This window comes from Erwinia rhapontici, assembly GCF_020683125.1.
GTDB lineage: Bacteria > Pseudomonadota > Gammaproteobacteria > Enterobacterales > Enterobacteriaceae > Erwinia > Erwinia rhapontici.
Genome location: NZ_CP085627.1, coordinates 3,965,760 through 4,023,430 on the forward strand (window position 1 = coordinate 3,965,760; position 57,671 = coordinate 4,023,430).

Sequence of the window (57,671 nt, forward strand, 5' to 3'; positions counted from 1 at the left end):
CAGCGATGATTATCACTCCGGCACCGTGCGCTTCCTGCGTGGTGCCGTGAAAGCCTGCCGCAGCGGCGTGCGCCGCAGTCACCTGATTAGCTATCAGGAAGATGGCACCCTGTTGCAGGAGCTGTTCTCACGCGACGGTATCGGTACGCAGATTGTAATGGAGAGTGCCGAGCAGATCCGCCGCGCCACGATTAACGATATTGGTGGCATCCTGGAACTGATCCGCCCGCTGGAGCAGCAGGGCATTCTGGTGCGCCGCTCGCGCGAGCAGCTGGAAATGGAAATCGATAAGTTTACGATTGTTGAACGCGATAACCTGACCATCGGCTGCGCTGCGCTTTATCCATTCCCCGAAGAGCAGATCGGTGAAATGGCCTGCGTGGCAGTACACCCGGATTACCGCAGTTCGGCACGCGGCGAGGCACTGCTGGAGCGCGTAGCGTTACAGGCACGCCAGATGGGGTTAAAAAAACTGTTTGTGCTGACCACCCGCAGTATTCACTGGTTCCAGGAACGTGGTTTTGTCCCGGTGGATATCGAACTGCTGCCGGAAAGCAAAAAACAGATGTACAACTATCAGCGTCGTTCCAAAGTGCTGATGGTCGACCTGCGGGAAGCTAACGCCCATACGCGGCAGAGTTAATCGACGGGGCGAGGCATGCTCCGTTCGGTGTTAACCGGGACGGGCATACCCGTCCCCTACATTAGTGTTAACCGGTCCACCAGCCCACTGCGCCTTTGCGTGCGCATCTTCACTGCGGCGTTAAACACGCCTTTATCGGCGTACAGCGTTAGCTGCCGTTTGGCACGCGTGATGGCGGTATACACCAGCTCACGCGTCAGCACCGGCATGACCTGATTTGGCAACACCATCAGCGTATGTTCAAACTCCGATCCCTGCGACTTATGCACCGTCATCGCCCAGGCGCTGTCATGCGGCGGCAGGCGGCTCGGTTGCACGGCCTTGATGCTGCCATCGGGCAGTGGGAAAAACACTTTTAACTGCTGCTCGTCGTCCAGCATCGCAATACCGATATCGCCGTTAAACAACCCCAGCGCCCGGTCATTACGGGCAATCATCACAGGCCGCCCGACAAACCACTTGCCGTTCATCGCCACAACGCGGCGAATTAACCCCGCCTTGCGCAGCGACTGCTCAATGCGTTCATTCAGCCCGGCCACGCCAAATGGCCCTTCGCGCAGGGCACACAGCAGTTGGAATCGGCCAAACTCCGCCAAAACCTCAGCAGGCGGCGCTCCGGCGGCGAGCAATGTCAGATAGCCGCGATAACCCGCCACACAGTCATTCAACAGCTGCTGGTAATCCTCGCTGCTGCTCAGTGCCTGACGACGAATATCCGTAAATCCCCCGCTGAAGACCTGCTCAACCCGCTTCACCTCACCGGCGTTGACCGCCAGCGCCAGCTGGCCAATGCCCGATGACGCTGTAAAACGGTAGCTTTTCCGCAGCAGGCAGATCATATCGCGCACCACAGAGGCACTGGCATCCTCACGCCCGGCAACGTCACACCCCGTCAGACGCGTCAGTTCAGCGGCGCGCTCCAGGCTGTAACCGAATTCGGCACAGCGGCAGATATCCCCCAATACGGCACCCGCCTCTACCGAGGCAAGCTGGTCGCGGTCACCCAGGAAGATCACTCGTGCCTGTGAAGGCAGCGCCGCGATCAGGTTAGCCAGCATCGGCAGATCGACCATTGAGGCTTCATCCACCACCAGCACGTCCAGATGCAACGGATTACCCCGGTGGTAACGCATGCGTTGGCTGCCTGGCAGTGCGCCCAGCAGGCGGTGCAGCGTGGTCGCCTCCGTCGGAAAACGGCTGCGAATCTCCTCGTCCAGCGTCAGTTCCTGTAGCGTTTTTCCCAGTGACTCCGTGAGTCGGGCTGCCGCTTTCCCGGTTGGAGCTGCCAGTTCAATCCGTGGCGCCGTCACTGATAGCTCAATCAGGCTGGCGAGTAATTTCGCCACCGTTGTGGTCTTCCCGGTGCCCGGCCCGCCTGAAATCACTGCAACCTGACGGGTGAGCGCCACGGCAGCGGCAATTTTCTGCCAGTCGTCAGGCTGCTGGCCGAAATAGCGGTCAAGCGTCTGGCGCACCTGCGCCTCATCCAGTGCGACGGCATGCTGCTGGCGCTGCACAAACTGCGCCACTTCCCCTTCGCTCTGCCACATCCGGTGCAGATACAGCCGCTGTTGATGTAACACCAGCGGCGTCGCTGACTCCCCGTTGCTGACGGCGGTTTGTGCCAGTAATGTATCAGCCCAGTCCTGTGGTGCTCCTGCCGCCTGCCACAATGCCTGCGCCAGCTCCGGGTGACGGCCGGCAAAAAAAGCCTCAGGATGCAGTTGGTCCAGCGGCAGACAGACGTGCCCTTCCCCCGCATCGCGACTGACCAGTGCGGCCGCCAGCATCAGCGCCGGTTGCTCTGCTGTCGCCACCATCTGCGCAAACTGCACATCAAGGGGCCGCAATAGCCGCAGTCGCTGCGCCTGCTTTAATCCTTCTGTCAGCGTCATGCGCCCTGCTCCGCGTTGTTAGCAAACAGCTGGTCAAGCGCAGTGACAAAGTCTGCCTGGGGCCGCGTGCTGTAAATGCCATTGCTTCCCTCCGTCCCGTCCAGGCCACGCAGGAACAGATAAATCACGCCACCGAAATGACGTTCGTAGTCATAGTCCGCCAGACGGTGCCGCAGATAGCGATGCAGCGCCAGCGTGTAAAGCTGGTACTGCAGGTCGTAGCGATGTGACTGCATCGCCTGCGCCATAGCCGGACGCGTGTAAGCGCTACTGTCCTCACCCAGCCAGTTCGATTTGTAATCCAGCAGGTAATATTTTCCCTGCCAGCAAAAGATCAAGTCGATAAAGCCTTTCAGCATGCCCTGCACCTGATAAAAATCGAGCGGCGGGCAGTCAGCCGAAAGCGGGTCCTGGCGCACCACCTGGTCCAGTGCATCAGCCGTCAGAAGACGTGAAATCGGCAGATAAAATTGCAGCTCAACTCGCCGGGCTTCAGGTGCAAGCTGATCCAGGCTCACGCCACTGTCATTGAGCGGCGTATGCAAAATACGCCCGAGCCAGTCATGCATCACCGGATGCCAGGCCTCGTCCAGCCCCTGACGACTAAGCTGAAGCGCCAGCCAGTCATCTTCCAACGGTGCGGTAAATTCGAGGGTTTCGAACAATCCATGCAGGAAGGTGCCCGGTGCCGCTCCGCGCGGGAAAGTGTGCGGCGTAAGCTGTGGTAACAGCTCATCGCTGGCTTCGCCCACCGCATCAACATCCAGCCGGGGCAGCAGGTCCAGCGCGGGCGAATGCCCGTGCTGTTGCAGGCCGGAATAACTGGTCACTCGCCAGTCATCACGCAGGGTACGTTGTAACTGCTGGCTGCTCAGGCGCTGTGGGTCTTCGTGCTGTGGCTGCCACGGCGTATCGTCCGGTTCCTGCGGAATCACGACCGCGGTCGCATCACTTTGCAGGCTCAGCAGTGCCGTCCTTAATCCTGCGGCATCTGCCGCTTCGCCTTGCTGGATCAAGTAGCCCAACGCGCTGCGGTGCAGGTCACTGTCGCCCTCTTTTTTACGTGTGCCTTTAATCAGGGGAGCAATACCGACGCTACAATGGTAAACCGAGCGCGTCAGCGCCACATACAGCAGGCGCAAATCTTCTGCCAGCCTCTCCTGCTCGGCCAGCGCCACGCTCTCTTCCCCTTGTTGTAAGTCGAGCAACGCTTCGAAGGTCTGGCGATCGTGATAGACGCCGTTTTCCGCCTCGCGGAAGTTGGCAACAAATGGCAACCACACCAACGGATACTGTAAACCTTTCGATTTATGGATGGTGACAATCTGCACCAGGTTACGATCGCTCTCCAGACGCAACTGCTGGTTAGCCACTTGCCCGTCCGGCTGTTCCACCTGCTGAGCAAGCCAACGCACCAGCGCATGTTCACTGTCGAGGGTGGCTGCAGCCTCCTGCAACAGTTCACCCAGATGCAACAAATCGGTCAGACGGCGTTCCCCGCTGTCGGACGCCAGGAGATTTTCCGCAATATGCCGTTTCATCATCAGCTCACGCAGCATCGGCAGCACGCCACGCTTTAACCAGCGCTGTCGATACTCGGCAAATTCATCCACCAGGGCATCCCAGGCCCGTTCGTCCTGGTTCAGCGCATCCAGTGCCCGGGCATCAAGGCCCAGCAGGCTGCTGGCCAGCGCACTGCGCAGAACACGCTCCTGCTCCGGTGCCAGCACCGCCTGCAACAGCCACAGCATTTCGCGGGCTTCCGGTGTGGTAAATACGCTGTCACGGTTGGAGAGATACACCGAGGGGATTGCCAGGCCGTTTAATGCCTCACGCATCACCGAGGCCTCACTACGGCTACGCACCAGAATCGTGATATCCGAGGCACGCACCGCCTGCTGTTTACCGGCCTTACCGATCAGCGCGGTGCCCTGCTGCCCGGCACTGAGCCAGCGGCGAATTTCCGCGGCACACTGGCGCGCCATAAACTGCTGGTAATCACTGACCCCGACGCCCTCACCGGGCTGTAACCAGAACTGCAAAGCCGGCTGTTCTGCTCCCTCCAGGCTAAAGCTCAGGGTGGCGTTCGGCGCTGCCGGGCTGACGGTAATAAAAGGGATATCATTGAATAAAAACGGGTTTACCTGGTGCAAAAACAGCTTATTAACACCCTCCACCATCGCCGGTGATGAGCGCCAGTTAGTCTCAAGCGTATAGTGAGCACTAACTTCTGCTCGCGCTTTCATATAGGTAAAGATATCCGCACCACGGAAGGCGTAGATAGCCTGTTTCGGATCGCCGATCAGCAGCAGTGCACTGTCTGTCTGCCGCGCATACAGCGTGTGGAAGATGCGGTATTGCTGGGGATCGGTATCCTGGAATTCATCGATCAGGGCGACCGGGTAACGCTGACGGATTGCCGCTGCCAGCGCGGCCCCCCCCGGCTGCTGCAATGCAGCATCAAAACGCCCCAGCAAGTCATCAAACCCCATCTGCGCATGCAGGCGTTTCTCCTGCTGGGTCACAAAACGCACCTCGTACAACGCCCGGGCAATCACCAGGTCGCGCAATGACAGAGGCTCTGCGAGGAAGGCATCAATCTGGTCAAACAACGGATGCCGTGGCGGCTCGCCTTTCTTGGTTTTATCCGACAGCACGCGCTGACCAAAACGCTCAAGGTCTTTCGCGACCTCATAGTCTTCCGTTGCTGCCTGCGCCCACTGGGTAATTTTTTCCAGCCAGTTAGGTAAGTGCTTACTACTGTAACTGCGCTTGTCCACACCGGAGGACTCAACCAGCGACTGCAAATCGCCTGCCGCCAGCCATGCCTGTTTCAGCAGGTCGATGTGGGCAATGATTTTCTCATGGCGCTGCTCCAGCGTTTCATCGCGGTCTGGCGCTGATTTGAGCGCTGGCGCTTCTCCCCCCAGCCACGGCGAAAGCGTTTTCAGCAGTTGCTCCGGCCCTTCCCACAGTTGACGCACCACGCGCGCCACTGGCAGCGGCAACGGATAGCAGTGACGACGCCAGAAATCGGCCGTTGCGCGACGGCGCAACGGGGTTTCGTCCTCAATCAACTCCTGTTCAAACAGCATGCCGGATTCAAAGGCGTTGAGATTCAGCATACGCTGGCAGAAACCGTGAATAGTAAAGATACCGGCCTCATCCATCTGCCGTTCTGCGGCCAGCAGCATTGATGCTGCCTGCGATAAATCCGCCACTTCAGACATCAGAGCCGAGAGCATCGGGTTATGACTTTCACCGCGAACGCAGGCAATGCGCAGCTCGTGGATATTGGCACGGATACGCCCGCGCAGCTCCGCCGTTGCCGCCTCGGTAAACGTCACAACCAGAATCTCTTCCACTGACAACGGGCGACTGAACGCGGCTTCACCGCCCAACCCCAACAGCAGGCGCAGATAGAGCAGCCCGATGGTGAAGGTTTTCCCGGTTCCGGCGGACGCCTCAATCAGCCGCTCGCCGTGCAGTGGCAGGGTTAACGGCTCAAGCCTTTCAGGCACCTGTTGGTTCATGGCTGATCCTGACTCACCGGTAATGATTGCTGCAAGGTAGAGAGATCCTTCCAGGTCTTCCAGCCTGATGGCGCAGCATAGTCAGCTTTGCCGTGGCGGCTGCCGGACACCTGGGACAACAACGCCAGCCCACTCGGCGCAATGACAGCCTGATGGAAGAAGTCAGCCAGCCCCTGCGGCGTTAACGTCTGGATCTGCGCAATCACCTTCTCGCGGGTATCGAAATGGTAGTTCTCACGATCGAAATCTTTGCTAAAGCGCCCGGCTTCCTCATCCAGCGTTTGCGGGCGCTGCTTCAGTTCGTTGATCATCGCAGCCTGATACTGAGCAAAATCTTCGTGGCTCATTTCACGCAGGCGCTTCTCAGCCGTTGGATAAAACGCCTCAAAGCGCTTCAGTAGATAAGCGGGTTGCTTCACGTTACTTTGCAGCAGGAAGCCGATGCCCCACTGACGGCCCACCGGCATCTGGAAGGAGAAGACCGCATAGCCGAGTTGCTCTTCCGTACGGAGCTGATTGTAGAACCACGGCTGAATAATCTGGCTCAGCATCGCACTGCTGGCCATGCTCTGATACTCCGGGAAGCCCAGCGGAATATAGACAGCGGCCAGTGCAGAGTCGGTACTGCTACCGGGCTGTTGCAGGTTAGCCAGCACTTTTTTATCCACCGTCACGTGCTCACTGTGCCACCAGTCGCTGCCTTCGCAGTTAAGCTGATTTTTCACGTCAGTGGCCAGCTTACGCACGGCATCCGGCGTCATATTCCCTACCACCATCAGTTCCGGAGTGGATTGTTCCAGCAGCATTTTACGGTAGTCGAGTAGCTGTTGTAGCGTGATGGCAGGCACCAGTTTACGCCGTTCACTGCGTTGCGTGTAAGGCAGCTGTGACAGCAGTTGCGCAGGCTGAATCGCCAGCTCAAACGCTTTGCCTTTTTCGGCCGAATCCAGACGTTCCAGATACCAGGATTTCGCTTGTTCCAGCTGCTGTTCCGTTGGGGTAAAGCTGGCGTAACCGTCCAGCAGTTGGCCCATCAACTTCGGTAAACGCTGCGTGAACCCGCTGGCACTAAAGGAAACGCCGTCATCTTCACTGGTGGAGAAACTGATGCCACCGACAGAAGCCTGGGAACTCAGTTCATCCAGCGCAACCCCCGCCAGATAATCATTAAGCGCAAACAACACCTGATTTTGCGCGGTGCTCATTGACGCCTTGTTACGCAGGGCCAGGGTGATATTGGCCTTAGGCTCATCGGCGTAGTACTGGCTTGGCATGTAGAACACGCGCAGCCCTTTCTGATTCACCAACTCTTCCGGGCGCTGATACTTTTTATCGGCCTTGATCAGGCTGAAATCATCCGGGATGTAAGGGTTAAGAACCGGTAACGACAGGCTGATTTTGTCGCTTGCCGCCTGCCACTGATTAAAACGCTGCGCAGGAATACGATCGACCTGATAAGGCGCATCGACAAAGTAAGCGGTTTTATTGTGTGGCTCTTTCGGGCTGATAAACCAGATACGCGCATTTTGTGGCGTCATGCCATCCAGACGGGCATTAACCGCCTGCGGATCAAACTGGTCGGCAATATACGGGGCGACCAGCGTATCCTCGACCGGTACGCGCAGCATGGTATCCACCAGCCATTCGATGTAGTCCATATCGCGGGTAATCGACGGATAACGGAAGTCGAGATCCAGCACGTGGGACACTTCATCAAAGTAGCGCTTATCAATGCCCTGAGTACGCAGCGTTTTCAGGTAGCTGAATACGGCGGCAATCACTTCATCCCGGTTAGCCTGGCCTTTATCGGTCAGGGAGATAGCGATGGAGAACACGCCACCGTTGCGGTCGATCATCGGGTCAGCACCCGCACTGATGGAATCCGCCAGGCCCTGATTTTGCAGCCAGTCTGAGAGCGTATTTTTGCTGCGGTTACCAATCAGATACCCGATCAGCGTGTCCGTTTTGCTGCGGAATTTGTCGCTGTTGTTATCGATGCGGAATTCGATTTTCAGCTGCTTACGTGGCTGGGCCGGCACGTAGTGAATGATCACGCCTTTCTGCTGGTCGGTCACCACCGGAACGGTGATATCCGGCACCGTGGCATGGCGGTTTTCCACGCGCCCAAAGGTTGCGGCGGCAATTTTCTCCAGCTCCGGCAGTGGCTGATTACCGTAGATCACTGCCTTCATTAAGTTGGCGGAGTAGTAGCGATGGTAAAAGGCCTTCAGCGCATCGTGCAGTTTGCTGCCCGGTTTATCGCGCAGGGTTTCCAGATTCCCGCCAGAGAAGCGTGAGCTGGGGTGTTCTGGATTGAGGGTTTCAGCACCGACCTGCGCCATGCGCAGACCGTCACGCGAACGGGCCATCGTCAGCTCGGCGTTCACTGCATGGCGCTCGCGGTCAGCATTCACCGGGTCGAGCAGCGGTTCAGCGATAGCATCGGCCAGGCGGTCGACGGCGGGTTGCAGGGCATCGTTTTCCACTTCCAGGTAGAACGCGGTGCGATAAGACGCGGTGCTGGCGTTATGGCTGCCACCATGTTTTTTGAGGAATTCAGCGAGGTTATCCGGCTGCGGGTAACGTTTTGAGCCCATCAGCACCATATGTTCGAGGTAGTGTGCCAGGCCAAGTTGATCGGTTGGGTTTTCCAGTGAGCCGACCGGCAGCGTCAGCGCTGCCAGCGATTTCGTGGCCTGCGCGTCGGACACCAGCAGAACGGTCATGCCATTATCGAGCTTAATGGCCTGATACTGGCGTGGGTCCTTCTCACTTTTACGGATGGTTTCAGTGAGGGGCTGCCAGCCGGTCTGAGCAAGTGTCAGTGGGCTGAACATCGAGACGGAAACAAAACAAGCTAACCAGACTGCATAACGACGCATTCAAACTCCTCAACGGGCTGGTGTTATCCGGCTTCCCGCCAGATGAACATCGGCTTACAAATTTCAGCGTACGGCTGTGTGACGTGACATACGCTAACACAATAAAAACACTACAGGATGTCGCCCTGAATGTCCTGAAAACATCAACTATTATGCACCAGTAACGGCAGCAACCACCGCTCTGCCTGCACGGCCATCTCTTGTTCGCTATTGCTATCCAGGGTACGCAGTAAACGTTGCAGATAGGGGTCTGTGCCCTCGCCGTCAACCTGATAATTTCCCTGCCAGCTCAGCAACAGTTTCCCGCGTGCTTTTTTCAGCGTTGCGTCATCGCGCAGCACCGCGCCCGCTTTCTCATCAAAGCAGGCTTTCAACCAGGCACCGCCGGATGCGGTCAGCAGCAGTGGCGCACACATGCCCTGACGATAACCGTCAACATACCCGGCAAGCTGCTGCTTTGCAGCAGCAGGGGCCAGCGGAGTGAAATGCCATTCGCTCTCTTTGCGTCCCAACATCCTGCTGCTGCCGGTGCCCCCCATCGAACAGTACACCAGGTGCTCCAGCCACAGCGTCAGGCCATCATTGAAGTTGAGAATGCCGGGCCGCCAGCGCAGCAATCCGCTGTCCTGTACCTGGGGCAGCCAGCCGTTTAAGGTCACGCCCCCCACTTCCAGTGCGATCTCCCAGCTCTCAGCCGCCGCCCGCAGTTCACGTACGCGCCCCGCCAGCTCGCTCATCTCCTGCTCCTGTTCCTGCCAGAACAGTTCGCCAAAGGCCCCATAGGGTAACGCCCCGGCGGCGCGCTGACGGGCATACAATCGTTCGCTTTCACTGCCCTCAATCAGGCTGTTAAGCAGTTGAGTGTTGACCTGATAGCGGCTCAGACCCTGTAAAGAAAAAGGTTCCGCATCGGGCAGCCCGGTCTCTTCAAGATGGAAGCTGACCCCAAGACGCAGGCTGAAAAAAGCCCTGACCGGATGGCGCCAGAAGCGCACCAGCTTGTCGAAGCTGAGCTCATCCGTACTTTCATCAGGCAGTGCCTGCATAAACGGCGGGTGTGCCGTCCCCTGTGCGCTGGCAGCAGGGAGCCATTCAGCGGCAAAGCTGCGGAACTCCGATTCAGCGCTGAAGTTTTCCGCGGCAAAGGGCATCCGGCTATGCAAATGGTGCAGATGCTCCACGACGGCTTTTGCGCTGCTGTCAACATCCCGATCGCGGTCCTGCTCCAGGCAGAAGCTCTGACTGATGTATTCCACTAATTCACTGACCAGCACAGAGGGGTAACGTTCCGTATTATCCTGAATCGAGCGGCCGATGTAGCTGATATACAGCTGTTGCTGCGCCGAGTTCAGCGCTTCGAGGAACAGATAACGGTCATCGTCACGGCGACTACGGTCCCCCTTCTGCGACTGCTGGCTCATTAAGTCAAAGCCCAGCGGCGGCAGCGTACGCGGATATACGCCGTCGTTCATTCCCAGCAGACAGACGACTTTAAACGGGATCGAACGCATGGGCATCAGAGTACAGAAGTTAACCGGGCCGGCGAGGAAGCGCTGGCTGATGCGCTGCTGGTCGAGGCGTGACGACAGCTCATCACGCAGTAGCGTCAGCGGCACTGCCTGCTGATAACCTGCCTCCACGCCGTAGTTGATCGCCTGCTGCCACTGCTCTTCAATCAGCGTCAGCGCCGCTTCGGTTTCTGCGTCACTGGTAAAGAAATCATCCAGCATTTGGCGGCACAGCGGCAGCCAGTGCTGGAGTTCACGGGGTTCACTCAGCCACTGCCGCCAGCGGTTGAGCTGCATCAGCAGTTCAGCAAGGTTTCCGGCCAGTTCTGCAATCAGCCCGCTGGATTCATCGTAAGGCAGGATACCCTGCCAGTCCCCGGCCTCGCTGTTCATAGCATAGCCCAGCAGCATACGCGTCAGACCAAAATGCCAGGTGTGCTGGCCGGTAGCAGGCAGATCCAAATCGCGCACGCTGTCATCATCAAGCCCCCAGCGAACGCCGGACTCCGCAACCCAGTGGCGCAGCAGACGTAATCCTTCTTCATCCACGGTAAAACGGCTGGCGAGTGCAGGCACTTCCAGCAACGCCAGCACATCCTCGGCGGTAAAGCGGCTTTCCGGCAAACTGAGCAACGAGATAAAAGCCTGCAATGCAGGGTGCGCCTGGCTGGCACGGCGGTCGGAAATAGCAAACGGCAACGCGCGATCGGCCGGAGCATTGCCAAACACCGCCTGAATAAACGGGGTATAAGCGTCAATGTCAGCCACCATGACGATAATATCGCGCGGGGTCAGCGACGGGTCGTCAGCCATCATGGCCAGCAGCCGATCCTGGAGCACCTCCACCTCGCGCTGTGGGCTGTGACAGAGGTGGATCGCCACCGAACGATCTTCAGGGGAGAGCACCCGCTTGCTACGACTCGTAGACCATTCACTTTGCTTCAGGCCAATCGCGGCATGATCTTCCAGCTCCAGCAAATCCCGCTTCAGGGCATGCAGCAGGTTTGTCGGCTCAATATCGACAAAGGCAAAGACTTCATTCGGTTCCATTTGCGCCAGCAGGTACAAATTGTCACGCCCCAACTTGCCCCAGGAGGCCAGCAACGGGTTACTCAGCTGCTGTTCACCGCCTTCATTAAACAGCCCTGGGGCTGCATCGCTGTCACGAAACTGGGGGATCTCGCGGTTATCCTGATAATGGCGACGATGGCGGCTTTGTAATTTTGCCAGGAAACCATAATCCTGAATGTCGCCCCAGTAGTGACGGCAGGGATTCGTGAAAAGCAGATGGATATCAATATGTTTACCCAAAGCCTGGAGGGCTTGCAGGTAAACCGGCGGCAGTGCTGAGATACCACAGATAAACACACGATCAGGGAGGTTAGCCGGGCGTTCACCGCTGTTGTCCAGCCGGGCAATAAAGCGCTGATAGAGGTTGGCACGGTGCCATTCTGGCTGGCCGAGTTTATCCGTGTAGTCAACCAGCGCAGCCCACAGCGGTGCCTGCCAGCATTGGGATTCCCCCAGATCATCCACCAACTGCCCTTTTTCCCAGCGGTTCAGCCAGTGAGGGCGATAGACCAGATACTGGTCAAAGAGATCCGCCACGCGGGACGCCAGCTGGAACAGCTTACGGTCGTCGCCATCGCTGAGATAATGACGCAGCATTTCAAATTCTTCACCGCCCAGCATTCCGGGCAGGATAGCCATCAGCTTCCAGCTCATGCTGGATTTATTAAAGGCACTCTCTTTCGGGATCTCCGGCAGCACGCGGACAAACATGTCCCAGATAAAACTGGCGGGCAGGGGAAAGTCGATATTCGCGGCAATGCCGAACTCTTCGGCCAGCGACATTTGCAGCCACTGCGCCATGCCCGGGCTTTGTACCAGCACCACTTCAGAACGCAGTGGATCGCCCAGCGGCTGGTTTTCTATCTGCCAGCACGCCAGTGTTTTTAGCAAATCCAACTGATTGGAGTGGTACACGGTAAACATACAAATATGCCCTTAAACAATACGCCGGAGGCTACTGTAACCCGATAAGCCCGGCTTGCAAATGTCACTATGTTATCGGTTTCTCTCATCGCACTGGAGGTGCGTCAGTTCGGCACGCCGCCCGGCGGGGCTGATTGCCTGCACGGTGATCAGTTGGCAACCCTGTGGGCCGCTACGTGACTGTTGCTGTATTTGCCAGCCTGCGGTCGCCTTCCCCTCTCGTCGCTGGAAAGCCTGCCACCAGGCATCGCGCTGCTGCCACTGCCAGTGGAAACCCTGCCCCAGCACCTGCTGGTAGTGCAGCAACGCCGTGTAACTCAGGCTGAACAACAGCAGAGAAAACAGGATTTCCACCAGGCTAAATCCCTGCTGCGTGTGACTAGTTGACATCGCAGGCCCCCTCCCCGGTCAAGGGGCAGTAATCCAGCCAGCCGTGCGGCTGTGCCTGTAAAGTCCCGTTCGCTTGCTGACCGACCCAGCGATAAAGTGCCAGCGTATCTGGCCCACTGTCACCGCGCAGTAATTGATCAACGGGCTGAAAACAGGCACGCCAGTGATGCTCCGCTTGCTGCTGGCAATGCCACTCTTCAGCCGCAACCCAGTGCAAACGTTCGCCCCAGGCCAGGGCGGACATCGCCCCGGTAAACTGCTGAAGGTAATGTCGTTCATCGCCCACCTGGCTCATTGAATCATCAAGCTGCCGTCGTGTGGTGTTCAGCATCAGAGTTCCCATCAGCAGGATCATCATCACCATAACGAGTGCCCCGCTACCCCGCTGTGTCGATGTCTGCATCACAGATTCTCCGCCGTCAGCCAGTGTTCCAGATCGCGCACGATACCCGGATCGCGCTGCGCAAAACCACTGAGGCTGACCTTGATCTGGCGCCCTGTCTGGACCAGCTGAAAAACACGGATGCCAACGCGCCGGGGGTCATTCAGCCTTTCCCAACCGCCGCCCTGGCAGTCTGTGACGCCACGCTGCATTTCCAGACTGGTGCCACGCAGACGGTAACCATAAACTTCACTGTCCTCACGCCCCGGCGCTTCCCAGCGGCCATTACTGTTTTCATCCCAGCGCACCAGCAGGCATCCCGCTGAGATGTGTAACCCGGGTTGTGCAGCATCACGGCAGTTGCCGTGGCAGTACCCGGCACGCCGCACGGCTTTTTCCAGGGTGTGCATGATCTGCTGAAGATCCTCATGCAGTTGGGTCTGCATCATGAGACGCAGGTTTTGTGCCTGAAGCTGCGGCAGCGTGCGCGCCGCTGACAGCATTAACATGCTGCCAATCGCCATCGCCATCAGCATTTCCAGCAGCGTGAATCCCTGGGCCTTCATCGACAGTTCTCTTCAGAGGGTGAACAGATGCGTACCCGTCCACGAGACGAGACAACAATCCGCCGCTTACCGGCTGCGTTGCCGATTAAAATACTGCCGGGATGGGCGGTATTTTTCTTGCCATAAAACCCTAAATCGCTGGTGACCAGCTCAACGCTCACGCCGGGGTGCGGTGCACGTAACGTATGTTTTGTGATGCTCAGACAATCTGCCGTCCCCGCCCCCAGGCACCAGCGCCCGGCGGATTTCAGCCACAAGAGATGCACAGTATTGTGCCAGTTGGCATCACTGCGCAGCCGTTGCAGCAGACGCTGGATCTGCTGGGCACTGTCGTTCAGTTGCTGCCGCTGCTGCCAGCTGTGCCAGCCGCTCCATGCGCCCAGGCTCAGCAGACTGACAATCGTCACTACCACCATCATTTCCAGCAGGGTAAACCCGCGCACGTTTTTCGTTTTCATGCACGACAGTGTGCGCTTTCCGTTCGCTCAAACCAGCGGCAGTTGGCAGGGTTGCGCGCCGTCTTCCAGACTGATTGCCCACTTGCATGTGCTTTCATTCAGATGACAAGAAGGCTCTTAATGTTGGGGAAAATACAGGGAGGTGAACAAGCCAGTGAGGAGAGATAAAACGGTAACATCAACAACAGAGAGGGTTTTGTCGAAAGGTGATGCCCCCGGTTAAGGGGGCATGCAGGTCTAGATTGCGACCGGGGCTTTAATTGCCGGATGCGGATCGTAGCCTTCAATCTCGAAGTCGTCGAAACGATAGTCGAAGAGGGAAGCCGGTTTACGTTTGATCACCAGCTTCGGCAGCGCACGCGGCTCACGCGTTAACTGCAAACGCGTCTGCTCAAGGTGGTTGCTGTACAGATGAGTATCCCCGCCCGTCCAGACAAAATCACCGACTTCCAGGTCACACTGCTGCGCCATCATATGCACCAGCAGCGCATAGCTGGCGATGTTAAACGGCAGGCCGAGGAAGATATCGCAGGAGCGCTGATAAAGCTGGCAAGAGAGCTTGCCATCAGCCACGTAGAACTGGAAAAACGCATGACAGGGTGCCAGCGCCATCTGATCCAGCTCACCGACATTCCAGGCGGAAACAATGATGCGACGGGAGTCCGGGTCGCTTTTCAGCTGTTCGACCACTTTCGTCAGCTGGTCAATCTGAGCACCATCGGGTGCTCCCCAGCTGCGCCACTGTTTGCCGTAAACCGGGCCAAGATCGCCATTTTCATCAGCCCACTCGTCCCAGATCGAGACCTTATTTTCTTTCAGGTACGCGATGTTGGTGTCACCGTTCAGGAACCACAGCAGCTCATGAATAATCGAGCGCAGATGGCACTTTTTGGTGGTAACCAGCGGGAAACCTTCCTGCAAATTGAAACGCATCTGATGACCAAAAATCGACAATGTGCCGGTGCCGGTACGATCATTTTTCGGCGTGCCCTGGTCGAGCACATGCTGCATTAACGCCAGATACTGTTTCATTTTTCCTCACGAAGCTGTGGCTGCGGACGACGACGATACGCCCAAATCATCATAATCACGCCAGCCACAATCATTGGTACAGAGAGGATCTGCCCCATGCTGATGCCGCTGAACAGGCCAAGCTGCTGGTCAGGCTGACGGAAGAATTCAACGATAATACGGAACGCACCGTAGCCAATCAGGAACAGCCCGGATACCGCGCCCATCGGGCGAGATTTACGAATGAAGACGTTGAGGATGATAAACAGCACGATACCTTCAAGGATCAGCTCATAAAGCTGTGAAGGATGACGTGGCAATACACCGTAGGTTGACAGCAGCTGCTGCCATTCAGGATGGGTTGCGACCAGGGCGATATCTTCGCTACGCGAGCCTGGGAACAGCATCGCCCACGGCAGATTGGGGTCAACGCGGCCCCACAGCTCACCGTTAATAAAGTTGCCGAGTCGGCCAGCACCCAACCCAAATGGGATCAGCGGTGCCATAAAATCAGAAACCTGGAAGAAATTGCGTTTGGTGCGCCAGGCGAAGATCAGCATCACCACGATCACCCCAATCAGGCCTCCGTGGAAAGACATGCCGCCATCCCAGACTTTAAACAGGTACAGCGGGTTATCCAGGAACAGCGGCATATTGTAGAACAACACATAGCCGATACGCCCGCCGAGGAAGACACCCAGGAAACCGGCATACAGCAGATTTTCTACTTCTTCTTTTTTCCATCCGCTACCCGGTTTGTTAGCACGGCGAACTGCCAGCCACATCGCGAAAACGAAACCCACCAGGTACATCAGTCCGTACCAGTGCAGTGAAACCGGTCCGATGGAGAAAATCACCGGATCAAATTGAGGGAAAGCCAGATAGCCGTTATTCATCTTTCACCATTAGTAAAGTCAGTCCTGACAGGCAGCCGCACACTCCGGGGCTGCATAAGGCGCGCATCATAGCATAATGCGAATTATTGCGGCCTGAGCTAACTGTAAACTTTGTTAAGCAAACGCTGCCAAAAAACACGGTTAACGGCCACCACGAATCAGGCCGCCTAAACCTCGCCGCTCCATAAACGAGGCCACCAGATGACGTACCTCTGTCGCGAACTGGGCTTCCATACCCCGTTGCGCCAGGACTTGTGCATCTTCATGCTCAAGATGGCTCAGCAGGTATTTTACGCGTGCCACGTTGCGACCATTCATACTGAGATGGTGATAACCCATGCCCACTAACAGCGCCACGCACATGGTATCACCGGCCATTTCACCGCACAGACAGAGTTCGATACCGGCGCGTTGGGTTTCATCCGCAATACTTTTTAATGCCCGCAGCATCGCCGGATGCAGGCTGTCATACAGACTGGCCACCCGGGTATTGTTACGGTCAACCGCCAGCAGATACTGTGTCAGATCGTTGGTGCCCACAGAGACAAAATCGACGCGCCCCTTAAGCTGCCCGATCATAAAGATCATGGAGGGGACTTCGATCATGATGCCAATGCGCGGCTGTGGAATAACATAGCCGAGCATCTCTTCCACTTCACGCGCAGCACGTGCGATCAGGCGGCGGGCCTCATCGATCTCTTCCAGACTGGTGATCATCGGCAGCAGAATATTCAGATTGCCGCTGGCGACATTGGCACGCAACATGGCGCGCAGTTGCACCAGGAAGATCTCCGGTTGATCCAGCGTCAGACGAATACCGCGCCAGCCAAGACAAGGGTTTTCTTCACTGATGGGCATATAGGGTAGCTGTTTATCCGCCCCCACATCCAGAGTACGCAGGGTCACCGGCTTATCCAGGAACAGTTGCAACATGCCCTGGTACTGCGCCACCTGCTCTTCTTCCGATGGAAAACCGTTTTGCAGCATAAACGGAATTTCGGTGCGATACAGACCCACACCGTCCACCCGGTTCCCTACCATCTTCTCGTGTTCGGCGCTTAGGCCTGCGTTGAGCATCACTTTTACCGGCTCACCGCTTTTCAGCGCGCCGGGCAGGAAGACAAAATCCTCCGCCAGCAGGCTCAGTTCATTCTCTTCGCTGATCAGCCGCTGATATTCCTGCACCAGCACGGGTTCAGGATCGACCAGCAGTTCGCCACGATAGCCGTCAACGATCAGCAGATGCCCTTTCATCAGCTCGGGCTGGATGTCAGCACCCATCACCGTTGGGATGCCCATCGCCCGCACCATAATCGCGGCATGCGAGTTGGCGGCACCATCGCGCACCACCACCCCCGCCAGGCGGTCACGCGGCAGCTCGGCCAACGTGGTGGCGGTCAGCTCATCGGCCACCAGTACAAAGCGCTCAGGCCAGGTGTTAGTGCCCTGCATGGTGTCATCGAGGTGAAACAGCAGACGCTGCCCCAGCACGCGCAAATCGCCTGCACGCTCACGCAGATAGCTGTCCTGCAAGCTGGCAAACTGCGCGGCGAATTTTTCAATGACTTTTTTAACCGCCCACTCGGCCACCGATCCGGCATCGATTTCCGCCAGCAGGTCTTTTTTCAGCCGGGCATCACTTAAGAGGTGTGAATAGAGATCGAAGATCGCCGCACTCTCTTTGTGCATGCTGGCAGTAAAACGCTTGCTGTAACGACGAAACTCGTTCGAGGCTTCACTCATGGCGAGCGCGAGGCGTTCGCGTTCTCGCACGGTATCGAGGGTCGATGCCGCGAAGACGTTTTCCAGTGAAGGCTGGCTAGAGTCGACCCAACCCTCCGCTACCGCAACGCCAGGCGCCGCCGCCAGCGCACGAATGCGGGTTTGACGGTACTGGCCAAACAGGGCATTAAGCTGTGACTGTGAGAGGATCGCTGCCATTTGCGTGGCCAGCGTAACCAGAAAAGACTCTTCACTTTCGTCGAACTGACGATGTTCGCGCTGCTGAACCACCAGCACGCCAAGCAACTGGCGACGGCTGATAATCGGCACGCCAAGAAAGGAACGGAAGCGCTCCTCTTTCACCGAAGGAATATATTTGAAGCTGGGGTGACTCTGCGCATCGGCGAGGTTAATGGGCTCTGCAAGCCGCCCTACTAAGCCAACGATACCTTCATCAAATGCCAGGGCAACAGTGCGCCCACGCGGCTTTTTTAGCCCACGGGTAGCCATCAGGTAATAGCAGCGACGATCGTGATCCGCGAGATAGACCGAACAGACTTCGGTTTGCATCGCCACACAGATTTCGTTAACCAGAATATCCAGCGCCTCGGTAAGCCGGGGCGCTGCCGCCACTTTCTCAACTATTTCGCGTAGCTGTGTGAGCATAATCTACGTGGCTTAACCTCTCTTCCGTCGAAAACCTGGCGCATTTCGCTGTACGGTATTCTCCTGCAGGGGCATAACCACACTGGCAAACTCTTTCATCACGCGGCGGTAAACATCGCGTTTAAAAGAGACCACCTGGCGTACCGGATACCAAAAGCTCACCCAACGCCAGCCGTCGAACTCTGGCGTGCTGCTGGTTTGCATATTGATATCCGCGTCATTGCACATCAACTGCAGAAGATACCACTTCTGTTTTTGGCCGATACAAACCGGCTTTGTGTCCCAACGCACCAAACGTTTTGGCAACTTATATCGTAACCAGTTACGGGTGGATGCAAGGATGCGGACATCCTTGCGGTTCAAACCGACTTCCTCGAAAAGTTCGCGGTACATCGCCTGCTCCGCCGTCTCCCCTGCGTTAATACCGCCCTGGGGAAACTGCCAGGAGTGCTGACCAAAACGTCTGGCCCACAACACCTGTCCCTGCCTGTTACAAATTACGATACCAACATTCGGGCGGTAGCCATCATCATCGATCACCGGACTACCTCAAACTAAAACTGGATGTTCTGATTGTTTCATACTCCTTACAGACGGTAAACCACTGCTTTTAGGGGATGTGACTGCATCCGGCTGGGATAACTTGCCCTTTTTTGCAAAGTTATAAACAGATACCCGGATAAAAATGCGATCTTATTCACGTTTTCTGTGGATAGCTTTGTGCAGAACTCTGTTAACAGGTGGGGAAAACTTTTTGACTGGCACAGAGCGACTTTTTTAAAACTAAGAATAACCCCCTATTAATCATCATCTTTTGCCGTTAACCACAGGCTTTCAACCGCTTGTCATTTGGCTGTCATCATCCGATGATCGCCAACTGGTGAAAGATCGAACGCCTTGCACGTTATCCACAGAATATGCCGATTAGTTAGGCATGAAAAAGGTAAAATAGTGGAAAAGAGCCAACGTCAAGGCTGTAAATGGAAACAGTATTATTATAAAAAGTGAGTTATCCCACTTTTCTGTGGATAACTACCCCGGTGATCCTGTTCATTGTCGGTGGCAAGCCGGGTAAAACTGTAGAGAGAGGCTTTTTTTTACGTACCTGATGCAATAAAAAAACATGATTTATCATGCTATTATTGGTGTTTTCCCCAGACCTGTCCGGGATATTTTCTCTGTGGGCAAATGACGGCTATTTTTTGAACAGATTACGGACGTGATGATGACTGGTGATCTCTACCTCGTTTCTCCGCCAGAAAATGAAGACGAACTGATGGCGCGCGCCGCCGCACTGGCCGGTTATACGCTGGGCGAACTGGCAGCGCGCATCCACCTGCCCATCCCACGCGATTTAAAACGCGACAAAGGCTGGGTTGGCCTGTTGCTGGAACGCTACCTCGGCGCCAGCGCAGGCAGTAAGCCAGAGCAGGATTTTGCCGGGATTGGCATTGAGCTGAAAACGATTCCGGTTGATGCCAGCGGCCGCCCGCTGGAAACCACGTTTGTCTGCGTGGCACCGCTGACCGGCAACAGCGGCGTCACCTGGCATAACAGCCACGTACGCCATAAGCTAACGCGGGTACTCTGGGTGCCCGTGGAGGGTGACCGCGCTATTCCACTGGAACAGCGCCATGTGGGCGCGCCCTTATTATGGAGCCCGGATGCCACAGAGGAGTTGCAGTTGCAGCGCGACTGGGAAGAACTGATGGATATGATCGTGCTGGGCCAGGTTGAGCAGATTACCGCACGTCACGGGGAGTTCCTGCAAATCCGGCCGAAAGCGGCGAACAGTAAAGCGCTGACAGAGGGAATTGGCCGTGACGGGCAGCCGATCATGACGCTGCCACGGGGTTTTTACCTGAAGAAAACCTTTACCGGCCCGCTGCTGGCCCGGCATTTTCTGCTATAAAAAACCCCTGTAAAGATTTTCCCGCTGCTGTAAACCTTAGGTATAATCGTCGTTTAGCTTTCGTTTAACTTTTATTAGAATTTAGGATGCAACATTACCATGTTTGACTGGATTGCCGATCCCAATGCCTGGTTAGCGCTCGGTACGCTAACGATCCTCGAAATTGTCCTCGGGATTGATAATATTATTTTCCTCTCGCTGGTGGTGGCAAAACTGCCTAAGCATCAACAGAATACCGCCCGCCGTATCGGTCTGGCTGGCGCCATGTTGATGCGTCTTGGCCTGCTGGCCTCGATTGCATGGGTTATCCGCCTGACGGACCCGCTGTTTACGCTGATGGATCATGCATTCTCAGCGCGCGATCTGATTCTGCTGTTTGGTGGATTATTCCTGCTGTGGAAGTCGAGCATGGAAATTCATGAAACCATTGAAGGTGGCGGCGGTGAGCACAACACCAATGTGCATTCATTTATCGGCGCTATCGTGCAGATCATGCTGCTGGATATTATCTTCAGCCTTGATTCCGTCATTACTGCCGTGGGCCTCTCCGACCATCTGGTTATTATGATGGCTGCCGTGGTGATCGCGGTACTGGTGATGATGTTTGCCGCGCGTGCTATCGGTGATTTTGTTGACAGACATCCGTCGGTGAAAATGCTGGCGCTGGCGTTCCTGATCCTCGTGGGTTTCACGCTGATGCTGGAAAGCTTCAATATTCACATTCCTAAAGGCTACATCTATTTCGCCATGTTCTTCTCTATGGCGGTGGAATGCCTCAATCTGGCACGCAATAAAAAACGTCCGCTGTAACATCACCTCCTTACCCGGCCTGTCGGGCTGGGTAAGGAAATAGTGGTGATGCAATGTCAATGGTGTGTTGTGCGCACGATCCATTTTCAGACTCATACTATTATCGCTACAGGGAAAATAGTTTATTACTACACTTATGCTGAAGTGTTGAGTAATGAAGAGTAAGGGAGACAACGATGAAGTGGATTTTTAGCGCAGCGGTGCTGGGCATGGCAGTATTAGCGAGTGGTTGCAGCAGTAATTATGTGATGGCAACCAAAGACGGCAAGATGATTATGACCGACGGTAAGCCGCAGATTGATAAAGATACCGGTCTGGTGAAATATACCGACGATTCCGGCCACGAACTGCAAATTAACGGTGATGAAGTCTCGTCCATCGTTGAGCGTTAATTTTTAACGCAACAGTCCCATCATTCATTCGAGTTGCAGAATCAATCGACTTCTGCGACTTGATACAGGATGAGTTTCAAGCGGCCTTTATAGCACTTCCCGATAAATACCCTCTTCCCCCACCCGCGCTGCACGGTTATAGTCGAAAACCGGGTTTTTGGCGTAACCTGCCAGCCCCAGGCAAAAAGCCCCTGTTGCGGACGCCCTGATGTCCCTGACCTTTGACGAATGAAAAAGGAAGCCGGCCATGCATTATCACCGTATCCCTCACAGCACCCTGGAAGTCAGTTCCCTGGGGCTGGGCACCATGACGTTTGGTGAGCAAAACAGCGAAGCCGACGCCCATGCACAACTGGATTTAGCCCTCAGCCGCGGGATCAACCTGATTGATACCGCCGAAATGTACCCTGTGCCACCCCGCCCGGAAACCCAGGGCCTGACCGAGCAATATATCGGCAGTTGGCTGAAGGCCCGTGGCAACCGCGATAAAGTCATTCTCGCCTCTAAAGTCTCCGGCCCGGTACGCGGTGCCGATGCCTCTATCCGGCCAAATCAGGCGCTGGATCGCAAGAATATTCGTACGGCGCTGGATGCCAGCCTGAAACGTTTGAACACCGACTATCTCGACTTATACCAACTGCACTGGCCGCAGCGCCAGACCAACTATTTTGGCAAGCTGAACTATCAGTACACCGATAACGCCGCCACCGTGACGCTGCTGGAGACGCTGGAAGCGCTGACTGAGCAGGTGCGCGCAGGTAAAATTCGCTATATCGGCGTATCCAATGAGACGCCGTGGGGCGTGATGCGCTATCTGCAACTGGCAGAGAAGCATGAACTGCCGCGTATTGTCAGCATTCAGAATCCCTACAGCCTGTTAAACCGTAGCTTTGAACTGGGGCTGGCAGAGATCAGCCAGCACGAAGGGGTTGAACTGCTGGCTTACTCCAGCCTGGCGTTTGGCACCCTGAGTGGCAAATACCTTAACGGCGCGAAACCTGCCGGGGCGCGTAATACGCTGTTCAGTCGCTTTACCCGTTACAGTAGCGAGCAGTCGAATCAGGCAGTAGCCGAGTATGTCGCGCTGGCGAAGCAACACGGGTTAGATCCGTCACAGATGGCGCTGGCCTTCGTGCGTCAGCAGCCATTTGTTGCCAGCACCCTGTTGGGCGCCACCACGCTGGAACAGCTGAAGATCAATATTGACAGCTATGATGTCACGCTGAATGAAGAGGTGATTGAAGGGCTGGAAGCGATTCACCGTCGCTACACCTACCCGGCACCATAAGAACCGCAGGCAGGGCGATCGTTCGCCCTGCCTGGTCTGACTGCCCCGTCAGAGCTGACGGGTAACTTTGCGTTTCTGCGCCAACTGCCAGCCCCACAGCACCGCAATCGCCAGCGCAAACAGCGCACCAAAGCCAACGCCTGTCGCCACTGGCGGCGCACCAAACTTAATCGCCAGCGTGTAAAGCCCAAGCATCAGCAGCATCGCGGTGTTCTCACCCAGATTCTGTACTGCCACCGCATTCCCCGTGCCTACCGACTCTTTGCCACGCATCTGCAATAACGCGTTAAGCGGTACGACGAAGAAGCCGCCGAGCATCCCGATAATCACCAGCAGCACATACGCATTGATGGCCTGCTGCTGTAATGAGAAGAACAGCACCGCCACGCCAATCAGTACACCCGCAGGCATACAGCGTCCCACGGTTTTTAACGTCACCAGCTTCGCTGCGGCAATGGCGCCGAAGACGATCCCAATCGCCACCATCGCATTCAGCAGCGTCGGCGTTTTATTGTCGCTAATCCCCAGCGCCACCGGCACCCACAGCACCAGCAGGAAACGCAACGTCACGCCCGCGCCCCAGAACATACTGGTACCCACCAGTGAGAAACGGGTTTCGCCATCACGCCACAGGGTACCACAGGCGCGGAAGAAGCTGGCCGACATGCGGGCCGGATGCCATGACTGACCGCCGCGTGCGACCGCCAGTTTTGGGATCAGCACATTCGCCGCCACCGCCAGCGCATAAGCCAGCACGCAGGCCACCAGCGCCGCCGTCAGATTCCAGTCAGCAAGAAACCCACCCGCCACCGATCCCAGCAGGATAGCGGCAATGGTGGAGGACTCCATCAGACCGTTGGCTTTCACCAGCGTGTCACCGCCGGTCAGCTCCCCGAGAATGCCGTATTTCGCCGGAGAATAGGCCGCCGCACCAATCCCCACCAGGCTGTAGCCGAGGAACGGGTCAAAACCAAAACAGATCACCAATGCGCCCAGTAGCTTGAGAGCATTGGCAAACATCATGACCCGCCCTTTGGCAAAGCTGTCGGCCAGTTGCCCGACAAACGGGGCCAGCAGGATGTAGGTGGCCACAAACATCATTTGCAGCACCGGCTGGCTCCACTCCGGGTAGACCAGTGATTTCATCACAGCCAGCGTGGCAAACAGCAGCGCATTGTCACCAAATGCGGAGAAGAACTGCGCCACAATCACCGCCATCATGCCCTTGGACAATAGCGGCTGACCACTCACCTGGGATGTGCTCATGCCTGTTCCTCCGACTTTTCAGCCATTTCACGCAGAGTGACGAAATCCGGTTTACCGCTGCCCAGCAGCGGCAGCTGTGACAACACGCGAATATCACGGGGAACAGCCAGCTCAGGGCTGCCCAGTTCACGCGCCGCACGGGTCAACTGTTCGCGGGTCAGGCTGGCATCGGTGGTAAACAGCACCAGAGCCTCGCCGCGATTACCGTCCGGTTTGATGGTTGCCGCATGCTGTTTCTCCCCTGAGGCTTTCAGCGCAATCAGTTCAACACTTTCCAGCGAGACCATCTCTCCGGCAATTTTCGCAAAGCGCTTCACGCGCCCCTGAATCTGACAGAAACCGCCCTCATCAAAGCTGACGATATCGCCGGTGTCATACCAGCCAGCGTCCATCTGACCTTCGCCGTTATCCGCCTGAGGCGCTTCCAGCACGCCAGGGCGCTCAACGCGCAGATAGCCTTTCATAATGTTCGGGCCACGCAGCTGTAACAGACCGCCCTGCTCGATCCCCGGTACAGAAACCAGGCGCGAATCCATGCCCGGCAGGATGCGACCCACGGTGTGGGATTTCGCGGCCATCGGCACGTTGATCGCCACCACTGGCGCGCACTCCGTTACACCATACCCCTCAAGAATACGGATGCCGTATTTCTCCATCCACAGTTCACGGGTCTGGTTTTGCAGCTTCTCCGCCCCCGCCACCACGTAACGTAAACGGGCAAAGTCATACGGACTGGCAAAACGCGCATAGTTCCCCAGGAAAGTGGAGGTGCCAAACAGCACGGTGCAGTTACGGTCATAAACCAGCTCCGGCACAATGCGATAGTGCAGCGGGCTGGGATAGAGAAACACTTCCGCACCCGTCATCAGCGGGGTAAACAGGCCCACCGTCAGGCCAAAGGCGTGGAACAGTGGCAACGCCGACATAAAACGATCGCGCGGCGTAAAGTCAGCCACGGTGCGGATCTGTTCAACGTTCGCCAGCAGGCTTTTATGCGAATGCACCACCCCTTTCGGGTGGCCTTCAGAGCCGGAGGTAAACAGCACCATCGCGGCGTCTTCCGGCTGCTGCGGCACCTGTGCCCGGGAAGGCATCAGCAGATGGCGCAGGATCCACAGTTTGTCCTGAGTTGTGACGGTATCTTTCAGATCTTCGAGGTAAATCCACTGCACCTGAGGGATGCCTTCCGGCAGATGCCACAGCTTGCCTTTGTCGAGGAACTGACGCGAGGTGAACACCGTTTTCACTTCAGATGCGGTCAGAGCGCTGGTCAGCCCTTTCACGCCTGCGGTGTAGTTCAGCATCGCCGGGATACGCCCGCGCATTGATGCACCGAGGATTGCCGCTGCCGTGACGGTGGCATTCGGCAGTAACAGGCCGATATATTCCCCCGGCTGGCTGTAGCGTTCCAGAATACGCCCCACTCCGAGCGACTTTTTCAACAGCCCGGTGTAGCTGTCAGGTTTAAAATTGACGTCTTCCACGCAGGGTTTAAACAATCCATAGCGGGTGCGTGCGGCCAGGAAGGCCTGGTACAGTGTTTCACGCGGACGTACCGCCATGCGGGCTTCCATCATGATGTGATGCAGATGCTCACCCGCCAGGCGACGACGATCGCGCGCACGCGGTGCTTCGGGCATCGGAATTATCGTCGCAGGCAGTACGGTCAGAGTGATACGTGGAAACAGACGGCGTTTAAACACACCGGCGAGGCGGCCAAACAGGGTGTATTCGGCACCTTCAATGCGCAGCGGCACTACGGTCGCCTGCGATTTTGCCGCGACAAAACCCGCACCATCGTAGATTTTCATCAGCGACCCGGTCACGGTAATACGCCCTTCCGGGAAGATCACCACCGGGCGCCCCTGGCCAATCAGCCGCACCAGGTGTTTGATGGACATCGGTTTGGTCGGGTCGAGGGGAACGAAGTCGATCACCGAGCGCAGCGCACGCATATACCACTGTTCGCTGATAGAGGAGTAGACGGCAAATACGGGTTTCACCGGCAGGAAAACCGCCAGCAGGATGCCATCAATGAATGACATATGGTTCGGGGTGATCAAGACCTTCTCTTTATAAAGCCCGGAGAGATCGCCCGTCAGGCGGGCACCAAACAGCACCCGTAGCAGAAAACGCAACACAGAGAACAGCATGCTTTGTCCTTTTTCGCTGTAACAAATTGCGTTAACGATGCAGCAAAGGTGCGGACAACTCAATATCTAATACTTTTTTCCTGTTTCTCCGCTAACGGGGCAAGCACTTCGCCCCGTTAGCCCCGGATTAAATTTTAAACACCGCCATCGCCTGCACCAGCTGCTGGCTCTGATCTTCCAGTGAACGGGTGGCCACGGCAGACTCTTCTACCAGTGCGGCATTCTGCTGCGCCACCTCTTCCATCTGGCTGACGGCAACGTTCACCTGGTCAATGCCCTGGCTCTGTTCACGCGAGGCATTGGCGATCTCCCCCATCAGCACATTGATGCTGGCGATCTGCCCGGCGATGGTATTCATGGTGTCGCTGGCTTTAGCGGTCAGTTGCGATCCGGTATCCACGCGGCTGCGTGAGTCGGCAATCAGTGCGTGGATCTCTTTCGAGGCCTGCGCACTGCGTTGAGCCAGGGTACGCACTTCATTCGCCACCACCGCGAAGCCACGCCCCTGCTCGCCGGCACGTGCGGCTTCTACTGAGGCATTCAACGCCAGGATATTGGTCTGGAAAGCGATACCATCGATCACTTCAAGAATGCTGGCAATACGATCGGAGCTGCGGGAAATCTCCTTCATATTATTCATCACATCACTCATCAGATGGTTACCGGCACTGGCCGTACCCGAGACATTTTCCGACAGTTCATGACCATGACGGGCATTTTCAGCATTATGTTTTACTGTTGCCGTTAGCTGTTCCATGCTGGCGGCGGTCTCTTCCAGCGAGGATGCAGAAATTTCGGTACGGCGCGACAGATCGTCATTACCGTTCGCCAGCTCGGCACTGCCCGTTTCAATCGCCAGGCTGGCATCACGCACCCGGCTGACCGAGTTCATCAGTGACTGCTGCATCAGCGCCAGTCCGGCATTCAGGCGGCCCAGTTCATTGCTGCCCGCTTCCGGCAGCGGCCTTGTCAGGTCACCGCTGGCAATAAACTCCAGCTGATTCACCGCCTGATTCAGCGGTTTCAGCAACATCACCCGCAGTACCATCCACCCCATTGCAATCAGCACCAGCGTCAGCACAAAGCAGATAGCGATCAACACCAGCATCCGCGTACGGTCGGCGCTGGCCTGCTCCAGCTGCTGCTGCCCGGTTAACTGGGCATAATCAAAGAAGGCTTTGTTGGCCTGGTCGAAGGCAATGCCCAGCGGGCGCAGACGGGTATCAATCATGGCGTAATAGGTGGTGAGGTCACGCTGTTGCAGAGCCTCAATCATCGGTTTCAGCCCTTCGCTCATATACGTCTGGTAGGCACGGTTAATATCCTCTCCGAGCGCTTCGCCCTTGCCGCTGCCTTTGACGGCGGTAAAGAAGTGCGCAAGGTCATCATGGGCAGCCGCCGCATACTTGCCTGCACGTTCAGCCGCAGCGGCCCCTTCCGGCAATTTACCCAGTTCAATATTCCGCACCGCCAGTGAAGCCACCACGCGGATACGCTGCATGTTGGTGTTACTGCTGGCAAGGTTGCCTAGCTGCACGCCCTGGGTCAGGTTGACCGCATTCAGCGCATCGTAAGATTTACCAATCGCCACCACGCCCAGTACGCTAACCACCAGCAGGATCAGTGCCATAAGCGCGAGCAGGAGAAGCAACCCGGTACGAATCGAGAGATTTTTGATCATGATATTTTCCGCAGGTGAAGTTTTTTTTAGGCTATAGCGGGTATATCGGCAGGAAGAGAGGATAACTGTAGGGGCGGGCCCATGCCCGCCCACGCCCCATACTACGGCGTTTTCCAGCCGCCACCGGTTGCTACAATCAGCTGCACGCTGGTCACCCACTGGGTGCTTTGCAGTGTCAGCAGGCTCTGCTGCTGGGTCAGGCTGGTATTCTCGGTGGTGGCCACGTCGAGATAGTCGATCATTCCGGCCTGATACTGATTGTTAGTGACGCGTGCGGACTCCTGTGCTGAGGCCGCCGCACGCTGCTGCGCCTGCATTTCCGCTTCGAAGGTGCGCAGTGCCACCAGATAGTTTTCGACCTCTTCAAAGCCGGACAACACGGTCTGCCGATAGCTGGCCACATCCGCATCGTACGCGGCGCGTGCCTGATCCACTTTCGCGGAGGTGGCACCGAAATCAAGCAGCGTACCGCTCAGGCTGGGTCCCAGCGACCAGACGCGATTGGGTAAGGTCAGCAGATGACTGAAGCTGGAGCCGGAATAGCCCGCGCTGGCGCTGAGCGTCAGATCCGGGTAGTAACCGGCAATCGCCACGCCCACGGCGGCATTGGCGGCGGCCACCGTGCGTTCTGCCTGGGCGATATCCGGGCGACGTTGCAGTAAATCTGCCGGCAATGTCACTGGCGCCGCCGGCAGTGTGGCCTGAAGTGGTGCCACTGCGAGGCTGAACTCTGCCGGGGTTTTCCCCAGCAGTACCGCAATCGCATGTTCAAGCTGAGCACGTTGCCAGCTGAGATCCAGCGCCGAAGCCCGTGCGCTTTCAAGCTGGGTTTCCGCCTGCGCCAGGGTGCCGCGTGATTCACTGCCTGCCTGGTATTTATTCTGGATAACCGTCAGGTAGCGCTGATAGGCATCCACGCTTTTCTGATACAGCGCGATGCGCTGGTCAAGAATGCGCAGCTGGAAATAGTCCTGTGCCAGTGTTGACTGTGCGCTGAGGGTAATATTCGCCAGTTCGGCCGCGCTGGCCTCTGCGCTGGCCCGGTTCTCCTCCAGCGTGCGACGCAGTTTGCCCCAGAGATCCAGCTCCCAGGACGCGGAGGCTTGCAATGCGTGGCTGTTACTGACCGACTGACCGCTGGTGCTGGTGGTGGCAGATGCCCCGCTGCGCGTCGAACTGTCCGTCCCGGTGACCGTTGGCAGCAGATCGCTGCGCGATTCTGAGGCCAGCGCCAGCGCCTGGCGGTACAGGGCTTCATACTGCGCCACGTTCTGATTCGAAATCTTCACCTGACGCAGCAGGCTATCCAGCGTGCTGTCGTGATACACCGCCCACCAGTCGCCTTTGCTGAGCTGATCCTGCGGCGTGGCCTGCTGCCAGCCTTTGGCCTCTTTATACTGCAACGCGGTCGGGGCTGTCGGGCGCTGGTAATCCGGGCCAACGGCACATCCGCCAATCAGCAATGCCAGTACAAGAGGAGTGAGTTTTTTCATTTTCATCATTATTGAGTTATTCAGCATGACGCAGGCGCAGCCACTGACGTCGTGTGGCACGACTGACGCGGTCAAGATAGAGGTACACCACCGGAGTAGTGAATAAGGTCAGTAACTGGCTCAGGGCCAGGCCACCGGCAATCGCCAGCCCCAGCGGGCTGCGCAGATCGGCATCTCCCCCGCTGCCCAGCGCCAGCGGCAGTGCGCCGAAGAACGCCGCCAGGGTGGTCATCATTATCGGACGGAAGCGCATCAGACAGGCCTGAATGATCGCCTGTTGTGGTGTCATTCCTTGCTTACGTTCGGCCGCCAGCGCAAAGTCGATCATCATAATGGCGTTCTTTTTCACGATGCCAATCAACAACAGGATGCCGATCAGCGCGATCACCGTCAGCTCCGTGCCGGTTAACAGCATCAGCAGCAGCGCGCCCACCCCGGCGGACGGCAGCGTGGAGAGAATGGTTAACGGATGAATATAACTTTCATACAGCATCCCCAGCACGATATACACCGCAGCCAGCGCCGCGAGGATCAACCACGGCATTGAGGCATTCAGCTCGGCAAAGGCCTGCGCGGTGCCGGCAAAACCGGCCTGAATGGTGTTCGGCAGGCCAATTTTTGCCATCGCCGTTTTCACTGCCGCCTGCGCCGCTTCAAGGGATGCACCGTCCTGGAGGTTAAAGGCAATGGTGCTGGTGGCCGACTGCCCCTGATGGTTAACCGATAACGGTGCATTGCTGCCGCTAATGCTGGCAAAAGCCGAAAGCGGAATGCGATCGCCGCTGTCATTGACCACAAACAGCGTGTTGAGCGTATCCGGGTCGCGCGTCCATTCCGGGCTGAGTGACATCACCACATGATACTGATTCAGCGTTTTGTAAAGCGTGGCAACCTGACGCTGGCTGAAGGCGTTATTCAGCATGTCATCCAGCATCTGCACATCCACGCCCAGCCGGGTGGCGCGGTCACGATCGATAGTGATCATCACTTCCTGCCCGCCGGTCTGCGAGTCAGAGTCAATGCTGGTCAGCAGGGGGATCTGCTCCAGCGCCGCCTTCACTTTCGGTGTCCAGATACGTAGCGTATCCAGATCGTCAGCCTGCAGGCTGTATTGATACGAGGCATTCGCACTGCGCCCGCCGATATGCAGATCCTGCGCCGCCATCAGGAACAGCTCCACGCCAGGCACATTCTGGGTTTTACCGCTGAGGCGGTTGGCCACTTCGCTGGCACTGGCATCACGCTGGTCGAAATCTTTCAGATGGACGAAAAACATGGCGGTATTACGCGAGCCAAATGCCCCGCTGCCCATCGAAGACATCACACCATCCACCGCCGGATCTTTTTCGATCATCGCTGCATAGGCTTTTACTTTCGGTTCCATCGCCTGGAATGAGACGTTCTGATCGGCACGCATCATGCCCATCAGCAGCCCGGTATCCTGGTTCGGGAAGAACCCCTTCTGCACCACCGAATAGAGAAAGACGTTAAGGATTACGGTCAGCAGCAGGCTGAACATCGTCAGGCGCTGATGGCGCATCACCCATGTCAGCGCAGCGGCATAGGCAGCCAGCAGGCGGTTGAGGCCATTTTCAATCCACTGATAGAGCGGATGTGGGCGTTTCGTCACCGCCGGTTTACGCTTCAGCAGACGCGAACAGAGCATCGGGGTCAGGCTGAGTGAGACCAGCATGGAGATAATCAGTGAGGCGGTGAGCGTCACGGCAAACTCGCGGAACAGGCGCCCGACAATACTGCCCATCAGCAGGATCGGGATAAACACCGCCACCAACGACAGCGTCATCGACAGCACGGTGAAACTCACTTCCTGCGCACCTTTGATCGAGGCGCGCACCGGGCTGAGCCCCTCTTCGATGTAGCGGGTGATATTTTCCAGCACCACGATGGCATCATCCACCACAAATCCGGTGGCGATAATCAGCGCCATCAACGACAGGTTATCGAGGCTGTAACCGCACAGATACATCACCGCGCAGGTGCCAATCAGCGATACCGGCAGCGCCAACGCCGGGATCACCAGCGCACGCACATCGCGCAGGAAAACAAACACCACGCCGATGACCAGCAGCATGGCAATCAGTAAAGTCTCTTCGGTTTCATACAGTGATGCGCGCACGTTGGGTGAACGGTCGACCACAATGGTCAGTTTAACGTCAGCGGGCAGATCTTTTTCAATCAGCGGCAGTTGGGCTTTAATGCCATCGATGGTCTCCAGCATGTTAGCCCCGGCGGAACGGGTCACACCGATGGTCACCGACGGTGAACCGTTATAGAAACCAGCGCTGTAGTTATCTTCCACGGAATCAGACACCTTAGCGACATCGCTCAGGTGAATGGCACGCCCGTTGCTGTAGCTGACCACCAAATTACGGTACTGGCTGGCCTGATCGAGCTGGCCGTTGCCGTCCACCATCCATGACTGGCTTTTCCCTTCCAGCCTCCCTTTCGGCAAATTGGTGGTGCTGTTAGCGATGGCTTCACGCACGCTGTCCAGTGACACACCCGCCTGGCTTAACTGCTGAGGTTGCAGGTCAATTCGCACCGCAGGCAGGGCACTCCCGCGCAGGGAAACATCCCCCACGCCCGTCACCTGGGCGATCTTCTGTTTGATTTTACTGTCGGCCAGATCGTACAGCTCAGCGCTGGTGCGCGTGGTGGAGGACAGCGCCATCATCAGTACCGGGGCATCGGACGGGTTGGCTTTCTGGTAGGTCGGTAGCGACGGCATACTGCTCGGCAGCAGGCTGCGCGCTGCGTTGATGGCAGCCTGCACATCGCGCGCCGCACCGTTAATATCGCGATCGAGGGCAAACTGCAGGATGATATTGGTCGAACCTTGAGAACTCTCCGAGGTCATCTCAGTGATACCGGCAATCTGCCCCAGCGCGCGCTCCAGCGGCGTGGCCACCGTGGCGGCCATCGTTTCCGGGCTGGCCCCCGGCAGATCAGCCGATACCATAATGGTCGGGAAATCCACCGTAGGCAGTGGGGCGACCGGCAGCAGGCGATAGCCCAGCGCCCCCAGCAGCACCAGCGCCAGCGTGAGTAACAGCGTGGCAACCGGGCGGAAAATAAACAGACGCGTCACACTCATTCACGCCCCCGTGCGGCGTCTGAGCGGCGCAGATAACGTTTCATGCGCAGTGACAGTCCATCAAACCACAGGTAGATCACCGGGGTGGAGAACAGTGTCAGCACCTGGCTGAAGATCAGCCCGCCAACAATCACCAGGCCCAGCGGCTGACGCAGCTCTGCACCCGAACCGGAAGCCAGCATCAGCGGCAGCGCACCCAGCAATGCCGCCATGGTGGTCATCAGAATCGGACGGAAGCGCAGCAGGCAGGCCTGGTGGATCGCCTCACGGGGGCTGAGGTGCTGCTTGTGCTCGGCCTCCAGCGCAAAGTCGATCATCATAATGGCGTTCTTTTTCACAATGCCGATCAGCAGGATCACCCCGATCAGTGCGATCAGGCTGAATTCGGTATCCGCCAGCATCAGCGTCAGCAGCGCCCCTACCGCCGCCGACGGCAGCGTGGAGAGAATGGTCACCGGGTGAATAAAGCTCTCGTAAAGAATACCCAGTACCACATACATGGTCAGCAGCGCTGCGAGGATCAGCCACAGCGTATTGCCGGTTGCACTCTGGAATGCCGCCGCTTCGCCCTGATAACGCAGGGTAATCGACTGCGGCACCGCCAGTGAAGTGCTCTCCTCACTGATGGCCTGCTGCGCCTGTTCCAGCGAATAGCCATCATTGAGATTGAAGGAGACAGTCACCGCCGGGAATTGATTCAGCCGCATATGTACCAGCGATCCGGTACGCAGGTGTATGCTGGCGACCGAGGTCAGTTTCACCATGCCACTGGTGGTGGTGCTCGTTGTGCTGTCCGTTGAACTGCTGCTGGTCGTGCTGGTGCTGGTTGTACTGGTTGATGATGACGCACTGCTGCTGGTTGAGGGTTGCAGATAGATATCATCAAACGAGGCCGGAGACTGCTGGAATGCAGGCGCCACTTCCAGCACCACGCGATACTGATTCGACTGGGTGAAAATGGTGGAGATCAGGCGCTGACCAAAGGCGTTATACAGCGCGGTGTCTACGTCTGAGGCAGTAATGCCGTAACGGGCGGCGGCATCGCGGTTCAGCTCAACGTATGCCACCTGCCCCTGATCCTGCAGGTTACTGACCACCGAGCTGAATTCCGGGCGCTGCTGCAATGCGCTGACCAGCTTCGGGGACCACGCCACCAGGTTCTGGCTATCCGCATCATCAAGCGTCAGTTGGTAGCGATCCGGGGTAACCTGATCGTTCACCGTCAGATCCTGCGCGGATTGCAGATACAGTGAGATGCCCGGCACCCCCGCCGTCGCCTGTTGCAGCTCGGCAATTACGCTGTCGGCGCGTTCATCGCGCTCGTCAAACGACTTGAGGTTAATCTGCAAACGGCCGCTGTTCAGGCTGGTATTACTGCCGTCGATCCCCACCGTCGAAGAGAGGCTTTCGACCGCCGGGTTTTTCAGGATAATTTCCGCCAGCTGCTGCTGACGCCGTGACATCTCTTTAAATGACACATCCTGAGAGGCGACGGTGACGCCCTGGATCAACCCGGTGTCCTGCGCCGGGAAGAACCCCTTCGGCACCACCAGATAGAGCAACGCCGTCAGGGCCAGGGTGGCTAACGCGACACACAGCGTTAGCCGTTGATGGTTGAGGACGACGGTCAGCAAGCGATCATATCCGGCCACCAGCTTGTCAAAGAACTCGCCGCCCTTGCGGTAGAAGCGCGTCTGGCGGTGTGCAGGAATATGGCGCAACAAATAGGCACACAGCATCGGCGTCAGGGTGAGCGACACCAGCATGGAAACCAGTATTGACACTGCCAGCGTGATGGCAAATTCGCGGAACAATCGCCCCACCACATCCCCCATAAACAGCAGCGGGATCAGTACCGCAATCAGCGAGAACGTCAGGGAAATAATGGTAAAGCCAATCTGCTGCGAGCCTTTCAGTGCGGCTTCCATCGGGCTTTCGCCCTTTTCCAGACGGCGGGAGATGTTCTCCACCACCACAATGGCATCATCAATCACGAAACCGGTGGCTACCGTCAGCGCCATCAGCGACAGGTTATTGAGGCTGAATCCGGCGAGATACATCACGCCAAAGGTGCCCACCAGCGACAGCGGCACGGCAACGCTTGGGATCAGCGTCGCCGCAACGTTGCGCAGGAACAGGAAGGTCACCATCACCACCAGCGCAATCGACAGCATCAGCTCAAACTGCACATCGCTAATCGATGCGCGAATGGTCTGGGTACGATCCGACAGCACGGTGACTTTGACGCCGTCCGGCAGCGCGGCCTGGAGTGTCGGCAGCTGCGCTTTAATGCTGTCCACTACCGAAATCACGTTAGCGCCCGGCTGGCGCTGCACGCTGATGACAATCGCCGGTGCGTTATTGGCCCACGCCGACTGATAAGTATTCTCAGCCGCTTCTTCAATGTGCGCCAGGTCGCGCAGACGCAGCGCCGAACCATTTTTCCAGGTCAGGATCAGGTTGCCGTATTCAGCGGCAGTGCGCAGCTGATCGTTGGCATCGATGGTGACCGAATGGTACTGACCATCAAAGCCCCCTTTCGACCCATTGACGTTGCTGTTGCTGACCAGCGTATTGACGTCCTCCAGCGTCAGGCCATGTGCGGCCAGCGCTTTCGGGTCCATCTGCACGCGGATGGCAGGCTGATGCCCCCCGGCCAGCGTCACCATGCCCACCCCGGAAATCTGTGACAGTTTTAGCGCAATACGGGTGTTCACCAAATCCTGCACTTTGGTCAGCGGCAGCGTGTCTGAACTGGCGGCTAAGGTGATCACCGCGCTGTCCGCCGGGTTGACCTTTTTATAGGTCGGCGGATTGGGTAAGTCGGTTGGCAGCAGACTGTCGGCGGCATTGATCGCCGCCTGCACTTCCTGTTCGGCCACATCCAGTGACAAATCGAGAGAGAACTTCAGGCTGATCACCGACGAACCGCTGGAACTGCTGGAGGCCATCTGGCTGAGGCCTGACATCTGCCCAAGCTGGCGCTCCAGCGGTGCCGTCACGGATGAGGCCATCACATCCGGGCTGGCACCGGGATAGAGTGTGGTGACCTGAATGGTCGGATAATCCACCTGCGGCAACGCCGATGTGGAGAGCATACGGTAGGCAAAAATACCGGAAATCAGCACGCCCACCATCAGCAGGATGGTGGCTACCGGGCGTTCGATAAAGATGCGCGATGGGTTCATTGCGCTTTCTTGCCCCCGATAGCGGCGGCCGTCTCTTCGGCGGTGACCACCGAGACTTTACTGCCGTCAGTCAGACGGTCGATGCCTTCTGTCACCACCTGCTGACCGGCGCTGACGCCTTCAAGGATCGCCTGCTGGTCGCTGCCAAACACCGGCCCGGTTTTCACCGCTTTGCGGGTCACCGTGTTGTCTTTATTGACCACGTACACAAAGCTGCCATCGCTGCTCAGTTGCAGCGCTTGCCCGGGGATCACCGTCGCCTGTTTCAGAGTGCTGGTTTGCAGGCGCAGGTTAACAAACTGATTGGGATAGAGCGACTCGTCGAGGTTGGCAAACTGCGCTTTCAGCGTAACGGTGCCTGTGCTGGTATCAATCTGGTTACTGATGAACCGCACTTCCCCCTGCGCCAGCTCGCTGCTACCCTGCTGGTCGAACGCGGTGGCAGGCAGGCTTTGATCGTTGTGCAGTGCTTTCAGCAACGTGGGAATATTGCTCTGCGGCACGCTGAAGGTGACGGCGGCGGGTTGCGTCTGTGTGATGGTCACCAGCCCGGTCGTTGAGCTGCTCTGCACCATATTACCGGCATCCACCAGACGCAGGCCAACGCGCCCGCTGATCGGGGCGGTGATACGCGCATATTCAATATTGAGTCTGGCGGCGTCAATCTGTGCCTGGTCGGCTTTGACCGCCCCGCTGTACTGCCCGACCGTGGCGATCTGGGTGTCGAGGTCCTGACGCGCCAGCGAGTCCTGAGCATACAGTTTTTGATAACGGGCCAGCGTCAGTTGCGCGCTTTTCAGCAGTGCCTGATTTTGGTTCAGATCGCCCTGATACTGCGCCAGCGTTGCCTGGTAGCTGCGCGGGTCGATCTGCGCCAGCACCTGCCCGGCGGCCACTTTCTGCCCCTCTTTGAACCAGACGTGCGTCAGCTGTCCGTCGACACGGCTGGTCACGGTCACCGTCGCATTGGGGATCACCGTACCCAGCGCCGTCAGATAGACCGGCACATCAGCCAGCACCACGGGGCCAGTGTGCACTGGCGTCGTCATGCCCGCCATCGTCTGTCCTGGCCCACCCGGGCCCCCCGGGCCACGCATACCGCCAGGGCCACCGGCTCCGTTCTGACCGTGCGGCCAGAAACGCCAGGCCAGAGCAGCGGCGAGCAATAGCAAAATAACGCAGAGGATGATTTTACGCCGGGCGTGCGACTTCTTCGGGGAGGTAACGGTCATGAGGCTCTGTTCAATAAAATGCAGCAAGAGGATAAACACGCCGGTAATCACCGCCGCGACAGAAATTTAATGTGGGCCAGGCATGCCTGGCCCCTACGCTAACACCGCAACATGCGTAGGTACGCCTACGTGAACACTGCATCATACGTAGGGGTCAGGCACGCCTGGCCACTGCGCTAACACTGTGCAACATGCGTAGGTACGCCTACGTGAACACTGCATCATACGTAGGGGTCAGGCACGCCTGGCCACTGCGCTAACACTGTGCAACATGCGTAGGTACGCCTACGTGAACACTGCATCATACGTAGGGGTCAGGCACACCTGGCCACTGCGCTAACACTGTGCAACATGCGTAGGTACGCCTACGTGAACACTGCATCATACGTAGGGGTCAGGCACGCCTGGCCCCTGCGCTAACACTGTGCAACATGCGTAGGTACGCCTACGTGAACACTGCATCATGCGTAGGGGTCAGGCACGCCTGACCCACAAAACCATCAATCGTTGTTGATAGTAATTCCTATTATCATCTATTTAACTGCTGAAATTCTATCCTCACCGCGTAAGAATTTCGTAATAAGTAAAAGATTTCATCTCATTCCTTCACGATTTCCATCCCCCTCCCAGTGCTTTATACAGCGTAATCTGCTGGTTTAGCTGCCCGAGACGGGTGGTAATCAATGATTGCTGCACCGCATACAGCGAGCGTTGTGCCACCAGTACATTCAGATAATTGTCCACGCCTTCCCGGTAGCGCACGTTGGCAAAATCGAAGTTACGCTGGTTCGCGATTTCATCTAACTGACGTGCTTTCAACTCATCCTGGTAGGTTTCCTGCCCGGCCAGGGCATCCCCCACCTCTTTAAATGCCGTCTGAATCGTCTTCTCATAATCCGCAATTTGAATGCGTTTTTGCAGTTTGGCGATATCCAGATTGGCCGAGTTCACCCCGCCATCGAAGATGGGCAAATTGATACTGGGCCCAAATGACCAGGCGGCCGTGCCACCCGACAGCAGATGGCTAAAGGCCGCAGAGGTGGAACCTCCCGCCGCCGTCAGTGAAATGCTGGGGAAGAACGCAGCACGTGCCGCACCGATGTTGGCATTCGCCGCCTTTAACGTGTGTTCAGCGGCGATAATATCCGGGCGATGCGTCAGCAGGTCGGAAGGCAACCCGGCCGGCGTGGCCGGGAAGTTCCATGCTTTCTGCAAACGGGCGCCGGCCAGCAGACTGGCGGGCAGATCGCTGCCCACCAGTAGCCTCAGTGCATTAACATCCTGGCGTACCTGGCGGCTGTAGGTCGCAATATCCGCCTGCGCCGCACGTACCGCCGTTTCGGCCTGTACCAGATCCTGTTCGCTGGCCACGCCGCCGTCATAGCTGCGTTTCGTCAGATCCCAGGAGTCCTGCTGGCTTTTTGCCGTATCCTGCGCCAGTTTCAGCAGATCGTTATCGGAACACAGCGAAAGATAGCCAGAAGCCACTTCAGCAATCAGGGTGATCTGCGTTGCCCTTTGCGTGGCCGCGCTGGCCAGCCACGCTTCCAGTGCCTGATCGCGCAGGCTTTGCAAACGACCAAAGAAGTCCAGTTCCCAGGCGGTGACACCCAGGCTGGTATTCAGTTGGTGATACGTCAACGGTCCGCTGCTCTGCGTGCTATAGAGATTCCCCGGGAGATGCGTGGCGCTATCGCTGGCATTGAAATCAAGCGATGGCATCAGGGCGGCGCGATCAACTTGCACCTGCGAACGCGCCACCTCCACATTCAGCGCCGCCACCCGCAGGTCACGGTTGTTGGACAGCGCACTGGCGATCAGCCTGTGCATAACCGGGTCGGTAAAGAAGTTCTGCCAGCGGATGTCCGCGCCATCACCACGCACCGCCCCCCCCTGACTCTCGTAATGCGCCGCAACGGGTAAAGCCGGGCGATGATAGTCTGGGGCCATAGTACACCCCGTGAGGATCATCGTCAGAGGCAAGATCCCCTGGGAGAAAGACTTACGCATCATGTTCTTCAACCTCAGTTTTCGGTTTTTTCTTCGCGGTAAAACGCTGGGCAACCACAACGTAAAACATCGGCACGAAGAAGATGGCCAGGAAGGTCGCAGTGATCATCCCGCCGACGACGGCAGTCCCTATCGAGTGCTGGCTTCCCGCACCGGCACCGTGAGACATCGTCAACGGCAGCACGCCGAGCACAAAGGCCATTGAGGTCATAATGATTGGCCGGATACGCAGTTTCGCCGCCTCAATTGCGGCTTCCATCAGTCCTTTTCCCTGATTTTCATGCAGATCTTTGGCAAACTCGACAATCAGAATGGCATTTTTGGCAGCCAGTCCGACAGTCGTCAGCAGCCCCACCTGGAAGAAGACGTCATTTTCCAGGCCACGCATCAACACCGCAAGAATGGTGCCTAACACGCCCATCGGTACCACCATCAGCACCGAGAATGGGATCGACCAGCTCTCATACAGTGCGGCAAGGCAGAGGAAGACCATCAGAATGGAAATGGTATACAGCGCCGGAGTCTGTGAACCGGACATCTGTTCCTCGTAGGACAACCCATGCCAGCCAACACGAAACCCTTTGGGCAGTTTGGCGGCAATCTCGTTGACAGCTTTTACCGCATCACCCGAGCTATACCCAGGCGCAGGCGAGCCCATAATCTCCACCGATGAGGCACCGTTAAAGCGCTCATAGCGCGGTGAACCGTATTCCCATTTGCCACTCCCGAAGGCGGAATAAGGGACCATGTCGCCACTGGCATTACGGAAGTACCATTTGTCGAGGTCTTCCGGTGTCACACGCGACCCCGCGTTACCCTGCACGTAGACCTTCTTAACGCGGGCGTTATAGATAAACTGGTTCACGTAGCTCGAACCCCAGGCCGTGGAGAGCGTATCGTTAACATCTTCCAGGCTGAGGCCCAGCGCCCGCGCACGTTCATCATCAATAATCAGATGATATTGCGGCTCATCTTCCATCCCGTTCGGACGGGTAGCGAACAGGCGCTTATCTTTCGCTGCCATCGACAGGAATTGATTACGCGCGGCCATCAGTGCGGCATGCCCCTGGTTATTGACGTCCTGCAGGAAGAAGTCGAAGCCGGTCGCATTCCCCAGCTCCATAACGGCTGGCGGTACCAGAGCAAACACCTTGGCATCTTTGAGTGTGGCGAAGTGCGCCATCGTGCGGGCGGCCAGTTTCTGCACCGACTGCTCGCTGTTGCGCTGGTCCCAGGGTTTCAACAGCACGAAGGACATGCCGACATTTTCCCCACGCCCGGCAAAACTGAAGCCATTCGGCGAGAAGACCGATTTAACCTCAGGTTCGTTCTTCAGCAACCAGCCACCAATGTCATTCAGCACCTCCTGGGTGCGTCCACTGGAGGCATTGGCGGGCAGCGTCACCTGCACCATCATCACCCCCTGGTCCTCATCCGGCAGGAATGAGGTGGGTACGCGGGTAAACAGATAACCTGTTGCGGCGATAATGGCCACGTAGATCACCAGGAACAGCTTTCGTTTGGAAATAACGCGACTCACGCCGCGGGTGTAATAAAGCGTCCCGGTGTCGAATTTACGGTTAAACCAGCCCGCCATCCCGGTGGTTTTATGCTCGGCAGAGGTCGCTTTCAGCAGCGTGGCGCAGAGTGCAGGGGTGAAAATCATCGCCATCAGCACCGAGAGCGCCATCGCAGAGACAATAGTGATTGAGAACTGGCGATAGATAACCCCGGTGGAACCACTGAAGAAGGCCATCGGCAGCAGCACCGCTGACAGCACCAGCGCAATTCCCAGTAGTGCTCCTTGAATCTGCTGCATGGACTTAATCGTGGCGGCTTTCGGATCCAGCCCTTCGTCGTGCATCACACGTTCGACGTTTTCCACCACCACGATAGCGTCATCCACCAACAGCCCGATGGCCAGCACCATTCCAAACATCGTGAGAATATTGATGGTGTAACCGCAGGCCGCAAGAATACCGAATGTGCCCAGCAGCACCACCGGAACCACCATCGTGGTAATCAGCGTGGCACGCAGGTTTTGCAGGAACAAAAGCATGACCATGAAGACCAGCACAATCGCTTCGATCAGCGTTTTCACCACTTCCTCAATCGAGGCACTGACAACGGGTGCTGTATCGTACGGGAAATTGACTTTCACCCCTTCCGGCAGGAAAGGTTTAATGCCGTCAACGGTATGTCGCACGCTGTTGATCGCATCCAGCACGTTACCGCCACTGGCAAGGCGCAGTGCAATACCGACCGACGGTTCACCGTTAAAGGTGGAGGAAATGCTGTAATCCTGTGGGCCAAGATCGATACCGCCCACGTCACGCAGGCGCACCTGTGAACCATCAGCATTGACCTTTAACAGAATATTTTTGAACTGCTCCACTGACTGCAGACGGGTTTTCCCGACGATAGTCGCACTGAATCTTGCGCCCGACACCGTCGGTAATCCGGCGGGTTTACCGCTGGAAACCTGCACGTTCTGCTGGCTGATCGCCGTAGTGATATCGCTGGGAACCAGCTGGTATTTATACAGTTTTGCCGGGTCGAGCCAGATACGCATTCCGTACTCGGCCCCCATCACCATAAAATCCCCCACGCCGTTGCTGCGCGCAATCGGGTCCTGTAATTTCGACACCATCAGGTCAGCGAGATCGCCATTACTCAGCTTGGGATTACTCGACGTCAGCCCGACCACCAGCATAAAGTTGGCCTGGTACTTACGGATGTTGATCCCCTGATTCACCACTTCGGTCGGTAATTGTGATTCAGCCAGCGACACTTTGTTCTGCACCTGCACCTGGGCAATATCCGGGTCTGTGCCCTGATTAAAGGTGACGATGATTGACGCACTGCCGTCACTGTTACTTTGTGATTCGATATAACGCAGGTTATCCAGCCCGTTCAACTGCTGTTCAATGACCTGCACCACGGTATTTTGCGTCGTTTCTGCGCTCGCACCCGGATAGGCTACCTGCACCGAAATCGCCGGGGGGGCAATATTCGGGTACTGGTTGATGGGCAGACTCAAAATCGACAGTCCCCCCACCAACATCACCACAATAGCGATCACCCAGGCAAAGATGGGACGTTCAATAAAAAATTTAGACATCAGGGTTTCCTTGCTACTGCGCCGATGCGTCGGTGGTAGTCAGATTGACTTTCGAGGCGTTCGATGACCCACTCGTGCTGGCAGTGGTGGTCACTCGCGTTCCGGCCTGCACAGTTTGCAGCCCATTCACGACCACCCGGTCGCCCGATTTCAGTCCGGAATTCACCAACCATTTGTGACCGATCATCTGACCGGTGGTGATCGACTGCTCCTTGATGCGGTTGTCCGCGTCCACCAGGTAGACATAAGGCCGACCTTTGGTGTCATGCATGATCGATTCCTGCGGCACCAGAATGCCCTGTTCGGCGATCCCCTGCGGGAAACTGGCGTGGACAAACATGCCCGGCAGCAGTTCACGTTTCGGATTGGGGAAGATGGCACGCAACGTAACGCTGCCGGTGCTTTCATCCACCGTCACTTCCGAGAACTCCAGCCGCCCCTCTTGCGGATAGAGAGAACCATCTTCCAGCGTCAGTTTTACCGCCGCAGCATGATCTCCCACTTTTTTTAACAGCCCTTCGGCCAGTGCGCGACGCTGCGCGATGAGATCCAGTGACGAGGTACTGACATCGACATAAATGGGGTCGAGCTGCTGGATAAGACTCATATAACTGCTTTGCCCGTTGGTCACCAGCGCCCCTTCGGTCGACAGTGAACGCCCGATATGACCGGAGATGGGCGCCCGTACCTGGGTGTAATTGAGGTTAACGCGCGCCGTTTCGACATCGGCTTTCGCTTCACGCGCAGTGGCTACCGCGTCATCGTAGGTCTGTTGACTGATGGCATGAGCAGCGGCCAGCGGTTTGTAGCGCGCTGCCACTTTGTCCGCGTTGATCAAGGTCGCCAGTGCTTTGTCGTAGGAGGCTTGATAACTGGCGGGGTCTATCTGATAAAGCGATTGTCCCGCTTTCACTTCGCTCCCCTCCGTGAACAGGCGTTTAAGGACAATACCGCTGACCTGGGGGCGCACTTCTGCCGTGCGGATGGCCGTGGTTCGGCCCGGTAACTGTTTAAACAACGTGACCGGCTCACTGTGTAAGGTGCTGATACCGACCTGAACGGACGTGTCTTGAGGCGGGGTCGTGGTCTGGTCGCAGGCGGCCAGCAAAAAAAGCAAACTCGCGGGAAGAATCCTTAAGCGCATGGTGAAGTCTCAATTAGATAGCTTTAAAATTAATAACGAGAGTGATTACTCTCATAAAAGAAGGGCATTATAGAGGGTGCAAAAATCTGGCTGTGTTAAGTTTCCGCTAAGTTCTTTATCGAAACGCGACGAGTAAGCTTCTCGTGCCGCATCGGTTGGCGGATGCTGATAGCTGTTGCCTCCTGCAATTAATGCCCTGGTTAACCCAGTGGCTCAACGCCCCTCCTTCTGAGTTCACGCCGGGCCAGATCCTTCAGCCAGCAGGCGAGCGTCACATTGTCATTGTCGGTGATCATTCTCAACTGATCGTGCAGCTGAGGGTGGATGCGTAGCTGAAAGGCTGCTGAACGACCGCCAGTTTTTGGCGTCCTGTCTTTAAGTTTCGGCATATTATCGGTTCCTGAAGGTCAAAAACGCCCCCCGCAGCGCTACCAACACCTCAGGGGGCTGACACGACACAATGGAATGCGTTACTGCACCGTGGTGTCCCACCTTAGCCCTTTGGCCTGTGCTTATTTTGTCGATTCGTGTACGCACCACAGAAAAGTTGTCAGTAAAAGAAACTAACAGGATAAAATGGTGAAATAGAGATTGAAGGGGTAAAAAAAAACCCACGCAAAGGCGTGGGCTGGCGGTGTGACTCTGAGGGATCAGCCCGGATGGTAAATCGCATCCGGGGCGATATTCATATGCTTCAGTACCGGGCCAATAATGTTGCCGAATACCGGGGCGGCGACCGATCCACCGAAGTGATCGCCTGCCGTCGGATGGTTGATCATAATCACCAACGCCACCTGCGGGTTACTGGCGGGAGCCACTCCGGCGGTGTAGTTGATATAGCCGCCATCATATTTGCCGCTGTCGCCCATCTTTTCTGCCGTACCGGTTTTTATGGCCAGACGATAACCCGGCACAGCAGCACGCACCCCGCTGCCGCCCGGTAAGGCATCACTTTCCATCATATGCACGACGGCACGTACCGTGTCTTCATCCGCCACGCGGCGGCCCGCCACAGGCGGGCTGACCTTCGTGATGGACAGTGGCCGATAAACACCAAAAGACCCCAGAGTGGCGTATTCTCGCGCAATCTGCAGTGGTGTCACGCGCAGGCCGTAGCCAAAGGAGAAGGTCGCACGCTCGATATCGGCCCAGCGCTCACGGTGCAGCGGGAAGTAGCCCACGCTTTCCCCGGTCAAACCTAATCCGGTGGGCTTACCGAGACCAAACGCATGGTAGGTATTTACCAACACCTCTGCCGGCATCGCGAGGGCAATGTGCGACACGCCAATATCACTGGATTTTTGCAGAATACCGGTCATGGTCAGACGCGGCCAGTGGCCAACGTCGCGGATCAAGTGGCCATTGACGCGATAAGGCGTGGTATCCAGTACCGAATCCGGGCGCACCAGTTTACGTGCCAGCCCTTCCATCACCACCAGCGGTTTCACCGTTGATCCGGGTTCAAAACTGTCATTGATGGCCGTGTTGCGCATCTGCGCAGGGGAGACATCGACAAAGTTGTTGGGATTAAAGGACGGATAGGACGCCATTCCGAGGATCTCCCCGGTATCGATTTTCACCAACACCGCCGCACCCGAGTCCGCTTTATTCAGGAGCACCCCATCACGCAGTTTGCTGTAGAGGGTGTACTGATCAAATTTATCAATGCTGAGCTGCACGGTAGGAGGCTGCTGTGGCGGTTCATAGTTGATCATCGCAACGATATTGCCACTGGCATCCTGACGGTATTTTTCCACGCCGGGTGTGCCCTGCAGTAGCTTATCAAAGCCCTTTTCCAGCCCGGTCAGCCCGGCATTATCCGCCCCAACAATACCGAGCAGAGGGGCCGTTGCCTCACTCATCGGGTAGTAACGACTGTCGTCGTAAACCGTAGTGATCCCGGTCAGATGCAGCTTGACGATATCTTTGGCAATCCCTAATTCAATTTTGCGCCCGAGGTAGAGAAAGCGGCGTTTCGGGTTGGCATTAATCTGCGCGGCAAGTTGCTCAGGGCGTTGCTCCAGCGCATTGGCAAGATACTGCCACTTGGGGCTGGTAAAGTCAGGGTGCCCTTCCAGCACACGTTGTGGGTCGGCAATCACATCGCGTGAAGGCACGCTTAACGCCAGCGCTTCGCCGTTACGATCCAGCAGCGTTCCCCGGTTAGTCGGCAGGGTGACGGTACGCAATGAGCGTTCATCGGCCTGTTTTTCCAGCATCGGATGGTTGATCAGCTGTAAATCGGCCACACTCGCCAGCAGAAAGACCAGGCAAGCGAATACCCCCAGACAGACCACCCGAAAGCGCACAGGGTTGAACGTGGGTGCAGGCTGAGATTTCGCCGAGTTTCGTTTAAACGGGGGCATGTAGGTTCCGGTACGGGCTGGGAGATAACTTGCTGGCAGTTATACAAAAAATGGTGTGGAGATGACAGGGAAACAGTGTTTCAGATCGTGAGTGAAACAGCCGGAGAACAGCCTGAAGCGCCTTTAAAAAAGAAAATAAAAATCAGACAGTTAAAATAAAAACCCCGAAAAAATGGCAAAAAAAACCTGCGCATCTGCGCAGGTTGGTGAAACAAAGCGTTAAAAACTTTTTGATGTTCACCCATCAATACCTCTGGGACTTGAACTGTAGCAACCCTGCACGTTAAGCCGCTACTCAGGAATCGCAACAGTTACCCGCAAAATGTAACCAGCTATGTGATTTGTAGGGTTTTATGCATGTCTCCCACAGAACGGCACACCTGGCTCACGGTGAAATGCTCAGGCAGTGACATCCGCTTTTCTGATCTCCACCAGGCAGCTCATAGCATTCGGCCCCTGGGTCAGGGACGAGGTGCCAATATCCAACGTCAGCACGTTCGGATTCCCGGCTTGGTCGTAAGGTTTCCAGGCTTTACCGAAGCCCGGATTAAACCATGCCCCGGTGGCAATCAGTACCACCTGCGGGCTCACGCCGTCGCTGATGCGCACACCCGCCTGCATGATGCCACGATCGTTACTGACCTCAATCACATCGCCATCGCTAATACCCCGCGCTGCGGCATCCTGTGGATGCATCAGCAAGGTTTCACGTCCGGCCGTTTTATTCGCCTGTACCGATGGCGTGGCGTCCATCTGGCTGTGCAGACGATCATGCGGCTGAATGGAGATCATATGCAGCGGGAAACGCTGGCCAATCGGCGCACCCAGCCACTCCTGCGGCGGCTGCCACTCCGGGTGTGGGCCAAAGTCTGGCAGCTGATACCCGGCAATGGTTTCTGAGAACAGCTCGATCTTACCGCTGGCGGTTTTAATCGGGTGAGCAACCGGATCGCGGCGGAAATCGTCCATAAATACCCAGCCCTTCTCAGAAGGCGGGATCTCCACATGCCCCTGCTGCCAGAAGGTGTCGAACTCCGGGAAATCAATGCCTTTGCCATGATGCGCCACCGCGCACTGCTGGTAGAGATGCTCTATCCACTGGCGCTCGTTACGGTTTTCCGTAAAGGTATTGCGATAGCCCAGACGCTCGGCGATATCGGCAAAGATATCAAAGTCGTTGCGTGCCTGATGCTGCGGGTTAATCGCCTGGTGCATCGCCAGCACAAAGCGGTCTTTTGACGATCCACCAATATCATTGCGCTCCAGCGAGGTTGTCACCGGCAGGACGATATCGGCCATCTGTGCTGCGGGCGTCCAGACAATATCCTGCACAATCACTGTGTCCGGGCGCTGCCAGCCTTCCACCAGACGATTAAGCTGCTGATGATGATGGAACGGATTTCCGCCTGCCCAGTGAACCAGATGAATATCAGGATAGGTGTGCGTTTCCCCCTGGAAGGTATATTCCGTGCCGGGGTTCAGTAACATATCGCTGATACGCGCCACCGGGATCGCCAGATCGGCAATCGGATTGAATCCGGCAGACATCAGCGGCGATGGCCCTTCCGTTCGCGGGTTGCCTACGCTGTTCATCGAACCGTGGCCAAACGAGAATCCGGCGCCGGGCAGCCCCGGCTGACCCAGCATGGACGAGAGCGCAATCATCATCCAGTAAGGCTGTTCGCCACGATGCGCGCGCTGCACGGAATAAGAGCAGGTAATAAAGCTGCGTTTACCGCACAGCTGTTTTGCCAGCAGAGCAATACGCGCCGCCGGAATGCCGGTGATCTCGCTGGCCCACTGCGGTGTTTTCGCCTGGCCGTCACCCTCACCCAGCAGGTAAGCACGCAGCTGCGGGTACCCCACGCAGTGGGATTGCAGGAAGGCGTTATCGACGGCACCCAGGCGTTCAATTTCATAGCCCAGGGCCAGCATCAGGGCCACGTCCGTATTCGGGCGGATAGGGATCCACTCGGCGTTAACAAACGCCGGGCAGTCATCGCGCATTGGGCTGATATTCACCACCGGGGTGCCTTTCGCCGCCAGTTGAAGCAATGCTGGCTTCAGGCTGTGCTCCCCTGCGCCCCCCGAAGCCACCTGGCTGTTTTTCAGCGCCAGCCCGCCAAAAGCGATAAAAATCTCACAGTGTGAAACCACGCTCGGCCAGTCGGTCACGCGCCCGGTCAGCGGCATGTAGGTGCCAATCACATACGGCAGGAAGAACTGTGCCGCGCCCCAGCTGTAGTTGCCCTGCTGGTCGATGCCGCCACCGCCCAGATTATAGAAACGTCGGACCAGAGTACGCGCATGGTTAACGCGTCCGGCAGAAGACCAGCCGTAAGAACCGTTGAAGATGGCGCTGGCACCGTAACGATCGCGCACGCGGCGATTCTCTTCAGCCACCAGGTCCAGCGCGGTGTCCCAGTCCACTTCAACAAAATCTTCACGTCCGCGCAGGGTGCGGTCACTCTTTTCACGGGATGCCAGCCACGACCGACGTACCATCGGTTTACGGATACGTTTATCGGAGTAGACCAGTTCGGGGATGCTGTTGAGCATCGGTGACGGATCCTGATCCGCGAAAAAAGGCTCACAGCGGAGCAGTTTCCCGTCTTCAACTACGGCGCTAAAGGCACCCCAGTGGGCAAGATGTGGCACTTTTTTAATCGTCATGACAGGATCGACTCAGCAGGTATTTTTCTGGAAACTCAGAATATCATTTTTCATCCTGCAGCGGCACAGGCCGTTTATCGATCGGCTTTGCGATGGCTGCGACATTCTGCGGGGCGATGCAGGCTTGCAGTCACTGGCGCTTTCCGCAACACTAATGGCAATGTAAACGCTTACCCAGGAAGACATTTAACGAATGGCTACGATAAAGGATGTTGCCAGGCTCGCGGGCGTTTCGGTGGCGACCGTGTCGCGTGTGATTAATCACTCCCCTAAAGCCAGTGAAAGTTCGCGCCTGGCCGTAACCAGCGCGATGGAGTCCTTACAGTACCACCCGAACGCCAATGCACGGGCGCTGGCTCAACAGTCGACGGAAACCATAGGTCTGGTGGTCGGGGATGTTTCCGACCCGTTTTTCGGTGCCATGGTCAAAGCTGTCGATTCTGTCGCCTGGGAAACCGGTAATTTTTTGCTGATTGGTAACGGTTACCATAATGAGCAGAAAGAACGTCAGGCGATTGAGCAACTGATGCGTCACCGCTGCGCGGCGCTGGTGGTCCATGCCAAGCAGGTTCCTGATGCCGAGCTGGTGCCGTTGATGAAGCAGATCCCAGGGATGGTGCTGTTGAACCGCGTGTTACCGGGTTTTGAAACCCGCTGTATTGCACTGGATGACCGTTACGGCTCCTGGCTGGCAACGCGCTATCTGATCCAGCAGGGACACACTAACATTGCCTATATTTGCTCAACGCATTCCATTTCTGACGCTACCGACCGCCTGCAAGGCTATTACGATGCGTTGAAAGAGCACAACTTACCCTGTAATGACCGTCTGGTGGCCTTCGGCGAACCGGATGAAGTGGGCGGTGAACAGGCGATGACAGAACTGCTCGGCCAGGGAAAAACCTTCAGTGCCGTAGCCTGTTATAACGATTCGATGGCGGCGGGTGCGCTGGCCGTGCTGAGCGACAATGGCGTGCGGGTGCCGGAAGAGATGTCGCTGATTGGTTTTGATGACGTGCTGGTTTCACGCTATGTGCGGCCGCGTCTGACCACGGTGCGCTATCCGATTGTGACGATGGCACAGCAGGCGGCGGAACTGGCACTGGCGCTGGCGCACAATCAGCCACTGCCGGAGATTACGAATCTTTTCAGCCCGACGCTGGTGCGGCGTCATTCGGTCGGAGCACCGCAGTAAACAGGGACGAGGCATGCCTCGCCCCTACGGGTACGTCCTCCGATGACGTAGGGGTTGGGCATGCCCGACCCGGTGTACATCCACCGATGATGTAGGAGTTGGGCATGCCCGACCCGGTGTACATCCACCGATGACGTAGGGGTTGGGCATGCCCGACCCGGTGTACATCCACCGATGACGTAGGGGTTGGGCATGCCCGACCCGGTGTACATACACCGATGATGTAGGGGTTGGGCATGCCCGACCCGGTGTACATACACCGATGATGTAGGGGTTGGGCATGCCCGACACGGTGTACATCCACCGATGATGTAGGGGTTGGGCATGCCCGACCCGGTGTACATCCTCCGATGACGTAGGGGTTGGGCATGCCCGACCCGGTTTTATTTCAGCGCCTTATGATACAACCGTACCGCCGTCGCCGGATAATCCAACGCATCGCCCATATACTGCCAGCCAAAACGCTCGTAATAATCCGCACAGGCTGAATAGAGATACAGATTCGCATCACCGCGTTGATGACAACAGTCAATCACCGTCTGCTGGAGCTGTTCGCTTAAACCCTGCCCCCGGTAACTTTCATCGACGTACAGCGCCGCCAGCCAGGGAAACAGATCCTGGCGACTGATCAGATCGCAGCGCCATAATCCCACGGTACCCACCGGACGATCGCCGTCCAGCGCCACAAAGGTCAGCGGCAGATCGGCACCGTGCAAACTGCTGTCGATCACACTGGCAAAAAAGTCGCGGCTGTTATCGCTGCCAAATGCCCGCCACTGCCAGTCGATAATCGTCTCGCGGTGTTCCGGCACGGTAGTTAACGGCACAATGCGCAGCAAACTCACACCAGCTTCCCCTGGAAAATCGGCACGGACTCAAACAGATAGCCGTCAAAGTCGGGTGCATCAGCATCTGACAACTCCAGCAGACTGTGTTTCACATTTTCCAGGTGCTGCCACATCGCCTGCCACGATCCCATCACATCACGACGACGCAGCGCGGCGAGGATGGTCTGATGATCGCCCAGCCATTTCAGCCGGTAGCTGCGGGTTTCAATATGGGCGCGCAGCTGCTGCCACAGCGGGCTGCTCTCATGATGACGCCAGATGCTGTTGACGGTATCCAGCAGCATCTGATTCTGAGTGGCCCCGGCCAGCAACAGATGGAACAGCTTGTCATTGTCCTGACTTTTATCGTCGAGGGCGATGGCGCGCTGCTCCTGCTCCAGGGTGCGTTTTAGGTTTTCAATATCGGCTTTAGTCGCCATTTTCGCTGCAAATGCGGCGATATTACTCTCCAGCAGCTGGCGCGCCTGCAACATCTCAAACGGCCCGACGTCGCTGCGGAAAAATGCTTCCTCTTCGTCACTGCTTTCCGACGGGATGCGCATCACATAAACGCCGGAGCTTTGGCGAATATCCACCGTTCCTTCCAGCTCCAGCATCAATAGCGCTTCACGCACAATGGTGCGGCTGACGCCCCAGGTTTCCGCAATATTGCGTTCAGGCGGCAGACGAGAGCCAACAGGGTAGTGGCCATCGATGATTTGCTGCCGCAGATCGTGCCCGATTTCCTGATACTGCTTTTTTTCCTGCGCAGGCGCACCTTTGTCCACAGAGCTTCACCTTTTAAATCATTATGACCATCAATGACGCCTAGCTTACCAAAGCCAGCGCCTGATCGAGTACTTTTGCGCCGTTAAGGGTGCCATAAGCCACCGAATCAATCACCGCAATCGGGATATTGTGGCTGTCGGTAAGTTTGCGGTTCTCTTCAAGCTTAAAGCGCACCTGCGGCCCCAGCAGCACCACCGCCACTTCGCCGGGGTAGTTTTCCAGCTCGTCACGCAGATTCTGCTCCGGGATCGCATAGATTTGGTATGCCAGTCCACGGGCAGCGGCTTCTTTTTCCATTCGCGTCACCACCATTGAGGTGGACATGCCTGCTGCGCAGGCCAGTACGATACGTTGCATGGGTAACTCCTTATTTGGCTTCATCATCCAGGGTAACAGAGAGCTGGCGCTGTTCGCTGACCTGTTGATACCAGTGAGCGGATTTTTTCATCCGGCGTTGGCGCTGGCAATCCAGGTCGATTTCAATCAGTCCGTAGCGGTTCTTGAAGGCATTCATCGGGGAAACATTGTCGGTGAAGGCCCACAGCATATAGCCCAGGCAGTTCATTCCGGCGGCGTTTGCCCGCACGGCCTGGTAAAGGTGTTCGGTGATAAAGGCGATGCGGTAGTCATCCTGAATCTCGCCATCAGCATTTTTGAAGCGTGCTTCGTTCTCAATCCCCATACCGTTTTCAGCGATAAACCACGGGAAGTTGTCGTAGTCATTCTTCATACGCAAGGCCATATCCCAGACGATGGCGGGCTGAATCTCCCAACCGCGCGAGGTGTTCATACGCCGCCCCGGCAGTTCGAAATGCTCGTAGTAAAATGCCGGATGGAATGGGGTTTCCGGGTGCCAGGCACGTGATGGCGCTTTCACGCGGTGCGGGTAATAGAGGTTGATGCCGACTTCATCCACGCGGTTGGCGGAGATAATCGCCAGCTCCTGCGCGTTGTAATCCCATTTCACCTGATGTTTTTCCAGCAACTGAACCAGCTCCGCCGGGTATTCGCCTTTGATGGCCGGGTCAAGGAAAACGCGGTTGTAGAACAAGTCGTACATTTCCGCCGCTTTCACATCATGCGCCGCACTGGAACGCGGGTACGTCACTTCCGGGTTCAGGATGGTGCCAACCGTGCCCTGATAACCTTTCTCCCGGAACAGCTGCACCACTTTCGCCGTGGCGAGATTTTTATGGTGGTTCCACTGCATCCATTTGTCAGTGTTCTGCTCGTATGGCCAGCGCAGCGCATCCAGATAGACCCGCGTCTGCACCACAATCGGCTCGTTAAAGGTAAACCAGCGCGTCACCTTGTGGGCGTAACGTGCAAACACCTGCTCTGCGTAACGGACAAACAGCTCCACCACATGCTTTGAACCCCAGCCGCCGTGCTGCTCCAGCAGGGCAGCTGGCAGCTCGTAGTGTTCCAGGCACAGCATCGGCTGAATGCCGTTTGCCAGCAGCTCATCGATCAGGTTGTCGTAATACGCGGCGTACTCTTCATCAACGACGGCATTTTCATAATCAGTCAGAAAGCGCGACCAGTTAATCGAGGTGCGGTAGTGCGTCAGCCCCGAGGCTTTCATCAAGGCGACATCTTCTTTATAGCGATTGATAAAGTCGGTGGCGATCGCCGGGCCGTAACCGTTGTGCCAGACATGACGATCGTTCTGATACCAGGCATCGAGGTAAGAGTCCTGCCCCGCTTTCTTGCCACTCCAGCCTTCGGTTTGCCACGCGGAAGCCGCGGCCCCGAGAATAAAATCGGCCGGGATAGTGACGTTGATTGTGCTCATCATAGCTCCTTAGTGTTTCGCGAGTTCAGGCTGTAACGCGCGGGCTTCAGCGGCCTCTGCACGGCGCGCAGCGATTTTGACAAACGGCAGATAGACCAAAATGGAGACGATAATGCAGACGATTTGCGTCACCACAGCCCCCATCGATCCGGCGGTAGAGAGCCAGGCATTGATGATCGGCGGCGTGGTCCAGGGCACCATCACTACCGCTTTCCCGGCAAACCCAGTGACCGTGGCGAAGTAACCAATCGATCCGGTGATCAGCGGCGTAATAATGAACGGGATGGCGAGGATCGGATTAAGCATAATCGGCATGCCGAAGATCACCGGTTCGTTAATGTTAAACAGGCCAGGACCGAATGACAGCTTGGCGATTTCCCGCATCTCTTTGCGTTTGGTTGCCAGCATCACCGCCGTCAGTAAGCCGATCGTCAACCCGGACCCACCGATGCTCATATACACATCCCAGAACGGCATGGTGATGATATTCGGTGCTTCAATGCCCTGCTCAAAGGCGTTCATATTGACCAGGATCGCCCCCAGCAGCAGCGGTTCGCGGATCGGTTTCACCATCTGATTACCGTGAATACCGATCACCCAGAACAGCTGGGCAACAAACATCAATAGCAGAATACCCCACAGGCTCTGCACCACCGATTCCAGCGGTTCCTGCACAATTTTGTACACCGCGTCATACAGATACATGCCGGTGAAACGGTGGAAGATAAAACCAAACGTGGCGATGGCGGAGACGGTAATAATCGATGGGATCAGCGCCGAGAACGAAGCTGCCACATTCGGTGGTACCGTATCCGGCATTTTGATTTTTAGCCGATCGATATTTTCCAGTCGGCAATAGATCTCGACGGAGAGAATGGCAATAAACATGCCGAGGAACAGGCTTTTGGTATCCGAGAACTGTTTCGCCAGCACGTCAGTGACCACCTGCAACTGGCCGTTGACCATCATGCTTAATGTCGTTGGCGTGACGGCGATAAAACAGATAATCGCCAACAGACCCGGGAACAGGGTTTTGATGCCGTTGATTTTCCCCAGTTCAATACCGATCAGGAACACTGCACCGATATTCAGAAAACTGAGCGTCGCATAGTTAATACTGGAAGTAATGGGTTTGAGTTCGGCGAGGAACGACAGCGCCTCAAAGCTCGCCAGCCCGTTCTTGCCATCCAGCACCATATTGGAAATCAGCACCGAAAACGCACCGACAATAATCACCGGCATCAGCGTAATAAATGAGGCCTTGATCGCCATGATATAGCGGTAGCTGTTGAATTTTGTGGCAAAACTCCCCAGCGAGTCGATTAGCCGATCCTGTAGAGACATGTGTAAATCCTCGAGGTAAGGGGTCAGGCATCCCGGCACTGGTATTTGTTGAACTTCCGTTGTTGTGGCATACCAAAAATAAACAATTACGAGTTATTTACTGTGATATGACTCTCAGAAGTGATCACTGGTATTCCAATAAGATAATTAAACCAATTTTGGTATACCAATGGAGACAGTGATGGATTTCGAGCAGACCATGATGGAATTGTTGATCAATGCAGGCGAAGCACGATCCCACGCCATGAGCGCCATTCAGCACGCCCGTAAGCGCGAATGGCAGCAGGCCGATGCGGCACTGGCGGCTTCACTGGAAGCGTCAAAAGGAGCTCACAAGATACAGACACAGCTGATAGGGGCTGATGAGGGATGTGGCAAAGTGCCGGTCACGCTGATCCTCGTTCATGCCCAGGATCACCTGATGAATGCGATGCTGTGCCGCGATCTGGCGGAAGAGATTGTGCTGTTAAGGAAAGAGATGTTTGCAGAATAGTCGTATCCGCAATGGGCCGATCGGAAGAAATGATCGGCTTCTGCAATAAATCGCGATGTCGTGGTGGTTTTAACGCTACAGCGAGCACACTGACTACGAGGATGGTGCCAGTTTGAGGTAAGCCGGACGTCACGCGCCAGGACGGCGCGTGCCGAGGCCCGCAGGGATGCGTCTTTTGCCGATCCGGTGTGCTCAAACTGGCCTCTGCCCTGTCACACCAGCAGCAGCGAATAAAATGGTTGATTTGAGGCCGATCGGAAATAATGATCGGCCCCTACGGTGCGTAAGACTTATTTTTATACTCAGCGGTCGTTCTGCGTGATATTCTTTTACGAGGCACAGGAGAGGTAAATATTAAAAGGAATAGCAAGGATGAATGATATGGATATGGATATGGATATGGAAGAAAAACTGCTGAAAAGTGGATTTACGACTAAAGAAATTAGAAAAATAAAATATTTTGTGAAAAAAAACCGCACAACCTATGCGCAAGTTCTGATAAAGTTAAGGCGAGTTTTTTTAGGGATAGCAACTCTCAGATTAATAATGACACTTCTCCTTATTTCGACTTATGAAGAAAACAACATGGATGGTTTTTATGGATTTCTGGTGGGATATGTTTTTGCCATGATCGTTTCTGAAATCCTCGTCCCAACCAAGTTAGGGGCGAAGATATTTATTCATGGCAGGAAATTAATAACTTGATTAAGTTATTCTTCCAGTGCTGTTTTTATAGTAATAGCATCACCTGTGCCTTCGATTAAAAGAGAAGGCACACTCATTCTCTTCACATTTCTAATATAGTCTGAAGGGAGAAAGTTAAACAATCTTCTGGCATCTGGTTTTAATACAAAACGGGCCATGCCATACGCAGAGAGTGATAAGTCAATTGAACTGTAAGCTAGTGCGCCGACTTTCTCATCAAACCCCATGAACCTTGCTGTATTTATATATCCTTCTTTTATTTTTCCAACATGGCCTTCACTACCATTTTTAATATTTACAATTCCTTCTTCAATACCATTTATCCCATGCAGAAAAAGTGTGGCACCAGCAACCATACCCACAATGTTTAAATGAGCAAGTGAACCGGTAAAAATTGTAATTCCCGCAACTATCTGAAATCCCCCCAGCACAACCCCTACTCCATTAATGATATATCCCCAGGAATCCAGTTCTTTAACAATTTTCCCCGATGCCACTATTTTTGCATTATGCCCAAGCAGGCTCCATGTTTGCCTGTCGATAAAAGCCTTCTCCTGACGAAGATTATCCAGGGAGTCCCGGCATACCCTTTCACTTTTTTTTCAGAATACAGACCGATCTTAATTCTTATTCACACTCTGCTGGATTAGCGGCAAGCAGAAGAGATTGTGCTGTTAAGGAAAGAGATGTTTGCAGAATAGTCGTGCGCGGCAACGGGCCGATCGGAAAAAATGATCGACCCCTGCAATAAATCGCAATGTCGTGGTGGTTTTAACGCTACAGCGAGCACACTTACTACGAGGATGGGGCCAGTTTGAGGTAAGCCGGACGTCACGCGACAGGACGTCGCGTGCCGAGGCCCGCAGGGATGCGTCTTTTGCCGATCCGGTGTGCTCAAACTGGCCTCAGCCCTGTCACATCAGCAGCACCGAATAAAATGTCTGTAACGGGTTGATTTGAGGCCGATCGAAAAAAATGATCGGCCCCTATGGCACGGGGGAATGGATTACAGTTCCAGCGCCAGCAGCTCGGCCACGGTTTGCGCACGGCGGATCTGGCGCGACTGGCCGTTTTCGAACAGCACTTCCGGGATCAACGGACGGCTGTTGTAGTTCGACGACATGGAGGCACCGTAAGCGCCGGTATCGTGGAACACCAGATAATCGCCCACCTTCACCGCTGGCAGTGCACGGGTTTCGACTTTGCCGCCTTCCAGTTGGGTAAAGACATCGCCCGATTCGCACAGCGGCCCCGCCACCACGCTCTCAATCGTGTTTTCCTCGTCCAGTGTGCGACCGTCCCCGGCAATGGCCGAAATATGGTGGTAGCTGCCATACAGTGACGGACGCATCAGATCGTTAAACCCGGCATCCACCAGCACAAAGTGACGGCTGCCCATCGATTTAACCGCCCGCACCTGGCTGACCAGCACACCGGATTCTGCCACCAGGAAACGTCCCGGTTCGATTTCCAGTTTGACCGGATGACCCAGATGCTGTGCCACGCGCTTGCGTGCGGCATCCCAAAGACCGTAATAGTGGTTGGTATCAATCGTCTCTTCACCAAAGTGATAAGGGATCGACAGCCCGCCTCCGGCAGAAATAGCCTCCAGATCCTGGCCAAAGCTCACCACCTGATTCACCATCGCATCGCACACCTGCTCAAGGTGTCCGTAGTCCACGCCGGAACCGATATGCATGTGGATCCCCACCAGCTTCAGCTGATGCTGCTGGATGGCTTCCAGTGCCAGGCCCATATCACCATGCCAGATCCCGTGCTTGCTGTTTTCACCGCCGGTATTGGTTTTCTGGCTGTGGCCGTGACCAAAGCCCGGGTTAACGCGCAGCCAGACCGGATGCCCGGCAGACACCTGCCCCAACTGATGCAGCATATCGACGGAACCGGCGTTGACCGGCACTTTCAGCTCGGCAACCCGTGCCAGCGTGGGTTCATCGAGCAAATCAGCCGTGAACACAATTTCATCGCCACCGGCCTGATAACCTGCGGCCAGCGCGCGTTCAATCTCCCCCAGGGAAACAGAATCCACCTTCACGCCCGCGGCACGCATCAGGCGCAGAATGTGAATATTCGAACAGGCCTTCTGCGCGAAGCGGACCACATCAAACTGCTGA

40 protein-coding genes (2 of these 40 cut by a window edge) are annotated in these 57,671 nt (G+C 56.4%); 8 read left to right on the forward strand and 32 right to left on the reverse strand.

Going from position 1 to position 57,671, the window contains the following annotated elements; all coding sequences use genetic code 11:
- Positions 1 to 643 carry the 3' portion of an amino-acid N-acetyltransferase gene (argA, locus tag LJN55_RS18350; protein ID WP_200643185.1) on the forward strand. It extends 713 nt beyond the left edge of the window, so the window shows 643 of its 1,356 coding nt (coding positions 714-1,356); its start codon lies beyond the left edge, outside the window; the stop codon is at positions 641 to 643.
- A gap of 56 nt (positions 644 to 699) precedes the next feature.
- Here the strand turns inward: argA and recD are convergent, their stop codons facing one another.
- From recD to rppH, 12 genes are all read right to left on the reverse strand, one after another.
- Positions 700 to 2,538, reverse strand: a complete 1,839-nt coding sequence (gene recD / locus LJN55_RS18355) for an exodeoxyribonuclease V subunit alpha (protein ID WP_227535003.1) — start codon at positions 2,536 to 2,538, stop codon at positions 700 to 702.
- Entirely contained in the window at positions 2,535 to 6,071 is a 3,537-nt protein-coding gene (recB, locus tag LJN55_RS18360) for an exodeoxyribonuclease V subunit beta (protein ID WP_227535004.1), read from the reverse strand. Before recB ends, recD begins: the two co-directional genes overlap by 4 nt.
- Entirely contained in the window at positions 6,068 to 8,953 is a 2,886-nt protein-coding gene (gene ptrA, locus LJN55_RS18365) for a pitrilysin (protein WP_227535006.1), read from the reverse strand. Before ptrA ends, recB begins: the two co-directional genes overlap by 4 nt.
- A 143-nt stretch (positions 8,954 to 9,096) precedes the next feature.
- Positions 9,097 to 12,456: an exodeoxyribonuclease V subunit gamma gene (gene recC, locus LJN55_RS18370; protein WP_227535008.1), complete on the reverse strand. Its 3,360-nt coding sequence runs from the start codon at positions 12,454 to 12,456 to the stop codon at positions 9,097 to 9,099.
- Between the two features lie 72 nt (positions 12,457 to 12,528).
- Positions 12,529 to 12,846 (reverse strand): prepilin-type N-terminal cleavage/methylation domain-containing protein, encoded by a 318-nt coding sequence (locus tag LJN55_RS18375; protein ID WP_167863294.1) that lies wholly within the window; start codon positions 12,844 to 12,846, stop codon positions 12,529 to 12,531.
- The gene (locus LJN55_RS18380; RefSeq protein WP_171149557.1) at positions 12,836 to 13,249 is read right to left on the reverse strand and encodes a DUF2509 family protein; all 414 of its coding nucleotides are present in this window, start codon (positions 13,247 to 13,249) and stop codon (positions 12,836 to 12,838) included. The genes LJN55_RS18375 and LJN55_RS18380 overlap by 11 nt, the downstream gene beginning before the upstream one ends.
- On the reverse strand, positions 13,249 to 13,800 hold the full coding sequence (locus tag LJN55_RS18385) for a prepilin peptidase-dependent protein (RefSeq protein ID WP_133846077.1): 552 nt from the start codon (positions 13,798 to 13,800) through the stop codon (positions 13,249 to 13,251). Before LJN55_RS18385 ends, LJN55_RS18380 begins: the two co-directional genes overlap by 1 nt.
- Entirely contained in the window at positions 13,791 to 14,252 is a 462-nt protein-coding gene (locus LJN55_RS18390) for a prepilin-type N-terminal cleavage/methylation domain-containing protein (RefSeq protein WP_159337924.1), read from the reverse strand. Before LJN55_RS18390 ends, LJN55_RS18385 begins: the two co-directional genes overlap by 10 nt.
- Positions 14,253 to 14,489: 237 nt before the next feature.
- A complete protein-coding gene (gene thyA / locus LJN55_RS18395; RefSeq protein WP_133846079.1) occupies positions 14,490 to 15,284 on the reverse strand; it encodes a thymidylate synthase in 795 nt (264 codons plus the stop codon).
- Positions 15,281 to 16,159 carry a prolipoprotein diacylglyceryl transferase gene (gene lgt / locus LJN55_RS18400; protein WP_133846080.1) on the reverse strand — a complete coding sequence of 293 codons (879 nt, stop codon included), beginning with the start codon at positions 16,157 to 16,159 and terminating at the stop codon, positions 15,281 to 15,283. The genes thyA and lgt overlap by 4 nt, the downstream gene beginning before the upstream one ends.
- A 141-nt stretch (positions 16,160 to 16,300) precedes the next feature.
- Positions 16,301 to 18,547 (reverse strand): phosphoenolpyruvate--protein phosphotransferase, encoded by a 2,247-nt coding sequence (ptsP, locus tag LJN55_RS18405; RefSeq protein ID WP_133846081.1) that lies wholly within the window; start codon positions 18,545 to 18,547, stop codon positions 16,301 to 16,303.
- Between the two features lie 12 nt (positions 18,548 to 18,559).
- The gene (gene rppH / locus LJN55_RS18410) at positions 18,560 to 19,087 is read right to left on the reverse strand and encodes an RNA pyrophosphohydrolase (RefSeq protein ID WP_133846082.1); all 528 of its coding nucleotides are present in this window, start codon (positions 19,085 to 19,087) and stop codon (positions 18,560 to 18,562) included.
- 685 nt (positions 19,088 to 19,772) lie between these two features.
- On the opposite strand from rppH, the gene mutH reads away from it, so the two are divergent.
- The 4 genes from mutH to LJN55_RS18430 all read left to right on the forward strand — a co-directional run bounded on the left by mutH (position 19,773) and on the right by LJN55_RS18430 (position 22,949).
- The gene (mutH, locus tag LJN55_RS18415) at positions 19,773 to 20,459 is read left to right on the forward strand and encodes a DNA mismatch repair endonuclease MutH (RefSeq protein WP_374760154.1); all 687 of its coding nucleotides are present in this window, start codon (positions 19,773 to 19,775) and stop codon (positions 20,457 to 20,459) included.
- Positions 20,460 to 20,558: 99 nt separating this feature from the next.
- Positions 20,559 to 21,269 carry a TerC family protein gene (locus tag LJN55_RS18420; RefSeq protein ID WP_133846084.1) on the forward strand — a complete coding sequence of 237 codons (711 nt, stop codon included), beginning with the start codon at positions 20,559 to 20,561 and terminating at the stop codon, positions 21,267 to 21,269.
- Between the two features lie 176 nt (positions 21,270 to 21,445).
- The gene (locus LJN55_RS18425) at positions 21,446 to 21,661 is read left to right on the forward strand and encodes a YgdI/YgdR family lipoprotein (RefSeq protein ID WP_133846085.1); all 216 of its coding nucleotides are present in this window, start codon (positions 21,446 to 21,448) and stop codon (positions 21,659 to 21,661) included.
- A 247-nt stretch (positions 21,662 to 21,908) separates the two neighbouring features.
- Positions 21,909 to 22,949, forward strand: a complete 1,041-nt coding sequence (locus tag LJN55_RS18430; protein ID WP_133846086.1) for an NADP(H)-dependent aldo-keto reductase — start codon at positions 21,909 to 21,911, stop codon at positions 22,947 to 22,949.
- Positions 22,950 to 22,997: 48 nt separating this feature from the next.
- Here the strand turns inward: LJN55_RS18430 and lplT are convergent, their stop codons facing one another.
- From lplT to LJN55_RS18495, 13 genes are all read right to left on the reverse strand, one after another.
- Entirely contained in the window at positions 22,998 to 24,215 is a 1,218-nt protein-coding gene (gene lplT / locus LJN55_RS18435; protein ID WP_227535010.1) for a lysophospholipid transporter LplT, read from the reverse strand.
- A complete protein-coding gene (gene aas, locus LJN55_RS18440) occupies positions 24,212 to 26,368 on the reverse strand; it encodes a bifunctional acyl-ACP--phospholipid O-acyltransferase/long-chain-fatty-acid--ACP ligase (RefSeq protein WP_159337916.1) in 2,157 nt (718 codons plus the stop codon). Before aas ends, lplT begins: the two co-directional genes overlap by 4 nt.
- Before the next feature lie 127 nt (positions 26,369 to 26,495).
- The gene (locus tag LJN55_RS18445) at positions 26,496 to 28,049 is read right to left on the reverse strand and encodes a methyl-accepting chemotaxis protein (RefSeq protein ID WP_227535012.1); all 1,554 of its coding nucleotides are present in this window, start codon (positions 28,047 to 28,049) and stop codon (positions 26,496 to 26,498) included.
- A 101-nt stretch (positions 28,050 to 28,150) separates the two neighbouring features.
- Positions 28,151 to 29,542, reverse strand: a complete 1,392-nt coding sequence (locus tag LJN55_RS18450; RefSeq protein ID WP_227535014.1) for an efflux transporter outer membrane subunit — start codon at positions 29,540 to 29,542, stop codon at positions 28,151 to 28,153.
- A 16-nt stretch (positions 29,543 to 29,558) separates the two neighbouring features.
- Positions 29,559 to 32,657, reverse strand: a complete 3,099-nt coding sequence (locus LJN55_RS18455; protein WP_227535016.1) for a multidrug efflux RND transporter permease subunit — start codon at positions 32,655 to 32,657, stop codon at positions 29,559 to 29,561.
- Complete coding sequence (locus tag LJN55_RS18460) at positions 32,654 to 35,845, reverse strand: efflux RND transporter permease subunit (RefSeq protein WP_133846092.1); 3,192 nt, start codon at positions 35,843 to 35,845, stop codon at positions 32,654 to 32,656. The genes LJN55_RS18455 and LJN55_RS18460 overlap by 4 nt, the downstream gene beginning before the upstream one ends.
- Entirely contained in the window at positions 35,842 to 37,077 is a 1,236-nt protein-coding gene (locus tag LJN55_RS18465; RefSeq protein WP_227535017.1) for an MdtA/MuxA family multidrug efflux RND transporter periplasmic adaptor subunit, read from the reverse strand. Before LJN55_RS18465 ends, LJN55_RS18460 begins: the two co-directional genes overlap by 4 nt.
- Before the next feature lie 606 nt (positions 37,078 to 37,683).
- Positions 37,684 to 39,090, reverse strand: a complete 1,407-nt coding sequence (locus LJN55_RS18470) for an efflux transporter outer membrane subunit (RefSeq protein ID WP_320443508.1) — start codon at positions 39,088 to 39,090, stop codon at positions 37,684 to 37,686.
- On the reverse strand, positions 39,080 to 42,208 hold the full coding sequence (locus tag LJN55_RS18475; RefSeq protein WP_227535018.1) for an efflux RND transporter permease subunit: 3,129 nt from the start codon (positions 42,206 to 42,208) through the stop codon (positions 39,080 to 39,082). Before LJN55_RS18475 ends, LJN55_RS18470 begins: the two co-directional genes overlap by 11 nt.
- 13 nt (positions 42,209 to 42,221) lie before the next feature.
- Positions 42,222 to 43,352: an efflux RND transporter periplasmic adaptor subunit gene (locus LJN55_RS18480; protein WP_159337906.1), complete on the reverse strand. Its 1,131-nt coding sequence runs from the start codon at positions 43,350 to 43,352 to the stop codon at positions 42,222 to 42,224.
- Positions 43,353 to 43,552: 200 nt separating this feature from the next.
- Positions 43,553 to 43,741, reverse strand: coding sequence for a toxin-antitoxin system HicB family antitoxin (locus tag LJN55_RS18485; RefSeq protein ID WP_133846096.1), 189 nt, complete (start codon positions 43,739 to 43,741; stop codon positions 43,553 to 43,555).
- 261 nt (positions 43,742 to 44,002) lie between these two features.
- Positions 44,003 to 45,718 (reverse strand): penicillin-binding transpeptidase domain-containing protein, encoded by a 1,716-nt coding sequence (locus tag LJN55_RS18490; protein WP_227535019.1) that lies wholly within the window; start codon positions 45,716 to 45,718, stop codon positions 44,003 to 44,005.
- Positions 45,719 to 46,117: 399 nt separating this feature from the next.
- Positions 46,118 to 48,391 carry a molybdopterin guanine dinucleotide-containing S/N-oxide reductase gene (locus tag LJN55_RS18495; protein ID WP_227535020.1) on the reverse strand — a complete coding sequence of 758 codons (2,274 nt, stop codon included), beginning with the start codon at positions 48,389 to 48,391 and terminating at the stop codon, positions 46,118 to 46,120.
- Positions 48,392 to 48,584: 193 nt separating this feature from the next.
- On the opposite strand from LJN55_RS18495, the gene galR reads away from it, so the two are divergent.
- The gene (galR, locus tag LJN55_RS18500) at positions 48,585 to 49,586 is read left to right on the forward strand and encodes an HTH-type transcriptional regulator GalR (protein ID WP_133846100.1); all 1,002 of its coding nucleotides are present in this window, start codon (positions 48,585 to 48,587) and stop codon (positions 49,584 to 49,586) included.
- Positions 49,587 to 49,969: 383 nt separating this feature from the next.
- Here the strand turns inward: galR and LJN55_RS18505 are convergent, their stop codons facing one another.
- From LJN55_RS18505 to LJN55_RS18525, 5 genes are read right to left on the reverse strand one after another with little or no spacing between them, the layout of a single operon-like run.
- Positions 49,970 to 50,425 (reverse strand): GNAT family N-acetyltransferase, encoded by a 456-nt coding sequence (locus LJN55_RS18505; RefSeq protein ID WP_133846137.1) that lies wholly within the window; start codon positions 50,423 to 50,425, stop codon positions 49,970 to 49,972.
- 2 nt (positions 50,426 to 50,427) lie between these two features.
- Positions 50,428 to 51,201 (reverse strand): FCD domain-containing protein, encoded by a 774-nt coding sequence (locus LJN55_RS18510; RefSeq protein WP_133846101.1) that lies wholly within the window; start codon positions 51,199 to 51,201, stop codon positions 50,428 to 50,430.
- Positions 51,202 to 51,241: 40 nt separating this feature from the next.
- A complete protein-coding gene (locus LJN55_RS18515; RefSeq protein WP_133846102.1) occupies positions 51,242 to 51,559 on the reverse strand; it encodes a PTS sugar transporter subunit IIB in 318 nt (105 codons plus the stop codon).
- Between the two features lie 10 nt (positions 51,560 to 51,569).
- Entirely contained in the window at positions 51,570 to 52,997 is a 1,428-nt protein-coding gene (locus LJN55_RS18520; protein WP_133846138.1) for a glycoside hydrolase family 1 protein, read from the reverse strand.
- 9 nt (positions 52,998 to 53,006) lie between these two features.
- Positions 53,007 to 54,341 carry a PTS sugar transporter subunit IIC gene (locus tag LJN55_RS18525; RefSeq protein WP_133846103.1) on the reverse strand — a complete coding sequence of 445 codons (1,335 nt, stop codon included), beginning with the start codon at positions 54,339 to 54,341 and terminating at the stop codon, positions 53,007 to 53,009.
- Positions 54,342 to 54,522: 181 nt separating this feature from the next.
- Between LJN55_RS18525 and LJN55_RS18530 the strand changes: the two genes are divergently transcribed.
- Positions 54,523 to 54,834, forward strand: coding sequence for a PTS lactose/cellobiose transporter subunit IIA (locus LJN55_RS18530; RefSeq protein WP_133846104.1), 312 nt, complete (start codon positions 54,523 to 54,525; stop codon positions 54,832 to 54,834).
- Between the two features lie 372 nt (positions 54,835 to 55,206).
- A complete protein-coding gene (locus LJN55_RS18535) occupies positions 55,207 to 55,539 on the forward strand; it encodes a hypothetical protein (protein ID WP_227535021.1) in 333 nt (110 codons plus the stop codon).
- Positions 55,540 to 55,544: 5 nt separating this feature from the next.
- Here LJN55_RS18535 and LJN55_RS18540 read toward each other — a convergent pair whose 3' ends face one another.
- Both LJN55_RS18540 and lysA read right to left on the reverse strand, forming a co-directional pair.
- Entirely contained in the window at positions 55,545 to 56,111 is a 567-nt protein-coding gene (locus tag LJN55_RS18540; RefSeq protein WP_227536410.1) for a DUF4225 domain-containing protein, read from the reverse strand.
- Positions 56,112 to 56,545: 434 nt separating this feature from the next.
- On the reverse strand, positions 56,546 to 57,671 hold the 3' portion of the coding sequence (lysA, locus tag LJN55_RS18545) for a diaminopimelate decarboxylase (RefSeq protein ID WP_133846107.1). It continues 128 nt past the right edge of the window; 1,126 of the gene's 1,254 nt are visible here — the last part of the coding sequence; its start codon lies off the right edge, out of view; it ends in the stop codon at positions 56,546 to 56,548.

Bases quoted from the DNA above. Each gene is read 5' to 3' on its own strand.
- lplT (WP_227535010.1), bottom strand. From the start codon at position 24,215: ATGAGCACATCCCAGGTGAGTGGTCAGCCGCTATTGTCCAAGGGCATG.
- aas (WP_159337916.1), bottom strand. From the start codon at position 26,368: ATGCTGTTCTCTGTGTTGCGTTTTCTGCTACGGGTGCTGTTTGGTGCC.
- LJN55_RS18490 (WP_227535019.1), bottom strand. From the start codon at position 45,718: ATGCCCCCGTTTAAACGAAACTCGGCGAAATCTCAGCCTGCACCCACG.
- thyA (WP_133846079.1), bottom strand. From the start codon at position 15,284: ATGAAACAGTATCTGGCGTTAATGCAGCATGTGCTCGACCAGGGCACG.
- LJN55_RS18535 (WP_227535021.1), top strand. From the start codon at position 55,207: ATGAATGATATGGATATGGATATGGATATGGAAGAAAAACTGCTGAAA.
- LJN55_RS18520 (WP_133846138.1), bottom strand. From the start codon at position 52,997: ATGAGCACAATCAACGTCACTATCCCGGCCGATTTTATTCTCGGGGCC.
- LJN55_RS18465 (WP_227535017.1), bottom strand. From the start codon at position 37,077: ATGACCGTTACCTCCCCGAAGAAGTCGCACGCCCGGCGTAAAATCATC.
- LJN55_RS18380 (WP_171149557.1), bottom strand. From the start codon at position 13,249: ATGCAGACATCGACACAGCGGGGTAGCGGGGCACTCGTTATGGTGATG.
- LJN55_RS18375 (WP_167863294.1), bottom strand. From the start codon at position 12,846: ATGTCAACTAGTCACACGCAGCAGGGATTTAGCCTGGTGGAAATCCTG.
- LJN55_RS18475 (WP_227535018.1), bottom strand. From the start codon at position 42,208: ATGTCTAAATTTTTTATTGAACGTCCCATCTTTGCCTGGGTGATCGCT.
- LJN55_RS18430 (WP_133846086.1), top strand. From the start codon at position 21,909: ATGCATTATCACCGTATCCCTCACAGCACCCTGGAAGTCAGTTCCCTG.
- LJN55_RS18530 (WP_133846104.1), top strand. From the start codon at position 54,523: ATGGATTTCGAGCAGACCATGATGGAATTGTTGATCAATGCAGGCGAA.
- LJN55_RS18495 (WP_227535020.1), bottom strand. From the start codon at position 48,391: ATGACGATTAAAAAAGTGCCACATCTTGCCCACTGGGGTGCCTTTAGC.
- LJN55_RS18390 (WP_159337924.1), bottom strand. From the start codon at position 14,252: ATGAAAACGAAAAACGTGCGCGGGTTTACCCTGCTGGAAATGATGGTG.
- recB (WP_227535004.1), bottom strand. From the start codon at position 6,071: ATGAACCAACAGGTGCCTGAAAGGCTTGAGCCGTTAACCCTGCCACTG.
- ptsP (WP_133846081.1), bottom strand. From the start codon at position 18,547: ATGCTCACACAGCTACGCGAAATAGTTGAGAAAGTGGCGGCAGCGCCC.
- LJN55_RS18420 (WP_133846084.1), top strand. From the start codon at position 20,559: ATGTTTGACTGGATTGCCGATCCCAATGCCTGGTTAGCGCTCGGTACG.
- LJN55_RS18425 (WP_133846085.1), top strand. From the start codon at position 21,446: ATGAAGTGGATTTTTAGCGCAGCGGTGCTGGGCATGGCAGTATTAGCG.
- lgt (WP_133846080.1), bottom strand. From the start codon at position 16,159: ATGAATAACGGCTATCTGGCTTTCCCTCAATTTGATCCGGTGATTTTC.
- LJN55_RS18525 (WP_133846103.1), bottom strand. From the start codon at position 54,341: ATGTCTCTACAGGATCGGCTAATCGACTCGCTGGGGAGTTTTGCCACA.
- mutH (WP_374760154.1), top strand. From the start codon at position 19,773: ATGACTGGTGATCTCTACCTCGTTTCTCCGCCAGAAAATGAAGACGAA.
- LJN55_RS18480 (WP_159337906.1), bottom strand. From the start codon at position 43,352: ATGCGCTTAAGGATTCTTCCCGCGAGTTTGCTTTTTTTGCTGGCCGCC.
- LJN55_RS18455 (WP_227535016.1), bottom strand. From the start codon at position 32,657: ATGAGTGTGACGCGTCTGTTTATTTTCCGCCCGGTTGCCACGCTGTTA.
- LJN55_RS18470 (WP_320443508.1), bottom strand. From the start codon at position 39,090: ATGATGCGTAAGTCTTTCTCCCAGGGGATCTTGCCTCTGACGATGATC.
- LJN55_RS18485 (WP_133846096.1), bottom strand. From the start codon at position 43,741: ATGCCGAAACTTAAAGACAGGACGCCAAAAACTGGCGGTCGTTCAGCA.
- LJN55_RS18450 (WP_227535014.1), bottom strand. From the start codon at position 29,542: ATGAAAAAACTCACTCCTCTTGTACTGGCATTGCTGATTGGCGGATGT.
- recD (WP_227535003.1), bottom strand. From the start codon at position 2,538: ATGACGCTGACAGAAGGATTAAAGCAGGCGCAGCGACTGCGGCTATTG.
- recC (WP_227535008.1), bottom strand. From the start codon at position 12,456: ATGTTTACCGTGTACCACTCCAATCAGTTGGATTTGCTAAAAACACTG.
- LJN55_RS18460 (WP_133846092.1), bottom strand. From the start codon at position 35,845: ATGAACCCATCGCGCATCTTTATCGAACGCCCGGTAGCCACCATCCTG.
- LJN55_RS18445 (WP_227535012.1), bottom strand. From the start codon at position 28,049: ATGATCAAAAATCTCTCGATTCGTACCGGGTTGCTTCTCCTGCTCGCG.
- galR (WP_133846100.1), top strand. From the start codon at position 48,585: ATGGCTACGATAAAGGATGTTGCCAGGCTCGCGGGCGTTTCGGTGGCG.
- LJN55_RS18515 (WP_133846102.1), bottom strand. From the start codon at position 51,559: ATGCAACGTATCGTACTGGCCTGCGCAGCAGGCATGTCCACCTCAATG.
- ptrA (WP_227535006.1), bottom strand. From the start codon at position 8,953: ATGCGTCGTTATGCAGTCTGGTTAGCTTGTTTTGTTTCCGTCTCGATG.